This window comes from Iodidimonas muriae (genome assembly GCF_014647255.1).
Taxonomy (GTDB): domain Bacteria; phylum Pseudomonadota; class Alphaproteobacteria; order Sphingomonadales; family Rhodothalassiaceae; genus Iodidimonas; species Iodidimonas muriae.
In genome coordinates this window covers 1-56343 of record NZ_BMOV01000011.1, presented here as the reverse complement: position 1 = coordinate 56343, position 56343 = coordinate 1, and the positions used below count along the sequence as shown (strand labels likewise).

General features: G+C 54.4%; 58 protein-coding genes, 3 tRNA genes and 1 riboswitch (1 of these 62 only partly in view). Of the genes, 39 read left to right on the top strand and 22 right to left on the bottom strand.

Going from position 1 to position 56343, the window contains the following annotated elements; translation table 11 throughout:
* Positions 1-609 carry the 5' portion of an AI-2E family transporter gene (locus tag IEX96_RS12755; RefSeq protein ID WP_188874039.1) on the bottom strand. 501 nt of this gene lie to the left of the window's left edge, so only the first 609 of its 1110 coding nucleotides appear in the window; the start codon lies at positions 607-609; the stop codon falls past the left edge of the window.
* Between the two features lie 35 nt (positions 610-644).
* The gene (metZ, locus tag IEX96_RS12750; protein WP_150006043.1) at positions 645-1865 is read right to left on the bottom strand and encodes an O-succinylhomoserine sulfhydrylase; all 1221 of its coding nucleotides are present in this window, start codon (positions 1863-1865) and stop codon (positions 645-647) included.
* Between the two features lie 55 nt (positions 1866-1920).
* Positions 1921-2001: riboswitch (SAM riboswitch) on the bottom strand.
* Between the two features lie 101 nt (positions 2002-2102).
* Between metZ and IEX96_RS12745 the strand changes: the two genes are divergently transcribed.
* Positions 2103-2429: a DUF1476 domain-containing protein gene (locus tag IEX96_RS12745; protein WP_150006044.1), complete on the top strand. Its 327-nt coding sequence runs from the start codon at positions 2103-2105 to the stop codon at positions 2427-2429.
* Positions 2430-2519: 90 nt separating this feature from the next.
* On the opposite strand, the gene IEX96_RS12740 is transcribed toward IEX96_RS12745, so the two are convergent.
* The 6 genes from IEX96_RS12740 to IEX96_RS12715 form a co-directional block, all read right to left on the bottom strand.
* A complete protein-coding gene (locus IEX96_RS12740; protein WP_188874038.1) occupies positions 2520-4031 on the bottom strand; it encodes an ATP-binding protein in 1512 nt (503 codons plus the stop codon).
* A gap of 468 nt (positions 4032-4499) precedes the next feature.
* Complete coding sequence (purB, locus tag IEX96_RS12735) at positions 4500-5801, bottom strand: adenylosuccinate lyase (RefSeq protein WP_150006046.1); 1302 nt, start codon at positions 5799-5801, stop codon at positions 4500-4502.
* A 105-nt stretch (positions 5802-5906) separates the two neighbouring features.
* Complete coding sequence (gene radC, locus IEX96_RS12730; protein ID WP_150000518.1) at positions 5907-6590, bottom strand: RadC family protein; 684 nt, start codon at positions 6588-6590, stop codon at positions 5907-5909.
* Positions 6591-6601: 11 nt separating this feature from the next.
* Entirely contained in the window at positions 6602-7426 is an 825-nt protein-coding gene (gene map / locus IEX96_RS12725; RefSeq protein WP_150006047.1) for a type I methionyl aminopeptidase, read from the bottom strand.
* Positions 7427-7478: 52 nt separating this feature from the next.
* On the bottom strand, positions 7479-8201 hold the full coding sequence (sfsA, locus tag IEX96_RS12720; RefSeq protein ID WP_150006048.1) for a DNA/RNA nuclease SfsA: 723 nt from the start codon (positions 8199-8201) through the stop codon (positions 7479-7481).
* Between the two features lie 25 nt (positions 8202-8226).
* Positions 8227-9633: a M28 family peptidase gene (locus IEX96_RS12715; protein WP_150006049.1), complete on the bottom strand. Its 1407-nt coding sequence runs from the start codon at positions 9631-9633 to the stop codon at positions 8227-8229.
* Between the two features lie 160 nt (positions 9634-9793).
* On the opposite strand from IEX96_RS12715, the gene IEX96_RS12710 reads away from it, so the two are divergent.
* The 7 genes from IEX96_RS12710 to IEX96_RS12680 all read left to right on the top strand — a co-directional run bounded on the left by IEX96_RS12710 (position 9794) and on the right by IEX96_RS12680 (position 18405).
* The gene (locus IEX96_RS12710; protein ID WP_188874037.1) at positions 9794-10561 is read left to right on the top strand and encodes a competence/damage-inducible protein A; all 768 of its coding nucleotides are present in this window, start codon (positions 9794-9796) and stop codon (positions 10559-10561) included.
* 68 nt (positions 10562-10629) lie between these two features.
* Positions 10630-10716, top strand: a tRNA-Leu gene (locus tag IEX96_RS12705).
* A gap of 232 nt (positions 10717-10948) precedes the next feature.
* Positions 10949-12085: a GNAT family N-acetyltransferase gene (locus tag IEX96_RS12700; RefSeq protein WP_188874036.1), complete on the top strand. Its 1137-nt coding sequence runs from the start codon at positions 10949-10951 to the stop codon at positions 12083-12085.
* Positions 12086-12314: 229 nt separating this feature from the next.
* Entirely contained in the window at positions 12315-14429 is a 2115-nt protein-coding gene (gene flgK, locus IEX96_RS12695) for a flagellar hook-associated protein FlgK (RefSeq protein ID WP_188874035.1), read from the top strand.
* An 11-nt stretch (positions 14430-14440) separates the two neighbouring features.
* Positions 14441-15364: a flagellin N-terminal helical domain-containing protein gene (locus IEX96_RS12690; RefSeq protein ID WP_150006053.1), complete on the top strand. Its 924-nt coding sequence runs from the start codon at positions 14441-14443 to the stop codon at positions 15362-15364.
* Positions 15365-15509: 145 nt separating this feature from the next.
* Positions 15510-16625 carry a DUF2336 domain-containing protein gene (locus IEX96_RS12685; RefSeq protein ID WP_188874034.1) on the top strand — a complete coding sequence of 372 codons (1116 nt, stop codon included), beginning with the start codon at positions 15510-15512 and terminating at the stop codon, positions 16623-16625.
* The gene (locus IEX96_RS12680) at positions 16615-18405 is read left to right on the top strand and encodes a sensor histidine kinase (RefSeq protein ID WP_188874033.1); all 1791 of its coding nucleotides are present in this window, start codon (positions 16615-16617) and stop codon (positions 18403-18405) included. Before IEX96_RS12685 ends, IEX96_RS12680 begins: the two co-directional genes overlap by 11 nt.
* Positions 18406-18450: 45 nt before the next feature.
* On the opposite strand, the gene IEX96_RS12675 is transcribed toward IEX96_RS12680, so the two are convergent.
* Together IEX96_RS12675 and moaA are read right to left on the bottom strand one after the other, a co-directional pair.
* Positions 18451-19221 carry an NAD kinase gene (locus IEX96_RS12675; RefSeq protein WP_150006057.1) on the bottom strand — a complete coding sequence of 257 codons (771 nt, stop codon included), beginning with the start codon at positions 19219-19221 and terminating at the stop codon, positions 18451-18453.
* 84 nt (positions 19222-19305) lie between these two features.
* Positions 19306-20355, bottom strand: a complete 1050-nt coding sequence (moaA, locus tag IEX96_RS12670; RefSeq protein WP_373293770.1) for a GTP 3',8-cyclase MoaA — start codon at positions 20353-20355, stop codon at positions 19306-19308.
* Between the two features lie 146 nt (positions 20356-20501).
* Here moaA and IEX96_RS12665 point away from each other — a divergent pair, with 146 nt between their 5' ends.
* Together IEX96_RS12665 and IEX96_RS12660 are read left to right on the top strand one after the other, a co-directional pair.
* Complete coding sequence (locus IEX96_RS12665) at positions 20502-21284, top strand: class II aldolase/adducin family protein (RefSeq protein WP_150006059.1); 783 nt, start codon at positions 20502-20504, stop codon at positions 21282-21284.
* Positions 21285-21341: 57 nt separating this feature from the next.
* Positions 21342-23669 (top strand): xanthine dehydrogenase family protein molybdopterin-binding subunit, encoded by a 2328-nt coding sequence (locus IEX96_RS12660; RefSeq protein ID WP_150006060.1) that lies wholly within the window; start codon positions 21342-21344, stop codon positions 23667-23669.
* Between the two features lie 2 nt (positions 23670-23671).
* Here IEX96_RS12660 and IEX96_RS12655 read toward each other — a convergent pair whose 3' ends face one another.
* The 3 genes from IEX96_RS12655 to IEX96_RS12645 form a co-directional block, all read right to left on the bottom strand.
* Positions 23672-23890, bottom strand: coding sequence for a DUF6898 family protein (locus tag IEX96_RS12655; protein WP_150006061.1), 219 nt, complete (start codon positions 23888-23890; stop codon positions 23672-23674).
* A 47-nt stretch (positions 23891-23937) separates the two neighbouring features.
* Positions 23938-25152 carry a 5-aminolevulinate synthase gene (hemA, locus tag IEX96_RS12650; RefSeq protein ID WP_150000486.1) on the bottom strand — a complete coding sequence of 405 codons (1215 nt, stop codon included), beginning with the start codon at positions 25150-25152 and terminating at the stop codon, positions 23938-23940.
* Positions 25153-25380: 228 nt separating this feature from the next.
* Positions 25381-25893, bottom strand: coding sequence for a MarR family winged helix-turn-helix transcriptional regulator (locus IEX96_RS12645; RefSeq protein ID WP_150000485.1), 513 nt, complete (start codon positions 25891-25893; stop codon positions 25381-25383).
* A 174-nt stretch (positions 25894-26067) separates the two neighbouring features.
* Between IEX96_RS12645 and IEX96_RS14350 the strand changes: the two genes are divergently transcribed.
* Positions 26068-26475, top strand: coding sequence for a GFA family protein (locus tag IEX96_RS14350; RefSeq protein WP_150006062.1), 408 nt, complete (start codon positions 26068-26070; stop codon positions 26473-26475).
* Between the two features lie 124 nt (positions 26476-26599).
* Here the strand turns inward: IEX96_RS14350 and mmsB are convergent, their stop codons facing one another.
* Together mmsB and IEX96_RS12630 are read right to left on the bottom strand one after the other, a co-directional pair.
* Positions 26600-27487 (bottom strand): 3-hydroxyisobutyrate dehydrogenase, encoded by an 888-nt coding sequence (gene mmsB, locus IEX96_RS12635; RefSeq protein WP_150006063.1) that lies wholly within the window; start codon positions 27485-27487, stop codon positions 26600-26602.
* A gap of 48 nt (positions 27488-27535) precedes the next feature.
* A complete protein-coding gene (locus tag IEX96_RS12630; protein ID WP_229773733.1) occupies positions 27536-28597 on the bottom strand; it encodes an enoyl-CoA hydratase/isomerase family protein in 1062 nt (353 codons plus the stop codon).
* On the opposite strand from IEX96_RS12630, the gene IEX96_RS14130 reads away from it, so the two are divergent.
* The gene (locus IEX96_RS14130) at positions 28536-28781 is read left to right on the top strand and encodes a hypothetical protein (RefSeq protein WP_229773736.1); all 246 of its coding nucleotides are present in this window, start codon (positions 28536-28538) and stop codon (positions 28779-28781) included. The two genes, IEX96_RS12630 and IEX96_RS14130, sit on opposite strands and share 62 nt — an antisense overlap.
* Positions 28782-28838: 57 nt before the next feature.
* Here IEX96_RS14130 and IEX96_RS12625 read toward each other — a convergent pair whose 3' ends face one another.
* Positions 28839-29939: an acyl-CoA dehydrogenase family protein gene (locus tag IEX96_RS12625; RefSeq protein ID WP_373293769.1), complete on the bottom strand. Its 1101-nt coding sequence runs from the start codon at positions 29937-29939 to the stop codon at positions 28839-28841.
* 212 nt (positions 29940-30151) lie between these two features.
* Positions 30152-30589, bottom strand: coding sequence for a Ros/MucR family transcriptional regulator (locus tag IEX96_RS12620; RefSeq protein WP_150006066.1), 438 nt, complete (start codon positions 30587-30589; stop codon positions 30152-30154).
* Positions 30590-30907: 318 nt separating this feature from the next.
* On the opposite strand from IEX96_RS12620, the gene rpiB reads away from it, so the two are divergent.
* The 11 genes from rpiB (at position 30908) to IEX96_RS12565 (ending at position 40984) form a co-directional block, all read left to right on the top strand.
* Positions 30908-31366: a ribose 5-phosphate isomerase B gene (gene rpiB, locus IEX96_RS12615; RefSeq protein WP_150006067.1), complete on the top strand. Its 459-nt coding sequence runs from the start codon at positions 30908-30910 to the stop codon at positions 31364-31366.
* Positions 31367-31393: 27 nt separating this feature from the next.
* Positions 31394-32704: a serine hydroxymethyltransferase gene (glyA, locus tag IEX96_RS12610; RefSeq protein ID WP_150006068.1), complete on the top strand. Its 1311-nt coding sequence runs from the start codon at positions 31394-31396 to the stop codon at positions 32702-32704.
* A 67-nt stretch (positions 32705-32771) separates the two neighbouring features.
* Entirely contained in the window at positions 32772-33251 is a 480-nt protein-coding gene (gene nrdR / locus IEX96_RS12605) for a transcriptional regulator NrdR (protein WP_150006094.1), read from the top strand.
* Between the two features lie 9 nt (positions 33252-33260).
* Positions 33261-34337 (top strand): bifunctional diaminohydroxyphosphoribosylaminopyrimidine deaminase/5-amino-6-(5-phosphoribosylamino)uracil reductase RibD, encoded by a 1077-nt coding sequence (ribD, locus tag IEX96_RS12600; protein WP_229773731.1) that lies wholly within the window; start codon positions 33261-33263, stop codon positions 34335-34337.
* 17 nt (positions 34338-34354) lie between these two features.
* The gene (locus IEX96_RS12595) at positions 34355-34963 is read left to right on the top strand and encodes a riboflavin synthase (protein WP_150006069.1); all 609 of its coding nucleotides are present in this window, start codon (positions 34355-34357) and stop codon (positions 34961-34963) included.
* A 36-nt stretch (positions 34964-34999) separates the two neighbouring features.
* Positions 35000-36121, top strand: a complete 1122-nt coding sequence (gene ribB, locus IEX96_RS12590; protein ID WP_188874032.1) for a 3,4-dihydroxy-2-butanone-4-phosphate synthase — start codon at positions 35000-35002, stop codon at positions 36119-36121.
* 9 nt (positions 36122-36130) lie between these two features.
* Positions 36131-36589 (top strand): 6,7-dimethyl-8-ribityllumazine synthase, encoded by a 459-nt coding sequence (ribH, locus tag IEX96_RS12585; RefSeq protein ID WP_150006071.1) that lies wholly within the window; start codon positions 36131-36133, stop codon positions 36587-36589.
* Entirely contained in the window at positions 36586-37083 is a 498-nt protein-coding gene (nusB, locus tag IEX96_RS12580; RefSeq protein WP_150006072.1) for a transcription antitermination factor NusB, read from the top strand. Before ribH ends, nusB begins: the two co-directional genes overlap by 4 nt.
* 54 nt (positions 37084-37137) lie before the next feature.
* Complete coding sequence (gene thiL, locus IEX96_RS12575) at positions 37138-38094, top strand: thiamine-phosphate kinase (RefSeq protein ID WP_150006073.1); 957 nt, start codon at positions 37138-37140, stop codon at positions 38092-38094.
* A 52-nt stretch (positions 38095-38146) separates the two neighbouring features.
* On the top strand, positions 38147-38677 hold the full coding sequence (locus tag IEX96_RS12570) for a flagellar basal body-associated FliL family protein (protein WP_150006074.1): 531 nt from the start codon (positions 38147-38149) through the stop codon (positions 38675-38677).
* A 216-nt stretch (positions 38678-38893) separates the two neighbouring features.
* Positions 38894-40984 carry a sodium-translocating pyrophosphatase gene (locus tag IEX96_RS12565; RefSeq protein WP_150006075.1) on the top strand — a complete coding sequence of 697 codons (2091 nt, stop codon included), beginning with the start codon at positions 38894-38896 and terminating at the stop codon, positions 40982-40984.
* 148 nt (positions 40985-41132) lie between these two features.
* On the opposite strand, the gene IEX96_RS12560 is transcribed toward IEX96_RS12565, so the two are convergent.
* Positions 41133-41597 carry an outer membrane protein assembly factor BamE gene (locus IEX96_RS12560; RefSeq protein ID WP_188874031.1) on the bottom strand — a complete coding sequence of 155 codons (465 nt, stop codon included), beginning with the start codon at positions 41595-41597 and terminating at the stop codon, positions 41133-41135.
* Positions 41598-41729: 132 nt separating this feature from the next.
* Between IEX96_RS12560 and IEX96_RS12555 the strand changes: the two genes are divergently transcribed.
* The 14 genes from IEX96_RS12555 (at position 41730) to IEX96_RS12490 (ending at position 50746) form a co-directional block, all read left to right on the top strand.
* Positions 41730-42299: a ubiquinol-cytochrome C chaperone family protein gene (locus IEX96_RS12555; RefSeq protein WP_150006077.1), complete on the top strand. Its 570-nt coding sequence runs from the start codon at positions 41730-41732 to the stop codon at positions 42297-42299.
* Positions 42296-42832, top strand: a complete 537-nt coding sequence (locus tag IEX96_RS12550) for a YceD family protein (RefSeq protein ID WP_188874030.1) — start codon at positions 42296-42298, stop codon at positions 42830-42832. Before IEX96_RS12555 ends, IEX96_RS12550 begins: the two co-directional genes overlap by 4 nt.
* Before the next feature lie 118 nt (positions 42833-42950).
* Positions 42951-44027: a phosphate acyltransferase PlsX gene (plsX, locus tag IEX96_RS12545; RefSeq protein WP_150006079.1), complete on the top strand. Its 1077-nt coding sequence runs from the start codon at positions 42951-42953 to the stop codon at positions 44025-44027.
* Entirely contained in the window at positions 44024-45001 is a 978-nt protein-coding gene (locus tag IEX96_RS12540) for a beta-ketoacyl-ACP synthase III (RefSeq protein ID WP_150006080.1), read from the top strand. Before plsX ends, IEX96_RS12540 begins: the two co-directional genes overlap by 4 nt.
* 118 nt (positions 45002-45119) lie before the next feature.
* Positions 45120-45434: an integration host factor subunit alpha gene (locus IEX96_RS12535; RefSeq protein ID WP_150000470.1), complete on the top strand. Its 315-nt coding sequence runs from the start codon at positions 45120-45122 to the stop codon at positions 45432-45434.
* Positions 45435-45450: 16 nt separating this feature from the next.
* Positions 45451-46137, top strand: coding sequence for a MerR family transcriptional regulator (locus tag IEX96_RS12530; protein ID WP_229773729.1), 687 nt, complete (start codon positions 45451-45453; stop codon positions 46135-46137).
* A gap of 57 nt (positions 46138-46194) precedes the next feature.
* Complete coding sequence (locus tag IEX96_RS12525; RefSeq protein ID WP_150006081.1) at positions 46195-46620, top strand: DUF1801 domain-containing protein; 426 nt, start codon at positions 46195-46197, stop codon at positions 46618-46620.
* Between the two features lie 124 nt (positions 46621-46744).
* A tRNA-Pro gene (locus tag IEX96_RS12520) sits at positions 46745-46821 on the top strand.
* Positions 46822-46983: 162 nt separating this feature from the next.
* Positions 46984-47058: transfer RNA gene (locus tag IEX96_RS12515), tRNA-Lys, on the top strand.
* Positions 47059-47429: 371 nt separating this feature from the next.
* Entirely contained in the window at positions 47430-48080 is a 651-nt protein-coding gene (locus IEX96_RS12510; RefSeq protein WP_188874029.1) for a TetR/AcrR family transcriptional regulator, read from the top strand.
* Positions 48077-48643 carry a UbiX family flavin prenyltransferase gene (locus tag IEX96_RS12505; RefSeq protein ID WP_150006083.1) on the top strand — a complete coding sequence of 189 codons (567 nt, stop codon included), beginning with the start codon at positions 48077-48079 and terminating at the stop codon, positions 48641-48643. The genes IEX96_RS12510 and IEX96_RS12505 overlap by 4 nt, the downstream gene beginning before the upstream one ends.
* The gene (locus IEX96_RS12500) at positions 48640-49188 is read left to right on the top strand and encodes a TIGR02444 family protein (protein ID WP_150006084.1); all 549 of its coding nucleotides are present in this window, start codon (positions 48640-48642) and stop codon (positions 49186-49188) included. Before IEX96_RS12505 ends, IEX96_RS12500 begins: the two co-directional genes overlap by 4 nt.
* A gap of 12 nt (positions 49189-49200) precedes the next feature.
* Positions 49201-49521 (top strand): 2Fe-2S iron-sulfur cluster-binding protein, encoded by a 321-nt coding sequence (locus IEX96_RS12495; protein ID WP_150006085.1) that lies wholly within the window; start codon positions 49201-49203, stop codon positions 49519-49521.
* Positions 49522-49564: 43 nt separating this feature from the next.
* Entirely contained in the window at positions 49565-50746 is a 1182-nt protein-coding gene (locus IEX96_RS12490) for a saccharopine dehydrogenase family protein (RefSeq protein WP_150006086.1), read from the top strand.
* A gap of 93 nt (positions 50747-50839) precedes the next feature.
* Here IEX96_RS12490 and ctrA read toward each other — a convergent pair whose 3' ends face one another.
* The gene (gene ctrA, locus IEX96_RS12485) at positions 50840-51553 is read right to left on the bottom strand and encodes a response regulator transcription factor CtrA (RefSeq protein ID WP_150006087.1); all 714 of its coding nucleotides are present in this window, start codon (positions 51551-51553) and stop codon (positions 50840-50842) included.
* Between the two features lie 259 nt (positions 51554-51812).
* Here ctrA and fliI point away from each other — a divergent pair, with 259 nt between their 5' ends.
* Positions 51813-53138, top strand: a complete 1326-nt coding sequence (gene fliI, locus IEX96_RS12480; RefSeq protein WP_150006088.1) for a flagellar protein export ATPase FliI — start codon at positions 51813-51815, stop codon at positions 53136-53138.
* A gap of 10 nt (positions 53139-53148) precedes the next feature.
* Positions 53149-53562, top strand: a complete 414-nt coding sequence (locus tag IEX96_RS12475; protein ID WP_150006089.1) for a flagellar FliJ family protein — start codon at positions 53149-53151, stop codon at positions 53560-53562.
* A 29-nt stretch (positions 53563-53591) separates the two neighbouring features.
* On the opposite strand, the gene IEX96_RS12470 is transcribed toward IEX96_RS12475, so the two are convergent.
* The 3 genes from IEX96_RS12470 to IEX96_RS14125 all read right to left on the bottom strand — a co-directional run.
* Positions 53592-53930 carry a DUF4112 domain-containing protein gene (locus tag IEX96_RS12470; protein WP_150006090.1) on the bottom strand — a complete coding sequence of 113 codons (339 nt, stop codon included), beginning with the start codon at positions 53928-53930 and terminating at the stop codon, positions 53592-53594.
* Positions 53931-53954: 24 nt separating this feature from the next.
* Positions 53955-55895, bottom strand: a complete 1941-nt coding sequence (locus IEX96_RS12465) for a pentapeptide repeat-containing protein (protein WP_188874028.1) — start codon at positions 55893-55895, stop codon at positions 53955-53957.
* A 206-nt stretch (positions 55896-56101) separates the two neighbouring features.
* Positions 56102-56343 (bottom strand): hypothetical protein (locus IEX96_RS14125; RefSeq protein ID WP_229773728.1); only part of this gene is annotated, 242 nt, incomplete at its 5' end.

Genomic DNA, 56343 nt, shown 5'->3' with positions numbered 1-56343 from the left:
TAAGGGCACCAGCGCTTTGCTGTACCCAAGCATCACGCTGCCATCGCGCAAAATGAAAAACAGCATGAACAGCATAATGGAAAAAGATGTGATGGTCCCAAGAGCGCCGATAAACACTTTACCGCTGAAAGAAATAAGCCCTTCCAGCCCTTTCTGGATGCCTTCGGCGGCCCAGCGGTCCATCTCTTGAAAGCTGATATTGAAAGACGCTTGTAACCAATCAATCAACGGCGCGATGGGGGATGTGGAGTGCAGCCAGAAGATCAGGGATTCTGGGTTTTCGGTGTTGCTTTTTTGAAGAGCGGCCATCAATTCTGCCGTTTGGGAGGCAAAACTGGCGAGCAGAATGGATAAAGGCCCGATCAGGAAGATTGTGGTCAATAAAGTGATGGCAAGGGCGGCCAAATTGCGTCTGGCCCCTATTATTGCGGCTAAGCGCACATAAAGGGGATGCAACAAAAATGCCAATATAACCGCCCAGGCCAGAGGAGATAAAAAGGGCGCGGTGATGAGATAGGATAAATAGCTCAGAACCAGAATTGTCAGCAGGGCCACGGTGCGAGAATAGAATAAACGCCCCGGTCGCGATATGGGATTGGCTTGTTTCATCGACGTGGCTCCTGCCCCGGCCAAATTTGGTCGGTTTATCTGGACACCGCTCCCTTGCTGGCGTCAAGGGCTTGTAACAGATCGCGGGCCAGATCCTGTGCATCTTCCAGACCGGCGGACAGGCGGATCATGCCGTCTGTAATGCCCATTTGAAGGCGGGTCGTTTCGTCTAAAGCCTTATGGGTGGTGGTCCATGGATGGGCGGCAATAGAGCGGGAATCCCCCAGATTGTTGGAAATATCAATGATTTTCAAGGCATTCAAAAAGCGGAAGGCTTGATCCGCACCGCCGGGCAGGGTGAAGGTGACAACCGTACCGCCCCGGCGCATTTGCTTTTTCGCAAGATCCGCATAGGCAAAGCCGGGCAGGCTTGGATGCACCGTTTCAATGCCTGCTTGCGCAAGGGTTTGGGCCAGAAAATCCGCCCGGTCGCACATGGCATCGACCCGCAGCTCGATAGTCTCCAAGGATTTCAGCAATAGCCATGCGTTGAACGGTGATAAAGTGGGGCCGGTATGGCGCAAAAACGGCCCGAGTTCGTTCAGTATAATGGCCTTTGATCCCAAAACCACGCCGCCCAAAGTGCGGCCTTGTCCATCAATGTGCTTGGTGGCGGAATAGCACACCACATCGGCCCCCAATTCCAACGGCTTTTGCAAGACCGGAGAGGCAAACACATTATCGACCACCAGGCGTGCACCGGCTTCATGGGCGATCCCGGCCACGGCTTCGATGTCGATCAGTTCCAAGGTGGGATTGGACGGCGATTCCAGAAAAAACAGCTTGGTATTGGGTTTGACGGCACGTTTCCATGCCTCGATATCCGGCCCGTCCACTATGGTGGTTTCCACACCATAGCGGGGCAGCAATTCGTCGATCATCCAGCGGCATGATCCAAACAGTGCTTTGGCGGCAACAACATGGTCACCGGCGCGGACCTGCCCCAAAAGCGCGGCATTCATGGCGGCCATGCCGCTGGCTGTGGCCGCCGCGGCTTCCGCGCCTTCCAAAAGCGCCATGCGTTCTTCAAACATGGCAACGGTGGGATTGCCCTGCCGGGAATAGGTGAAGCCTTCTTCCTCGCCATCGAAACGCGCCTTGGCGCTTTGCGCCGTTTCATAGGCAAAGCCCGATGTCATGAAGATCGCTTCAGAGGTTTCGCCAAAATTACTGCGCAAGGTGCCGCCCCTTATAAGGCGGGTGGATGGTTGCCAGTTTTCTGTGATGGCCCGATCAAGGCCGGTTTTATTTTTCATGATGGTTGCGCCTTTTCCATTGGTAAACCCATGTCCCCGACCGGCGCACGAATTGTCGAGGCGAACCCCAACCATTTTAGCATGCTTATTTAACGTGGCCGCAAGCCGGTCGGACCAAATCACCACGTCCCCCAAAAAAGCGGCATTGAAGGCGTTCGTCAAGTCTTGTGATGGTTGCGATTGTTTCCAAGACTGCTTAAATGCAAATGACTGCTAATTATTGGCCGAGGGCAAGCGATGACCGATTTCAACGACCGCGAACAGAATTTCGAACGGAAATACGCACATGATGAAGAATTGCGGTTTAAAGCCGCCATGCGTCGGAACAAGCTCCTTGGCTTATGGGCCGCTGAAAAGCTGGGATTAAGCGGTGATGAAGCCACCGATTATGCAAAATCGGTGATTGAAGCCGATTTTGAAGAAGTGGGCGATGCGGATGTGATCCGGAAGGTTTCCGCCGATTTTCAGGCCAAGGGCATAGAAATCAGCACCCATCAGGTGGAGCACCGCTTGCAGGAATGTATGGAAGAAGCCCGCAACCAAATCATGAAAGAACTTGGATAAGCCGCACAAGGCATAAGCGATGACGGAAGGCCCTTTGAACCTTGGCTCAAGGGGCTTTCTTTTTCCCATGGATTTTTCCCAAGACTGTGATTACGCGCCCGTTTGGTGGGGGATTGTGGCCTTTTCTGATGGTTTGAGCAGGCGCTTTACAAGCGCGTAAAGCACTTGCGTGTCGATGGGCTTGGTCAGATAGGCATCGGCCCCGGCCTTGAGACAGGCCGCTTCATCGGACTGATTGGCATTGGCGGTCAATGCGATGATGGGAATGTTATGGCCGCCCTCCGTGGCGCGGATTCGCCGCATGGCTTCCAATCCATCCATCACCGGCATGCGCATATCCATGAAAACCAGATCATAGTGATCATCTTTCGATAAGGCCTCTACCGCCTGGACGCCATTTTCCACACAATTGATAGAGCCTCCATAGCAGGCAAGGATGGCTTCCATCACCCTTAGATTGATGGGGTTATCATCGGCAACCAAGAAGGAATAAGACGTTTCATCGGTTGTTTGTTCAAGGGCCGGTGATGCCTTTTCAGGGGCCGGTTCAGAGCGCTCAGGGGATGGGGCCGGGCGCTTTGAACCATCTACAGGCAGCAGATGCAGGTGTTCTTCGCCAATTTGTTCCAGCGCTATGGTGAAATAAAAGACAGACCCTGATCCGATGCTGCTTTCAACCCCGATTTCTCCCCCAAGCAGGGATACCAGCTCTTTGGTGATGGCAAGGCCGAGCCCCGTGCCATCATGTCGGCGGGCGGCATGGGTTTCCACTTGGGCAAAGCGCCCGAAAATACGATTCTGGTCTTCCGGTGCAATCCCGATGCCGGTATCGCAAATGCGAAACAATAAGCCACCCCCTGTTGGCAGGCTTGTTCGCGAAACTTCCAGACGGATCTCCCCGTCCGGGGTGAATTTCAAAGCATTGGCGAGCAAATTGAACAGGATTTGCAGCAAGCGGGTTTCATCGCATCGGATATATCGGGGCACATCCGGTGCGCTTTTGATCGAGAAACCAAGCCCCAGTTCTTGTGCTCTGTCCCACCATAAATCGAGTCCGGGGCTGAAGAGTGCTTGTAAATCCACCGACTCCGATCGGACACTCAGTTTCCCCGCATCGGAGCGGGATAGGTCAAGAACATCGCGCACAACGCTTAGCAAAATACTGCCCGAATTGTGGATGGTTTGGACCTGACGCTTTTGGGCTTCGGTGAGCGGGCTGTGGGTCAGGCTGTCGGCCATTGCCAGAACACCGTTCAAGGGGGTGCGCACTTCATGGCTCATGACGGCAATGAAATCAGCTTTGGTGCGGGCCAATTCCTCCGCTTCCATACGGCGGCTTTCTGCTTCATCCCGAGCGGCTTTCAGGTCTGCGATCAGTTCCGCTTGCCGGATCTGCCCTTGGAAAAAAGTTGCGCTGGATTGTCGGGTTATGAACGCCAGAATAAAGATATTGCCGGCAACCATTATTGCGACGGCAAACTGGATCTTCCCGTAAAGAACATCAATGCCCAGCCAGCTTAACCATATAATACAAAAGGCCGGAATGGCGCTGGAGATATAGGAGGCGGCGAAAAAACGTGACGGATGGTGCGCAATGGTCATGCCAGAGGCCGTTAAAGCCAGGATGCTCGTAAGGCGTGTGGCTTCGGTTCCTTCAAAATAAAATAAAACGGGGCCGACCGTCCAGAAAAGAACAAGAAAAACCCAGCTAATGTCTACGATAAGGCGATGTTTTTCGATATTTTCTATGTGGTTCAAATTGCGGCGGGGAGGCAAAGTGAAAAGAAAAGCGGCCAGTTCTAAAGCCAGGGTGAGCAGCCCCCATAGAATAGGCCACGAGGTTCCACCCTCTAGTTTAAAAAGGACAACCAACGTTCCAAGAACGACTAGTCGAAAAGGAACATTCCAGGACTCTGCTCGAAAATGCTTCGCCAGCGCCAGTCTGGTTGTTTGATCTTTAGGTGGCAATGTCTGTTCAGGGTGCAAAATAAAGCCCATGATGTCGTTTTATTAATCACCATGAGCTTATCCCGAGGCTGTTAAGCAAAGCTGAACATTTTTCCCCGTTCTCTACTGGCCGAAAATTCTTTTGAAAATAACGTCCACGGATTTGGTGTGATAGCCCAGATCGAACAGAGCCTCCAATTCACCGGGGCCGAATTTCTCTGCGATTTCCGCATCATGTTTTAAAAGATCCAGCAGATGTGCATGGCCATCGCTGTCCCACACTTTCATGGCATTGCGCTGCACCAGCCGATACGCATCTTCACGGCTGACGCCTTTTTGGGTCAGGGCCAGCAAAACGCGTTGGGAATTTACCAGACCGCCCAACCGGTCCATATTGGCGCGCATACGATCGGGGTAAATCAGCAACTTGTCCATGACCCCCGCCAACCGGGCCAAAGCGAAATCCAGTGTCACGGTGGCATCGGGGCCGATCATGCGTTCGACGGAGGAATGGGAAATATCCCGTTCATGCCACAGCGCCACATTTTCCATGGCAGGCATGGCGTAAGACCGCACCATACGGGCAAGACCGGTAAGATTTTCCGTAAGCACCGGATTGCGTTTATGGGGCATGGCCGAGCTGCCCTTTTGGCCGGGTGAAAAATACTCTTCCACTTCCAGAACTTCGGTGCGCTGCAAATGGCGGATCTCGGTTGCCAACCGTTCAACGGAACTGGCAATGACCCCAAGGGTTGCGAAATACATGGCATGGCGGTCGCGGGGGATAATCTGCGTGGAGACGGGCTCAATGGCCAAACCCAATTTATCCGCCACATAGCTTTCTACCCGTGGATCGATATTGGCGAAGGTGCCCACAGCGCCGGAAATGGCGCAGGTGGCCACTTCTTCGCGGGCATTTTGAAGGCGTGTTTTGGCGCGGCTGAATTCCGCATAGGCTTGGGCCAGTTTCAGCCCGAAGGTGGTGGGTTCGGCATGGATGCCGTGGCTGCGCCCGATGGTGACCGTGTCGCGGTGTTCATGGGCGCGGCGTTCCAAAATCGCCAGCAGCTTGTCCAGATCCGCAAGCATTAGGTCGGCGGCGCGTACAAGCTGGATGTTAAAACAGGTATCCAGAATATCCGACGAGGTCATGCCCTGATGTACAAAGCGCGCTTCAGGTCCCACATGCTCGGCCAGATTGGTAAGAAAGGCGATCACATCGTGCTTTACTTCCGCTTCGATGGCGTCGATGCGGTCGACCTCGAAGGCCCCACGGTCCCAAACGGCTTTGGCGGCCTCTTTGGGGATGATGCCCAATTCCGCCTGTGCATCACAGGCATGGGCTTCGATCTCGAACCAAATCTGGAATTTGCTTTCCGGGGACCATAGGGCGGTCATTTCTGGGCGGGAATAACGGGGGATCATGGGGGTATCTCCAACAGGGCAGCCGATGGGGAAAGAGCGCGCTTTCCCTAACACCGGGCAGGCAATAGGGCAAGAACCACCGCGTCCTTGCCTGTGATCGCAGGCTTATAACAATCCCAGGCTTTTGAAGCTGGAATGGCCCTTCTTGCCGATCACCAGATGATCATGGACGGAAATTCCCAGCTTCTTGGCGGCCTCTACGATATCTTTGGTCATATCGATATCGCCCCGACTTGGCGTGGGGTCCCCGGATGGGTGATTGTGCACCAGAATAACGGCGGAGGCATGCAGCTCCAATGCTCGCTTGATGACTTCACGGGGATAGACGGGGGTGTGGTCGATGGTGCCTTGCTGCTGCACCTCATCGGCGATCAGCGTGTTTTTACGATCCAAAAACAGGATGCGGAATTGTTCTGTTTTTGCATGGGCCATGGCGGCATGGCAGTAATCGAGAAGAGCGCGCCAATTGCTAAGAACGGGCTGGCCCAGTATTTTGGCTTGAGACAGACGCAGGGCACTGGCTTCAACCATCTTGATCATGGCAGCGGCGCTTTCGCCGATGCCATCAATTTCATATAGCCGTTCTTTGGGGGCCGTAAGCACCGCTTCATAAGAGCCAAAGACCTTTAAAAGATGCTTGGCCAAAGGCTTCACATCACGCCTTTGAATTGCTCCCATCAGCAGCATTTCGATCATTTCATAATCGGGCATGCCCTTGCCGCCCGAGGCCAGAAACCGTGACCGCAGCCGCTTCCGGTGCCCTTGGAGATCCAGTGCATCGCCCCCCATTTTATCCTCTTTCAAAGATCATAGGGCGGCTGATTCAGACCCTTGGGCGAACGGGTGAAAATTTCATAGCCATCTTTTGTGACGGCCAGGCTGTGCTCGAACTGCATGGACAAAGAGCGGTCGCGGGTAACGGCGGTCCAGCCATCGTCCAGAACTTTTGTATCGGGCTTGCCAGCATTCACCATGGGTTCGATGGTGAAGAACATGCCTTCTTCCAGCACAGCGCCGGTTCCGGGGTGCCCATAGTGCAAGATATTGGGGGCATCATGGAACACCTGCCCAATGCCATGGCCACAAAATTCCCGCACCACAGAGCAGCGTTCTTTTTCCACATAGCTTTGGATGGCATGGCCGATATCGCCCAAAGTAACGCCGGGTTTGACCATATGGATGCCGCGCATCATGGCTTCATGGGTGATGTCGGCCAGTCGGCGCGCTTTGACCGAAGGTTTTCCAACGAAAAACATGCGGCTGGTATCGCCATGCCAGCCATCCAGAATGACCGTGATGTCGATATTGATGCTATCGCCATCTTTCAGCGATTTCGGGCCGGGAATACCATGGCACACCACATGATTGACCGATGTGCAGATGGATTTGGGAAAACCGCGATAATTGAGCGGCGCCGGAATGGCTCCATGGTCGATAATGAAGTCATGGCACAACTGGTCCAGTGCCTCGGTGGTCACACCGGGCTTGACATAAGGGGCGATGAAATCGAGCACCTCTGCCGCCAGCTTGCCGGCTTTGCGCATGCCTTCGAAATCGGCGGGGTCATGCAGCTTGATACCTTGTGAGCGGCGTTCTGCTGTTGCAGCGCTCTTTAATTTGTTCATCTTCTCGATGTCCTCATACTCGTGGATCGGGTTTGCTTGTTACACCTTACATTCAAGGATAGGAAGCCGGAGGCCGAATTGGAAGGGGCTGCGCTATCTGAATATGGTCCAGTGTAATGCTGCAGGTATAGGCATAGGCTTCTACACCTTGTTCAACAGCATGGGAAAAGGCGCGTGCATAGGCGGGGTCGATTTCATGGGCCAGCGCCATTTGGTCGCAATCATCGCGCTGTACCAGATAAAGCATCACCGCCCGGTGGCCTTGGCGCACCATATCGGCCAATTCCATCAGATGTTTGGTGCCGCGTGCGGTGACAGCATCGGGAAACCGTGCTTCGCCATCTTGGCGCAAGGTGACGTTTTTCACCTCGATATAACAGTTCTGGCCGGGCCGGTCGGGGTGATCCTGCGCCAAAAGATCAATGCGTGAGGCAGCCCCATAAGCCACCTCACGCCGTAAAGTTTGATAGCCGGTCAGTTCAGAAATGCGGCCTTCCATGATGGCCGTTTCCACAATGCGATTGGGATGCGCGGTGTTGATGCCCACAAGCGTGCCGTCCACCTCGACCAATTCCCAGCGCCAATCCAGCTTGGCTTTTGGATTGGTGTTGGGCGACAGCCAGATGCGCGCACCAGCCGGCGCACAGCCCAGCATGGCTCCGGAATTGGCGCAATGGGCGGTGATTTTTGTGCCGTCTTTTAAAACGGCATCGGCCAAAAACCGCTTATAGCGCCGTTCCAGGCGGGCAGGAACCAACGGCTGTGCAAACTTCATGGATATGTCCGCATAGCAAAGCCGTTCATTCGCCAAAACTGCCCGCAGGGCCGGGGAATACCACCGGACTTTCAAAGCCGTCCTTGGACACGCTGGCCACGCCAAAATAATAATTGTCGATCACAATATTTTCCAAAGTGACCTTATCCACATCGCCAACCCAACGGCTATAGGTCCATTGCGGATCGGTGGTCAGGCGCCAATATACCCGGTATCCGGCAAGATTTTCCGCCGCAGCTCCTTCGGGGCGTGTCCAGCTTAACGTGGTGGACGGACGCACCGCACCCTTGATGGTCACATTGGCGGGGAAGGGCGGGCTTGATGCCAAAGCCCCCAATGTCACCACATTCAGGGCGGTCAGCTTGGCATTATAAGCGAAATCCACACCGGACAGCACATCGCCATAAGCTATGCCGTTTTCGGTGCGCAAATCCTGATGCTGGCGGGTATAATCCTCATTGGTTTCCATGATCCGCACACCGGGCATGCCCGCATCATTGAAGGGGCGGTGATGGCCGCCACGGCCAAAGCGGTCCAGCCGATAGACCATCATCACATCCAGATTGGGGATATAACGATCCGCCAAACGGTCGATATAGCGGGCAAGATTGCGCGACGGGCTGTCCACTTCTCCGCCTGTAAACCGGCGCAAGCGCGCTTCTTCCGGCGTTTCTACGGCACGGGTGCCCTCGGAAAACACCCGGGCAGTGGCATTGTCGATCACGCCATTGATCCCGGAAATATTGCCGATCATATCATTGTTGAGAACGGCTTTGATGCGCCAGCCTTGATCCAGCGCATATTTGGCCAGAATCTTGCCGCCAAATAGTCCCTGCTCCTCGCCAGACAAGGCCGCATAGACAATGGTGCCGGGGAATTTATAGCGCGAGAGAACCCGTGCCGCTTCTAAAACGCCCGCAACGCCTGACGCATTGTCATTGGCCCCGGGGCTGTCGGATGTGGCATCCAGAGGATCGGACACGCGGCTGTCGATATCGCCAGACATTAAAACCATGCGGGTGGGGTCAAGGCTGCCGCGCTGAATGGCGATCACATTCACCACCTCTACAGGATCGGGGATGCGCGTTTCGCCCGAAACGGTGTCGGATACGGTGATGACCTCAAGACAGCCGCCACAGCTTTCGGAAATACGGTTGAATTCTGCTTCGATCCAGCGCCTTGCTGCGCCAATGCCGCGCGTATCCGATTTTGTGTCCGACAAGGTATGGCGCGTGCCAAAGCTCACCAGTTTTTCTACATCATGGCGCAGGCGTTCAGCGCTTGTGGCGGCAGCCATTTCATGGAGCACCGGTGTTTCACCGGGCGGTGCCAGTGTGTGTGTCGCAGTCTCCTCTGTCTGTGCCGAAGCGGAAAGAGCCGTTGCCCCTGCCAACAGAAGCGTGCAAAAGATAGCTGAGCCTGTTTTTTTCATGTGTTGCTGTTCTTTCCCCATATTTGGCTTCACGCTAAACAATGGCGCAGATGCAATCAATGCGCCATCTATTGAATCAAAGACCGGTTGGCGACTATCCTGACCCTATGGTTGTTTCCTTCCATATCTGTTCAAAGCGAAAACCGCTGGAGCGCCTTTGATGCCGGATAAGCTGAAATCCCCTGTAAAAGCCGCCTTGGTGGTGATTGGTGACGAGATTTTGTCGGGGCGCACGAAAGACGCCAATGCCGCAACGCTGGCTTTATGGCTGAACGAGCAAGGGGTGCGTTTGGACGAAGTGCGGGTGGTGCCGGATGTGACGGAGCGAATCATCGCGGCTGTCAATGAGTGTCGGTCACGGTTTCGGTATGTCTTTACCACTGGCGGCATCGGGCCAACCCATGACGACATCACCGCCGATGCCATTGCCAAGGCATTTGATGTGCCGCTTATAGACCATCCGGAGGCAGTACGGCTTTTAAAAGCCCATTATCCCAAAGGGGAATTTACCGAAGCCCGCAGGCGCATGGCCCGTATCCCCGAGGGTGGCACATTGATCGACAATCCCATCAGTGTCGCGCCGGGCTTTCAGCTGGACAATGTCTATGTGTTGGCCGGTGTGCCGCTGATTATGAAGGCCATGCTGGAAAGCCTGCGCCATAGCCTGGATGGAGGCGCCCCCATGCGGTCCGCAAGCCTTACGGTTCCAATGCCGGAAAGTGCTTTGGCGGGCGATCTGGGGCGCATTGCAGATGCCGCCAAAGATGTGCAGATCGGCAGCTATCCCTATTATCGCGAAGGACGTGTGGGGCTGCATGTGGTGGTGCGATCGACCGATGAAAAGCGGATCGAGCAGGTGATAGAGGACATCAAATCGGTGGTTTCGAGGTTCGGGGTCACGCCCGTGGATGATCCCCGCGAAGGATAATTTTTCTCAAAGAATTGGTGCTTCAAGTCTTTTCTCAAGGGGCAGGCTGTGGCATAGGAGTGCCGCGTGCCCGCTTGGCGGAATTGGTAGACGCAAGGGACTTAAAATCCCTCGGCCTTTAGGCTGTGCCGGTTCGAGTCCGGCAGCGGGCACCACTTTTCCTGTATTTCCACTCCGCTTTCCCCGAAAGTATCACATTGATCGCTTGGGTGCGGATATGCCGGACAATACACGTTTCCCCAAAAACAATTCAAAACAACGATCACTTTTCTCACTTTTTTGTAAAATAAAACTGGACCGAATGCGAGTTGACTGCGCACTGTTCGGGATCGGCGCTGTGTGACTTTGTTAACGCAGTGTTTTTGCCTGACGGGAGTGTTTTCATTCGTGACGATCGAGATTCGTAAGCATCTGCCCGGTGAGGCGATGGAGCCGTTTTTATCTTTTCCCAACCAGCTATATCGGGATGACGCGGGCTGGACGCCCCCTTTGAAAACGGAAATCCGCAAAAGCCTTTCCCCTAAACATAATCCGTTTTTCAAGCACGCTGACGTTATGTTTTTCACGGCATGGTCCGGCGACAGGATGGTGGGGCGATGCTCGGCACAGGTGTGTCATGAGCATCTGAAAAAACACGACGACAAAACCGGCTTTTTCGGCTGTTTCGATGTGGTGGATAGCCAGGAAGTGGCTACAGCCTTGCTGGACGCAGCAAAAGAGTGGGTCGCCAGCAAAGGCATGACCCGGTTGCGGGGACCATTTTCTTTGGGGGTGAACGAAGAAATTGGCGTGATGATAGAGGGCTTTGATGCCCCGTCCATGATGTTGACGCCTTATCACCGTCCTTATCTTTCGGGCCTGCTTCACTCTGCCGGTTTTGAAAAGGTGAAGGAAATCATCAGTTGGCGTTATGAATGCGGCAATCTGCCCGCGCGGGCGCAAAAAGCCTATGATCTGACCGTGACATTACCCGAGGTGCGCATTCGCCGGATCGATAAAAGCCGCCTTGATGAAGAAATGGCTGTGGTCCGTAGCGTGTTCAATGATGCGTGGCGCGACAATTGGGGCTATGTGCCCTGGACCGATGCAGAATTCGCCAAAGCAGTTGAAGAATTCCGCTTCATCCTTGATCCCCGATTGGCTCTGATTGCAGAGATTGATGGCGAGCCTGTCGGCATTGCCATTTGTATTCCCAATCTGAATGAAGTGATCCGTGATTTTGATGGGCGGCTTGGGCCAGTCAATCTGTTGAAATTGCTTTGGCGCATCAAGGTGCGGTCGCCCAATAGTGCGAAATTGCCATTGATGGGCATGCGTAAGGCGGTGCAGAAAAAACGCCGTTATGCCGGGCTTGCCACCGCCATGTGTGTTGGCATTTCCCATGGTCTCGACGAGATGGGGATCGATTGGGTGGAGCTTGGCTGGACATTGGAAGACAATCATCCTGTCAATGCCGTTATCACCCGTATGGGCGCCATTCCGTTCAAACGGCATCGGATCGTGGAAGCCACCATCACCGGCTGATCGCCCTTTCCCCGTTCCAACACTCTCTTTGTGCTATTGTTTGGCACGAAGCTTGCTTGTGTCTATGCGAGAATATGCAGTCGCAAAGGCCATGAGCTATGAGATCAGAGCCATATATCAAGGATGACAAGGCGCTTCGCTTCCTGTCCAAGGCGCGCGTTCACTGCCATGTCTGGCCACATCTGTCCGGCAAAATCTGCCCATTGGCGGAGCTGCGGAGGGCTGGATCATGTCTTTAGGAGGTATTCTTTCCACATCCTTGAGCGGCCTGTTCACCAGCCAAGAGGCGCTGCGTGTCACCGGAACCAATATCGCCAATGTGAACACCCCGGGCTATGCCCGTGAGCGGGTGAATGTGGCGGCAGATGTGCAAAATGATCGCACCATCGGTGTGAAAGTGGAAACCATCGAACGGGTGGTCAATCGCTTTTTGGAAGGGGCGATTCTGGAAGCACGCTCGGACAGTGCGCGGGCCGAAGCGATCAACAGCTTGCATGACCGGTTGCAAGCCTCTTTAGGGCCGCCCGATTCCGAAAGCAATCTGGCCGGGCGCATGAACACGGTGTTTGCCGCCCTTGCGGATCTGACTTTGGCTCCGGCGGATGGCGTGGCCCGACAGCAGTTTTTGTCGGACTTTGAAAGTTATGCCAACGAACTGTCGCGGGTGGCGGATACGGTGCAGGATTTGCGTAATAGCGCCAGCATCGAAATTGAATCGCGTATTGGCGGGATCAATGATGCCATCCGCCAGATTCATGATTTGAATGAAAAGATTAACCAGCAAACCACCACGGGCGGACAAACCGGCGGCCTGGAAAACGAACGGCAGGCCGCGTTGGAAGTTCTGGCCAGCAATATTGATATCCGGGTGACAGAGAACAGCGATGGCACGGTGAATGTATCCACCTTGTCCGGCACGCAGCTTGTCACGCGGGCGGGTTTTTTCAATCTCGCTTATAGCAGCCCCGGCGGGGTGAGCGCGGCAACCGAGTTTCCCCCCATAACCTTGCAATTGGTGGATTTGCAGTCGGACCAGTTGAAAGGCCCGCAACGCCCGATTGATGGCGATATTCGCGGCGGGGCTTTGCGCGGTTTGCTGGATATGCGCGATAAAGACCTTGTGGATCTTTCGGTATCCTTGGGGGAATTGGCGGCGCGGGTTGGCGATGAAATGAATGCGGTGCATAATCTGAACAGTGCCGTTCCAGCGCCGAACAGTCTCACGGGCTCGACCACGCCTTTTGCGGGAACGGACCCTCATAATTTCACTGGAACCACAAGCTTTTCCATTCTGGACGCCAATAACAGGGTTGTGGCGACCACCACATATGATTTCGATGCCAATCCCGCAGACAGCTTAGCCGATATGGTGACGGCGGTGAATGCGGGTCTGGGCGGGGCAGGCACTCTGAGCTTTGTCGATGGAAAGATGAGCATCAGCGCCACCAATACCGCCAATGGTGTGGCCATTTCCGAAGATCCGGCCAATAGCAGCGATCGGGCCGGACGATCATTTTCGCATTTCTTTGGCATGAATGATCTGGCGACAGGGCGGTCGTCGGGCCTGTTTGAAACCGGTGTGAAAGCAACCGATGCCCACGGTTTCGGGGCCGGAGAAACCGTGGAGTTCGTGGTTCGTGATGCCTTGGGGAAAGAGCTTCGTACGGTCACGCTGGATACCACGGGAAATCCCACTTATGGCGATCTCGTCAGTGCGCTGGATACGGATCTGAGCGGCTTGTTTTCCGTTTCGCTGGATGCCAATGGCAAATTGATCACCACCTCTACCGGTCCACAAAAGGGCATGGTGCTGACGGTGAAGAATGACACCACCAATGCCAATGGCAGCGGCATAGGCTTTGGCCAATTGTTCGGCGTTGGCGCCCGTTATCGGGCTGAAGCCGCCGTTGATTTCGGGTTGGATCAGGATTTGGGCAGCAATTCTCAAACGCTGGCAACGGCGCGGGTTGATCTGTCTGGCGGGGTTGGTTCGGTTGCCCTGTCCGTTGGCGATCAAAGCGGTGCGCTGGCCTTGCAAGAGCGGGGCAGTGCAGTGATTTCCATGTCGGCGGCCGGTGGCTTATCGGCGCAACAGCGTACCCTTGCGGGCCTTAATGGCGCGGTTTTGGGCAGCTTTGGAGATTTGGCAAATCGTGCCAGCGCCGCTGCCGATGATACGCGCTCTTTGGAAGTGGAGCTGGACCAACGCAAACAGGGTGTGTCCGGCGTCAATATCGATGAGGAACTGGCAAATCTGGTGATTTACCAGAATTCCTATAATGCGGCGGCGCGGATTTTGTCGTCGGTTCAAGAGCTTTACGACACGCTCCTCAACGCGGTTTAGGACGAAACATCATGACGCGCATTTCAAGTTTTGGCCAATCTTCCTTGTTGTTGCAAAATACCATGCGCAATCAAGAGCGCTTGTTTACGGTCCAGCAGCAGATTTCTACGGGCAAGAAGGCCAATGATTTTCAAAGTCTTGGCCCCGATATCCAGCAGGCATTGAGCGCCAGACAGGCGCGTTCGGGCGTGGAATCCTTTCGCAGCACCGTGCAAAATGTTCAGCGCAGTGTGGATGTCTATGATGCGCAGCTTACCTCTATTGTGGATGCCGCACGGGAGCTGAAAAGCACGCTGGTTTCTACGGTGGGCCAAGGAAATGCCCAAGGGTTTACCCCGTTTATCGAGCAGACATTCGGTTTGGTCAGCTCGGCTTTGAACACCAAATTGAACGGCTCTTATATCTTTGGTGGCGCAAAAACGGATCAATCGCCATTGACCGTAACTAATCTCTCGGATCTTGTTCCCCTAGTCAGTCCGCAAGATGCCTTTGCCAATGATGGCGCAAAGAAACAGGCTCTGGTTGCGGAAGGTGTGACGCTGGAATTTGGCCAGGTGGCAGATGATGTGGCGCTGGAATTGATGGCCAGCTTCAAACGGATTGCCGAATTCAATGCCGGTCCGGACGGGCCGCTTGATGGGCAACTGACAGCGGCGCAGGAAGATTTCCTGATTCGGGAAATGGCGCAAATCGATCAGGCTGTGGATCAAGCGCAATCGGCGCAAACACGCAATGGCCTTGTGGCAGGACGGTTGGCAACGGTGGACGAACAACATGCCGATGCCGAAGTGTTCTTCGAGCAATTTGTTTCGGATGTGGAAGATGTGAACCTGGCCGAAGCCATCACACGCTTGAATCAAGATCAGGTAGCGCTGGAAGCGTCTTTTCAGGCCATCGGCACTTTATCACGGCTAAGTTTGTTGAACTTCTTGTGATAAGCATCTGTAAGCTCTTTGATAATTAAACCTTTATTAATTCCCCAAGTGCAGGCTAATCTGGTTAAGTCTGGATAAATAATAATCTGGGGGGCATCCAGCGGGGGCATAATGGCTTTAGGTGGGTGTTATAAACAAGCTGCAGATGGGTGACCGTATTCACGAACTGGTTTTGCTTGCCCGCGAAAAGACGGCGCAGGCTCGTCGCCAGTTATTTGAAAATATGACGGACCTGTTCCTCTCAGAGGAAGGCAGGCTGAGCGAGCATGAGCGCGCCTTGATGTCGGACATCATGGTCAAGCTGGTGCGGACCGTGGAAAAGAGTCTGCGTCAGGAATTGGCCGATTTTTTTGCCAAAACCGATGTGGACCTGCCCGATGTGGTGCGCCTTCTTGCCAATGATGAAATCGAAGTCGCCCGGCCTTTATTGGAAAAAAGCAAGCTGTTGCATGATACCGATCTGATCGAGGTCATTCGGATGCGTACCGATGAGCATCGATTGGTGATCGCCTTGCGTGACGAGGTGAGCGAAGATGTGGCCAATGCCTTGGTGGAATATGGCAATGGGGATGTGATCGAGGCTTTGTTACGCAATGCGGATGCCAGCCTGTCGCAGCGTGCCATGGAATATCTGGTGGCGGAATCCCGTCGGGTGGATCGCTTTCAAGAGCCATTGCTCAATCGGGAAGATTTGCCTTCGGAACTGGCTTACCGCATGTATTGGTGGGTGGCGGCGGCGCTGCGCAAAAAAATTGTCAGCGATTTCGATGTGGACCCATTGGTGGTCGATAATGCCATGCGGCAAGCATCACGCGGCTTGATCGCCCAGCAAAAAACATCGGAAGGCGCGTATATCAAGGCGCAAAGGCTGGTGCACCGCCTGTCTGAAACTGGCGATCTGACGGTAGAATTTCTTTTGGGCTGCCTGCGCCAGAAGCGGATTGCGGTTTTTGTGGCGGGCCTTGCGGAATTGGGCTGTGTGGATTTCCGGACCGCATGGCGTATTTTCAATGATACGGGCGGCGAAAGCCTAGCCATTCTGGCCAAGGCCATTGGCATGGAACGCGCCCAGTTTACCTCGGTATATTTGCTGATCAGTCAGGCACGGGAAGGGGCGAAGGCGCGCGGCCCCGGGGCGTTGAAGGGTATTCTCGATCTGTTCGATCGGGTGTCGAGCGTGAATGCGCGTGGGGCGCTGCAATATTGGCAAAGGGACAACGCCTATCAGATGGCGTTGGAGGAATTGCGTCATGTCGGATGAAAAGCAATCAGTCCAGTCTTTGGGGCATTCTTTCGGGCGAGCGGATCTATCCGCATGGGCGCGGCATATGCGCGGCAATAACGGACAGGCCCAAGCGCATGCGCAGGTTCAACAAATGGCTCCGGCCCAAATCGCGGTGGCTGTGCCAGCACCCAAAGATGAAGATCGCAGCGCGCACACACAGCCCCGCCCCGACACGCCTTTTGTTGCCGCCAATGACAGTTTGAAAGCCCTGCAAGGGCGGATGATCATCGATGAAACCTTGCCTTTTTATCTGGTGAGCGTTGAAGGGGTGTTCAGCGATAGCAATGCGGCTTATGGCGATCTGGTTTCCCGTTGTGACGATCGGCTACCCGGCCCGGGTGCTGCGCAAACGGGCGGATTTATTCCTGCGGCGCATCAAGCCGTAGTCGAGCGGGTTATTCAGACGGGGCAGCCGGTTCTGACGGAAGAATGGCTGTCTTTTGATGGGCGGCCATGTTGCTGGCGTGGGCGGCATTTCCCCGTGCGGGATGAGGATGGAAATAGCATTGCCGTTGCGGGAAGCTATACCGATTTCACCGCAGAAATCAGCGTGCGTCGTGATGCCGTCCTGGCGCGGCGCCGGTTCAATGATTTTGCCCGCGCCACATCGGATTGGTTTTGGGAAACCGACCGCGATGGGTGCCTGACCCTTTTATCCGAACGATTTGCGGCCAGTGCCGGCTTTCCGGCTGCGCTGTTTTATGCGCGTCCTCTTGCCGAGCTTGGCCATGCGGAATGTGATCCCAAGCTGACAGAGCGGCTTTGCGATGCCATGGCAGAACGGAAAGCCTTTCGCGGGGTGGATATTGAAATCGAGGCGGCAGACGGGACCATTCGCCGGTGCAGCTTGTCCGGTGTGCCGATTTTTGATCCGGAAAGCGGTGCCTTTATGGGGTTCCGCGGTGCCGGGATGGACATTACCGAAGCCCATGCAGACACCATGCGCGCCAGCCTGATGCAGCGCAATCTGGAGGAAACTCTGGAAGAATTGATCCGCAAAAATCTTGAACTGGATATTGCGTCGGTGCAGGCGGAAAGTGCTTTGCGGGCCAAGAACGAATTTCTTGCGGCCATGAGCCATGAATTGCGGACGCCCTTGAATGCGATCATCGGTTTTGCCGAAAGCATGGATATGGCCATGTTTGGCGAGATTAACGATCATTATCGCAGCTATAGCCGTGATATCAGCGGGGCCGGGCGACATTTGCTGAGCTTGATCAATGATGTTCTGGATGTGGCTGTTCTGGAAAGCGATGGGGTAACCATTCATCCTGAACGCCTGTCTTTGAAAGATCAACTGCATCAAGCGGTCAGCCTTGTGAAAATGCGGGCCAAGGACCGTAATGTGGATATTTCCGGCTTGCGGTTGACGGATGATGTGGTGGTTATGGCCGATGATCGCCGCACAACACAGATTTTGCTGAACTTGATGACCAATGCCATCAAATTCACCCCCGAAGGCGGCAAGGTCGGGGCCGAACTCGAAATCATGGAGGATATGGCCGCATTGACCATTTGGGATACCGGGATCGGTATTCCTGCGGATATGCAGAAAAAGGTGTTCGAAAAATTCCAACAGGTGACCGACACCATTTATAGCCGCAAAAGCGAGGGGGCAGGGCTGGGCCTGCATATCAGCCAGGAACTGGCCCGCTTGATGGGTGGCGATCTGTCCTTGGTATCCGCAGATGGCAAAGGGTCAAAATTCACCGTGATGCTGCCCTTGGCCAAGGACGAAGAGACCGAGCGCGGATAAGCGGGAAGCGCCAGTGGATGGCGTGTTCTTTGCGATGGCGGGTTTTTAATGAACGAATTGTTCCAGCAAGATACGCTCGGCCAGATTATGTTCCGGATCGAACAATAAGGTCATGCTTATAGAGCGGTCTTCTTCTATTTCCACTGCACGAATATCGCGCACTTCATGGAAATCCGCCGTTGCGGATACGGGCCGTTTGCGGTTTTCCAAAATCGTGAACATGATCCGCGAATCGCTGGGCAATAGAGCCCCCCTCCAGCGGCGCGGACGAAAGGCGCTGATGGGGGTGAGCGCCAATAAATCGCTGCCAATAGGCAGAATGGGGCCATGGGCCGAAAGATTATAGGCGGTGCTGCCTGCTGCTGTGGCTACCAGAATACCATCGCAGACCAGTTCATCCATCCGCATTTTGCCGTCAATGGTGATACGCAATTTGGCGGCTTGCCGTGTTTCGCGGAGCAAGGCCACTTCATTGAAAGCCAGATATTCCTTCACATCCCCTTCTGGCCCAAAGGCGCGCATACGCAAGGGATGCAGGGTAAAGCTATCAGCCTGTGCCAGCCGGTCCGGTAGATTGGTGGTGGAAAACTGGTTCATCAAGAACCCCACCGTGCCCCGGTTCATGCCGAAAATCGGAAGTGGGCGATGGATGGATTTGTGTAGGGTTTGTTGCATGAAGCCATCACCGCCCAAGGCCACGATCACATCGGCATCATCGGGGGCAATATTGCCATAGAGTGCCTTCAGTTCATCCAAAGAAGCCTGGGCCTCGGGGCTGTCGCTGGCGATGAAGGCAATGCGTGCTGAGGTGCTCATAAGCTCTGTTCGGTCATTAAGGTGGCCCACATCTTAATCAGAGCGCCCAAGGCAAGTGCAAGCATTGTCGACAGATATGGGGAATTATCCACCGGTTACGCTCATATGGCGGGCGACAGCGGGGGCGCGTGTGGCCCCATCGATGATGAAATCATGGCGTTTGGGCTTGCGTTTGATGGCTTGGTCTATAGCATCGTGCAGATCGGCATTGTTGCTGCTTTGCCGCAGCACTGTGCGCAGATCCGCCTTGTCTTCCTGCCCCAGACACATAAACAAGGTGCCGGTGCATGTCAGGCGCACGCGGTTGCAGCCTTCACAGAAATTCTGGGTCAGGGGCGTGATGAAGCCCAACCGGCCACCGGTTTCGCGGATACGCACATAGCGCGCCGGACCACCGGTGCGATGGGGAATGTCTTCCAATGTCCAGCGGGTTTCAAGATCGGCCTTTACAAGGCTCAAGGGTAAAAAGCGGTCGGTTCGGTCCTCGTCGATCTCGCCCAGTGGCATGGTTTCGATCAAGGTGAGATCAAAGCCGCGTTCCCCGCAAAACCGGATCATCTCGTCAAAGGCCTGATCGTTGATGCCGCGCAGGGCCACCGCATTGATTTTAACGGCAAGGCCCGCCTCATGGGCCGCGTTCAAGCCTTCCAGAACTTGCGCCAGCCGCCCGCGTCGGGTGATTTTCGTGAACATGGCATCATCAAGGGTATCCAAAGATACATTGATCCGCCGCACTCCCGCCTCATAAAGCCCGGCGGCATAGGTTTTTAGCTGGCTGCCATTGGTGGTGAGCGTCAGTTCATCCAGAGCTCCGGAGGCCAGATGGCGGCCCAGCCTTTGGAACAGATGCAGAATGTCTTTGCGCACCAGAGGTTCACCGCCGGTGATGCGGAGTTTCCGCACGCCGCGCTCAATGAAGGCCGAGCACACACGATCCAGCTCTTCAAGGCTGAGGACCTCGGATTTCGGCAGAAATTGCATCTGTTCCGCCATGCAATAGACGCAGCGAAAATCGCACCGGTCGGTGACCGAAACCCGCAAATAGCTGATATGTCGACCGAATGGATCGACCAGTGGGGTCTTTTCCACGGGGGTATGTGCGAAATCGTCTGGCATATAGATCCTTGATTGCAGGCGCGTTGCTCGCCGCCCTTAAGGTCGCCTTCCGCGGCGTGGGTTTCAAGTCTTGTTTTTCTGTTGGGGCCTTAAGCGAGGGGTTTATTTTCCCGCCAAAGAGCGCGATGCTGGGCGCAGTATTCCAGATTGTCAAAGGTGGGGCCATGACTGTTCAATCACATCCGGCAAACGACCAAGGCACAACGCTGCGTGAAAAAGTGGGCGAGGTGGAATGGCAGGCCCGTGTGGATTTGGCCGCCGCTTATCGTCTTGTGGCGCATTTTGGTTGGGATGAATTGATCTTCACGCATCTGACCTTGCGTATTCCGGGGCCGGAACATCATTTCCTGATCAATCCTTTGGGGCTGTTTTTTGAAGAAATCACCGCCTCTTCTTTGGTGAAGGTGGATCTGGATGGCCAGAAGGTGATCGAAAGCCCTTATGCAGTGAACCCTGCAGGGTTTACCATCCATTCCGCCATCCATCAGGGGTGCGAGGAAGCCAAGGCCGTGTTGCATGTGCATACGGTGGCGGGAACGGCTGTGGCCAGCCAGCGCGACGGACTTTTGCCACTAACGCAAGACGCACTGACCCAATGGGGCGATATTGCCTATCATGATTATGAAGGATTGGCGCTGGAAGAGGGCGAAAAAGCGCGGCTGGTGGCCGATATGGGAACCGCCCATTCGATGATCTTGCGCAATCATGGGCTTTTGACCATCGGTGAAACGATTGGCGAGGCCTTTTTGCGGCTGTTCTTTTTGCAGCGGGCTTGTGAAATGCAGATTGCTGCCCAATCCGGTGGGGCGCCCTTGATCATGCTTGATGATGCGATGGGTCAGCGCGTATTCGCACAGGCGAATTCAGGCTTTGAAAAGCCCGCAGCGCTCAATTGGGCGGCCCTGCTCAGGAAAGCGGATCGGCTGGACCCAACCTATAAATCTTGAGGCCAGGAATTCTTGAGCGTACTGCTTTTGCTGTATTGATATGTGTTTGGAGGATTTATGCGGAAATTCGGAATCGGGCAGTCTATGCGCCGGGTGGAAGACCAACGTTTTCTGACCGGAAAGGGCTGTTATACGGATGATCTGCGCTTTGAAGGCCAGCTCCATGCGGCGTTTTTACGTGCGCCTTTGGCCCATGGGAAAATCCTTTCCATCAACACGGAAGAGGCCAGTGCCCTTGATGGCGTGCGACTGGTTCTTACGCATGAAGATATCACGGCGGCCAATATTCCGAAGGTGCCGTGCCTTGCGCCTTTGCCCGGTATCAAACAAAAAGACCGTCCTATCCTTGCGGAGGATTTTGTACGCTATGTGGGGGAGCCGGTGGCCATGGTGGTGGCGGACAGCTTTGCCGCCGCGCGAGAAGCGGTCGATTTGATCGAGGTGGATTATGATCCGCTGGATGCGGTGGCCGATTGTGCAATAGCCATTGAAACCGATGCGCCGCAACTGTTCGAGGATGTGCCGGAAAATCGTAGCTTTGAATGGCAAACCGGCGATGAAGCTGCGGTGGACGCCGCCTTCAAAACGGCAGCCCATATTTCGTGCATCACAATACGTAACAACCGGGTGGCCCCTACATCCATGGAACCACGCGCCATCAATGCACGCTATGATGCCGATACCGGCTTTGAAGTGCATTTGGGAACGCAAGGCGTGGCCGGTCTGTTGGATGGCTTTTGCAAATTGCTGGGCATGGATGCGCAAAAAATCCGCGTGCTTACTCCTGATGTGGGCGGCGGATTTGGCATGAAAGCCTTTATGTTTTCGGAATATGTCGCCGTTTTGCTGGCGGCACGGACATTATCACAGCCGGTGAAATGGACATGCGATCGCTCGGAAGCGTTCTTGTCCGATACCCATGGCCGGGATCTTTTGTCCACCGCCCATATGGCGTTTGATGCACATGGCCATATCCTTGGCTACCGTATCGAGACATTGGCCAATATGGGCGCTTATCTGTCTAATTTCGCGCCGGCCATTGCCACCATGGCCCCCTTGCAAGTGGTGCCGGGGCCATATCGTATTCCCGTTCTCCATCAGAAGGTTACCGGCGTTTATACCAATACCGCACCCATTGATGCCTATCGTGGGGCCGGGCGGCCTGAAGCGGCCTATTTGCTGGAGCGGTTGATCCATCAAGGGGCACAGGATTTGGGGCTGACCCAAGACGAGATCCGCCGGCGCAATTTTATCAGCGCCCGGGAAATGCCCTATAAAAACGCCACCGGTGCCGTTTATGACAGTGGGGATTTCGCACGGAATATGGCGGATGCCATGGCGCGGGCCGAATGGGACGATTTTCCAAAAAGGCGCAAGGCTTCCCAAGAGCGCGGGCTTCTGCGTGGCATTGGCATGGCGTATTATGTGGAATGTACATTGGGCGACCCGAAGGAAGAAATCGATGTGCGGTTTACGGATACGGGCCGTGTGACCATCAGCGTTGGCACGCAATCCAACGGGCAGGGGCATGAAACGGCTTATGCGCAGGTCTTTGGCGATAAGCTGGGCATTGATCCCCATCTGATCGACATCAAACAAGGCGATACGGCGGATAAGAATACGGGGGGCGGTACCGGTGGTTCACGGTCCTTGCAGATGATCGGCAATGCTTGCGTTGCCGCATCAGACGCGGTGATCGAACGCGGACGGGAACTGATGGCGCATATGTTCGATGCCGCACTTGACGATATTCGCTTTGATGCAGGATTTTTCGAACTGAGCGGTACCAACAGGCGCTTGTCGGTGCTGGATCTGGCGGCAGATGTGGCAAAAGCCGATAAGGAAAATTGGCCCCAGACCCTGCAACGCGGCCTTGATTTGTCTGCCAGCTATACCAAGCCTGCATCGACATTCCCCAATGGCTGCCACATATGCGAGGTGGAACTGGACCCGCAAACCGGCGTGGTGCGGGTGGATCGCTATAGCGTGGTGGATGATTTCGGCGTGGTGATCAATCCCATGCTGGTGGAAGGCCAGGTGCAGGGCGGCGTGGTGCAGGGCATTGGCCAGGCTTTGGGCGAAGATGTGGTCTATGATGAAACGGCGCAGCTTTTAAGCGGCAGTTTTATGGATTATGCCATGCCAAAGGCGGGCGATATGCCCGATATCGATTTTTCCTATAATGAAATTCCGTGCAAGACCAATCCGTTGGGATTGAAGGGCTGCGGCGAGGCGGGAACCATTGGCGCTTGCCCATCCACCATGATTGCCATCATGGATGCTTTGCAGCCCTTGGGGGTGACGCAACTGGATATGCCCGCAACCCCTTATGCTGTGTGGCAGGCGATCGAGAAGGCCAAAACCGACGCGCAGCAGGTCGCGTAAGATCAAACGATGATGCCGGGGCGGTTATCCTGATCAGCCGCTTCGGACTTGTTCAGAATATAGACCAGCTTGCGGGCTGCAAGGTCCGCCAGTTCCTGACGCGAGGCTTTGGGATCGCCAATGATGGTGGCTTCAGTTCCGGTTTCCGGATCAACGGCGGTCACTTTCAAATGCCCGCCTGTCTGGATGAATTCAACAATATAACCCTGATTTTTCGTCATAGGCTGTTTGGTCCATCAAGGGCGGGTTTCCCCGCTATGCCCGGGTTTTAGGCCGCGCGCTTTAGATCAAGACGGGCCCAGATCTGACTCAAGGCCTTCACCAGATCATCCATCATGGCATCCGTGTGTGTGGGACCGGGGGTAAGGCGCAAGCGCTCGGTACCGCGTGGGACGGTGGGATAATTGATGGGCTGGACATAGATGGAAAATTCATCCAGCAAGGTATCGGTGACCTGTTTGGTCATCACCGGGTCGCCCACCATCACGGGCACGATATGGCTTTGCGACATCATCACCGGCAAATTCGCATCCAGAAGGCGCTGCTTCAAGGTGGCGGCCCGTTCCTGATGCAGATTTCGTTCATCCTGACTGGATTTCAAATGGCGCACGCTGGCCAAGGCCCCTGCGGCCAGAACCGGTGCAAGGGCTGTGGTGAAAATAAAACCCGCCGCATAAGAGCGCACCACATCCACCAAGGCTTGCGAGGCAGCGATATAGCCACCCATCACGCCAAAGGCCTTGCCCAATGTGCCTTCGATCACATCCAGCCGTTCCATCAAGCCTTCGCGGTCGGCAATGCCGCCACCACGGGGGCCGTATAGTCCTACTGCATGCACTTCATCCAGATAGGTCATGGCCCCGTATTTATCGGCCAGATCGCAAATTTCAGCGATGGGGGCAATGTCGCCATCCATCGAATACACAGATTCAAAGGCGATCAGCTTGGGGCGTGCCGGATCGGCGGCGGCCAAAAGATCTTCCAGATGGGCCACGTCATTATGGCGGAAAATATGTTTTTCCGCGCCGGAATTGCGCACGCCATGGATCATGGAGGCATGGTTCAACTGATCGGAAAAAACGATGCAGCCGGGCAGCAGCCTTGCCAATGTGGACAGAGTCGCTTCATTGGAAATATAGCCGGAGGTGAACAAAAGCGCGGCTTCTTTGTGGTGCAGATCCGCCAGTTCCTGTTCCAGAAGGACATGATAATGATTGGTTCCGGCGATATTACGGGTGCCGCCTGCGCCTGCACCGGAATGGTCTAGGGCTTCATGCATGGCGGAAATCACAACCTCATGCTGGCCCATGCCCAGATAATCATTGGAGCACCAAACCGTGACAGGGCGCGTATTATCGCTGACACCAAAGCGGTCGGCGCGAGGGAATTCCCCTTTGCGGCGTGCCAGATTTGCGAAGACGCGATATCGGCCTTCCGCCTTTACCGCTGAAATTGCGTCCGAGAAAATGCGTTGATAATCCATTTTGTCGTCTCGTTTGCTGCTCGCTTTATGTCGCAAAGGACGTCGGAACCTTGCTTGTATTCTTTATACAGACAAGGAACCGGCGAGGCCAGTAGAGCACGGCCTTAGCCTTTCAATAGCAGCTTTAAAGCCCGAGGCAAGATATGAAGCATTGCCTCGGATCATATGTCGCACATGAACAGGATGCGCGTTGGCCATGAAAACACAGGCTGAAATGCATTTCGGGCATTATACCGCAAAGCGTAAACGGTCACTCCAGAAGCGTTCCAGATTACGCAGATTGCGGCGCAGCGCGGTCATTTCATCGGAATTGATCAGACCGTCGGCCAAGAGCTCATCCAGTTGTTCCAGATACATGCTGTCGATCAGGTCGCGGATCTTATAGCCTTTGTCGGTAAGGGAAATACGCACGGCGCGGCGATCATGTTCGGCCCGCTGATGGTCGATATACCCCATTTCAACCAGTTTTTTGAGATTATAAGATACATTCGAGCCTTGATAATATCCGCGGCTTTTCAATTCGCCCGCGGTCATTTCATGCTCGCCGATATTGTAGACCAGCAGGGCCTGAACCGGGTTGATATCGGAATTTCCTTCCCGGTCCAGATGGTCTTTCAATACATCCAGCAAGCGCCTGTGCAAGCGCTCTACCAGTGCAAGGCAATCAAGAAACAAGGCTTTTGTCTGGGCCTGTGGGGTTTCATCTCCCATCAGACCGGATTTCGCCGGGTGCAACGTCATCCCGCAATTCTCCTGGATATCCTATCTCGTGGACATAGGATAAACGTCAAAATCGAAAGAAAGCCTTAACCCTGTTCATAAGTTTAAGGATTATTTTTAGGCTCAAGATCCATTAATCTGGCAGGCTGCAACCGCTATTGCGATTCCACGTCGAACGAATATGAGTATATCATTATGTCCCCAACCATTGCCGGTTCCTGTTTGTGCGGGACCGTTAAATTTCAGATATCAGGTGAGTTCGAGAGCTTCTTTCTTTGCCATTGCACGCGCTGTCGAAAGGACACGGGGTCTGCACATGCGGCCAATTTGTTTTCATCGAAAGCAACGGTAAATTGGGTTTCTGGTGTTGATAGCATCCAGACCTACCGGGTTCCAAAGACCCGGCATGAAAAAAGCTTTTGTATTAAATGCGGGTCCGCTCTTCCGAATGTTCAATTAGAGGGGGCTTTGGTGGTTGTCCCTGCCGGAAGTATTGATAGCGCGATCGACATCTCGCCAAGTGCACATATCTGCTTTGCAAGCAGAGCGGAATGGTGCACCCGTTTGGAAAATCTCCCGAAAGTTGATGGTCTTCCAGATTAGCTTCAATATCACTAAACGGTTGCGACGCATCCACAGGCGCTATGGCCGATGCCCCTGCACCTTCAGGCCCGCCATTTGCATCACAGCAACCGTCATTTTCTGGCTCAATCAATGAGTCTTGAGCCTATATGTCCCCGTTGATGCGCTTGAACACGCCTGAAAAGTCCAGCCCGCCATAGCCATCTTCGGACAGGGCTGCATAAAGCGCCAAAGACTGGTCTCCCAGATCGGTTTTTGCCTGAACCGATTGCGCGGCATCTTTCGCCAGCCGCAAATCCTTGAGCATCATATCGGTGGCAAAACCCGGCGCATAATCACGATTGGCAGGGGAGGCCGGCACCGGCCCCGGCACCGGACAATAGCTTGTCATCGACCAGCACTGGCCCGAGGATGTGGAGGCAATATCAAAAAACTTCTGATCGGAAAGCCCCAATTTGCGCGCCAGACTAAAGGCTTCCGAAACACCGATCATGGAGATGGCCAGTAGCATATTGTTGCAGATTTTGGCCGCTTGCCCGGTGCCCGCATCGCCGGCATGAACGATTTTTGCGCCCATCACCTCCAGAAAGGGTTTGGCTTTTTCAAAAGCGGCTTCAGGGCCGCCGACCATGAAGGTAAGCGTACCCGCTTGCGCCCCGCCAACGCCGCCCGATACCGGCGCATCCACCATATCAAGGCCGGCACCGGCGGCCTCGTCGGCTATGGCCCGAGCGGTTGCCACATCAATGGTAGAACTGTCGATCAAAAGCGTGCCTGCCTTGACCTTTTTGATCAGACCTTCCTCACCGCCATAAATTTGGGCCACATGCTTTCCGGCGGGAAGCATGGAAACGATCACTTCGCATGTAGCGATATCGTCAAGCCCGTTCGCCCGGCGCCCTCCGGCTTCGGAAAGTGTGGCCAATTGCTTATCGCTTAGATCATGACCCATCACATCATGGCCCGCTTTCACAAGATTGAGGGCCATGGGCAGTCCCATATTTCCAAGTCCGATAAATCCGATGCTTGCCATGATGTGGTCCTTTTTTGGTTATGATGCTTTGCGGCTAAAAAGCAATTTTCAGCCCAGATCCAGTTCACGATCCCCCAGATCAGCGAAATGCGCGGCAATGGCTGTTTTGTCCAGATCGGCCAGACGCGCCGGTGACCATGTGGGATTGCGGTCTTTATCGATCAAAATGGCCCGCACCCCTTCATAAAAGTCGGTATCCAGCTCCAGAATGCGGTTCACAACGCGATATTCCATCTGTAGGCAGCCGTCCAGATCAAGAGACGCGCCCTTGCGGCCTGCAGCAAAGCTCAGTTCAAGCGATATGGGCGATTTGGCGAGCAAATCATTATAAGTATCCTGCGCCCATTGGGAGGTGTCCTTTGCTAAGGAATCAATGATTGCCCCCACGCTGTCTTTTGAAAAATGCTGGCTGATTTGCTGTGCGCGGCCTGCAAGGGTGGGGGTGTCGGGGTCTTGTGCCGCATCGTCCAGAATCACACCCACTTCGGCCAAACCAAGCGGCCCTTGGGATTCGGCAAATTTCGCCTTCAAATCGATAAGAGAGCCGCGCGGGATATAATGGGTGGCAAGGCCAAGATACAGCATGTCCGCCGCTTTGAGGCGTGCCCCTGTCAGGGCCAAATACATGCCCATATGATCGGGCAGGCGCGGCAGGATATGCGAACCGCCCACATCCGGGATCAGCCCAAGGGCGGTTTCCGGCATGGCAAACAGGGTCTGTTCGGTGGCCACCCGATACGGGCCATGGGCAGAAATGCCAACGCCGCCGCCCATGGTTACCCCGTCCAGAAAGGCAATATAGGGCTTGGGGAAATGGCCGATGGTGCTGTTCATACGATATTCGTCACGGAAAAATTGCCAGCAATCATCGCTGCCTTCTTTTGCCGATTGGGCCACCTTCACCACATCACCGCCCGCGCAAAAGGCTTTTTCGCCTTCGCCTTCGATGATCACCGCATCAATGCCGGGATCTTCAGCCCAAAGGTCGAGCTGGTTTTTTATCGCCACACACATCTCTCTGGTGAGAGCATTCAAGGCGCGAGGGCGGTTGAGCAAGATGAATCCGATTTTGCCGCGCTGGGAGAAAAGTACATCGGTAAAGTCTGACACGGTCTGGCCCTTATCTATGAGTGGCGGTTCTATGATTGGCGGTGAGGTTTCTGTTCTGGCGATCAGCATAATCACCAAAAACGGCGGGGCAAGACCTGTTGAGGCTCAGGCTTTGTTCCAGGGCATTTTTGAAAGGATTGATAAGTTTCGCACCCCGAAGAGGCATCAAGATGAGGGGCAGTGATGGATTTGCCCCTGCTTTTTATTTCGCCCAAGCAATCGTCTCACCCGAGCAGCCGTCTCACCCAAGCAAGCGTCTGGCGGCAATCACCCGCATGATCTCGTTGGTGCCTTCCAGAATTTGATGGACGCGAAGGTCCCTCAGCACCCGTTCAATGGGATAATCCATCAAATAGCCGTACCCGCCATGGAGTTGCAGGGCGCGGTTGGCCACATCGAAACCGGTATCGGTGGCAAAGCGCTTGGCCATGGCGGCATATTGGGTGCCGTCCGGCGCTTTTTCCGACACTTTTTGCGCGGCTGCATAAAGCAACAGGCGGGCCGCCTCCAATTCGGTCGCCATATCGGCGATCTTGAATTGGGTGGCCTGAAAATCGGCGATGGGGCGGCCAAATTGCTGGCGCTCCTTCACATAATCAATGGCTGTATCCAGTGCAAATTGCGCTCCGCCAAGAGAACAGGCACCGATATTCAGGCGGCCCCCATCCAGCCCTTGCATGGCGATTTTAAAGCCATCGCCTTCCGCGCCAATCAGATTGGCCACCGGCACACGGCACGCATCGAAATTGACCGATGCTGTGGGCTGTGAATGCCAGCCCAGCTTTCGTTCCTGTGCGCCGAAGCTCAGGCCTTCGGTGCCTTTTTCCACGACAATGCAGGAAATGCCCTTGGGCCCATCACCGCCGGTGCGCACCATGCACACATAAATATCGGCCCCCATATCGCCCGCTCCGGAAATGAACGCTTTGGCGCCATTGAGCACATAATGATCCCCGTCGCGCACGGCGCGGGTTTTTAGAGAGGCGGCATCAGACCCGGCAGACGGTTCGGTAAGACAATAGCTGGCAAAGCGCTTCATTTCGGAGAGATCGCCCACCCAGCGTGCCCGTTGTTCATCATTGCCGAATTGGGCAATCATCCAATTGGCCATATTGTGGATGGAAATATAAGCAGCGGTGGAGGGACAGCCATAGGCAAGCTGTTCCATGATCAACGCCGATTCCAGCCGGCTCAGGCCAACCCCGCCATGGTCTTCACTGACATAAATAGCCGCAAAGCCCAATTCCGCTGCAGCGCGCATGGCGTCGACGGGGAAGGTTTTTTCTTCATCCCAAAGGGCGGCAAAGGGCAGCAACCGTTCTTGGGCAAACTGGCGGGCCATGTCGCGGATCAGCGATTGTTCTTCGGTTAGATGAAAGTCCACGGCACACCCTTTCTTATTAGCAGCATCGAATGGGCGGACCATAAACAGGTGCGGCGCAAGGTCAATCCTTCGCGCACGCTTGCAAGGATTTGTGACAGCGTGTTCACGTGGTCACAAAAAACGGACAGGGACAATCAGGTGAAAAACAGGGAGGAAATGGCCGGAGCGGATCAGCGCTTTTTACGGCCACCGCGCCCGCTTTTGCCAAGGCCGATCTGTTTGGCAAATTCCGACCGCCGCTTGGCATAGTTGGGGGCGACCATTGGGTAATCGGCAGGCAGATCCCATTTCGCCCGATATTCATCCGGGGTCATATTATATTTGGACCGCAAATAGCGTTTCAGCATTTTCAGCTTCTTGCCATCTTCCAGGCAAATGATGAAATCGTCGGTAATGGATTTCTTGGGAGAAACAGCAGGCTTTTGCGGCTCCGTCTGGGCGGCTGCTGCGTCATGGGCAAGCGTGTGAAGGCTGCGATGAACGGACGCAATGATCTCCGGTATTTGCGAAGGCGGTACCGGATTGTTGCTGATATAAGCGGTTACAATGTCGGCGACTCTGTTTAGATTTTCTGAGTCTTGTTGATTTTTCTTATTGCTATCAATCATCTCGCGTCATCCTGAAACTGCAAAGCATGTGTCACTTCATACAATATAGAAAAATTCGTTCAAGAAATATTAGATTTTGTAACATTTCATATTATTAATTTACGTTAATCATCTTTCTGGCGTGTCTTTACACGGCATTTTCTTCAAAGGCGCACTTTTTATTCTTTAGGCGGGTCATTGGAGCAATATTTCATCATAGCGGATTTGATATGCCAGTGGTTGCTTGGCGGGACTGAAAAGCTTGTGGTATGACCGCAGCTAGGCGTATGCGATAATGCGCTTCATTGATTTCTCCTTGTTGACCGGGAAAGCATCGCTATGGCTGAACACAGCATTGCCGTTGCCGCAGACCATGCGGGATTGGCTTTGAAAACACAGTTGATCGCCCATCTGGAAACGCGCGGTTGGACGGTGACGGATCTGGGAACCCATGATGGGGAGTCTGTGGATTATCCCGATTATGGATATGCTTTGGCCAAGGTGATTACCGAAGGGCGCGTGCCTTTCGGTTTGGTTGTGTGCGGATCGGGAATTGGTATTTCCATGGCCGCCAACCGTTATCCATCTGTGCGATGCGCTTTGTGTAGCGAGCCGCTATCGGCGCAATTGGCGCGCCAGCATAATGATGCCAATGTATTGGCCCTGGGCGGTCGCTTGATCGGAGAGGCGATGGCCACCACAATTCTGGATGCGTTTCTCGACACGCCGTTTGAAGGCGGGCGCCATCAGCGCCGGGTTGATAAACTTGGCAGCGTTCCGCAAAAGACATCGTGCTGACCGACAGCGAAAAAAGGAAAAGGCTTTATGTCCACCACCCTGAAGAGTGTTTCCCGATCCGATATGGATGGATTTTTCGATGCGCCTTTGGCCCAGTCCGATCCTGATCTTGCTGCAGCGATCAAGAACGAGCTTGGCCGCCAGCAGTCACAGATCGAGCTGATTGCCTCGGAAAACATTGTCAGCCGTGCGGTTTTGGAAGCGCAAGGCTCGGTGCTGACCAATAAATATGCCGAAGGCTATCCCGGCCGTCGCTATTATCAGGGCTGCGAGCATGTGGATGTCGCGGAAAAGCTGGCCATTGACCGGGCCAAAAAGCTGTTCAATTGCGCCTTTGCCAATGTTCAGCCCCATTCCGGTGCCCAAGCCAATGGTGCGGTGATGTTGGCGCTTTTGCAACCGGGCGATACCATTTTGGGCATGTCTTTGGATGCGGGTGGCCATTTGACCCATGGGGCAAAGCCTGCGCTTTCGGGAAAATGGTTTAATGCGGTGCAATATGGTGTGCGCCGTGAAGATGGCTTGATCGATTATGATGAAGTGCAGTCTTTGGCGCGTCAGCATAAACCGCGCATGATTATCGCCGGTGGGTCGGCCTATTCGCGCCATATTGATTTTGCCCGCTTCCGCGAGATTGCCGATTCTGTAGATGCCTATCTTTTTGTGGATATGGCGCATTTCGCCGGATTGGTTGCGGGCGGCGTGCATCCAAGCCCCTTGCCCCATGCCCATGTGGTGACCACCACCACCCATAAAACCCTGCGCGGCCCCCGTGGCGGGATGATTTTGTCCAATGATGAAGATCTGGGCAAAAAGATCAATTCGGCGGTGTTTCCCGGCCTTCAGGGCGGCCCCTTGATGCATGTGATTGCGGCGAAAGCGGTGGCCTTTGGTGAAGCCTTGCGCCCCGGTTTCAAGGCATATGCGGCATCGGTGGTGGAAAACGCCCAGGCCTTGGGGGAACGTTTGCGGGAAAAAGGGTTTGATCTGGTGTCGGGCGGCACCGATACGCATCTGGTTCTGGTGGACCTGCGGCCCAAGGGCATTACCGGCAAAGCAGCCGATGAAGCTTTGGAACGCTCGGGTATTACCTGCAATAAAAACGGCGTTCCCTTCGATCCGCAAAAGCCATTCATCACATCCGGTATTCGCCTTGGCACACCGGCCTGTACCACGCGGGGATTCGGGGTCTCCGAGTTCCAGCTTGTGGGCGATTGGATCACGGAAATTCTTGAAGGTCTGGCCCGGAATGGTGCGGATAATGGAGCCATCGAAGCGGATGTGCGAGGCCGAGTGAAAGCCTTGTGTGAGACGTTCCCCATCTATTCCGGGTTTTGATCCACGCTTTTTGATTTCGGCCCGGCCTTTACGCTATTGACCCGGGATTTGCGACAAGGGGACCATGATGCGCTGCCCATTTTGCGGAAATGAAGATACGCAAGTCAAAGATAGCCGCCCCACAGAGGACCGGTCGGCCATTCGCCGTCGCCGGTTTTGTCCGGGCTGTGTGGCGCGTTTCACCACGTTTGAACGGGTGCAATTGCGCGAATTGATCGTGCTCAAGCGCAATGGGCGGCGCGTTCCCTTTGAGCGGGATAAGCTGCAACGGTCCATTGATATTGCCCTGCGCAAGCGCCCGGTGGAGCCGGATCGGGTAGAGCGTATGGTCAATGGCTTGGTGCGCAGGCTGGAATCCTTAGGCGAAAGCGAGGTGGAAACCGATGCCATCGGCGAGTTGGTGATGGACGCGCTTTCCAATCTCGATCAGGTGGCCTATGTGCGCTATGCCTCGGTCTATCGGAATTTCCGCGAAGCACAGGATTTCGAGAATTTCCTTTCCACCTTGCAAGGGGAAGAGGAAAAACCCGCCCCTGTTGACGATTAGGCCAATGCCGTGATTGCGCCGCCCGACCCGAAATTTATGGACATGGCCTTGCGCCTTGGGGCGCGGGGCTTGGGCCGGGTTGCCCCCAATCCGGCGGTGGGCTGTGTGATCGTGCGGGATGGCCATGTGGTGGGGCGTGGCTGGACGGCGCCGGGTGGCAGGCCCCATGCGGAAACCGTGGCGCTGGCACAGGCCGGAGCGGCGGCAAAGGGCGCAACCGCCTATGTCACCTTGGAGCCTTGCGCCCATCATGGCCGCACACCCCCTTGTGCCGATGCCTTGATTGCGGCCGGAATTTCTCATGTCGTGGTGGCGGTGGGGGACCCTGATCCGCGTACCAATGGCCAGGGCATTGCCCGGCTGCAACAGGCGGGCCTTCATGTGGATATGGGGCTGCTTGGGGATCGCGCCGTCGATAGCCATCAAGGGTTTTTCCTGAAGGTGCGCAAAGGCCGCCCGATGATTGCGTGCAAGATTGCTCAATCTTTGGACGGGTGTATCGCCAGCAGCACCGGCCACAGCAAATGGATCACCGGCGTTGCGGCCCGCCACCATGGGCATATGCTGCGCGCCAGCCATGACGCCATTCTGGTCGGCGCTGGCACCTATCGCGCTGACCGGCCATCTTTGGATTGTCGGGTGCCGGGGCTGGAAGATCGTTCCCCCCAAAAAATTCTGATGACTACACGCCCGCCTGCCGATTTGCCCCGATATTGGTGGAGCACCATCAAAAATACGAAAAAAAATGCGGATAGTGCCCATCAAGAAGCCCAGGGACAGATCATTGCCGTAGATGGGGATGAAACCGGCCACCCTTGTGTCAAAGATTTGTCCCATAAGCTGGGGCAAAGGGGGATCACCCGGCTTTTGGTTGAAGGAGGGGCCGCGATCACGGCCGCGTTTTTGCGGGCAGGGCTGGTGGATCGGCTTTATCTTTATACGGCGCCCAAGCTGATCGGTGCAGATGGGCGGGCTTCCGTTGCGGGGCTGTCTGTTCAGGATGTGATGGCGGATGCCCCGCATTTTCGCAAGATTTCAGAACGGACCCTTGGCGAAGACGCTTTGTCGGTTTATGTACGCGCCTGACCATGTAAGGAGCTCGGATGTTCACAGGAATTGTCACCGATGTGGGGCGTATCCGCTCGGTTGAGCAAAAAGGCGATGTGCGCATCGTGATCGAAACAGCTTATGACACCCAAAGCATCGATCTTGGGGCGTCCATTGCCTGTGCGGGTGTGTGCCTGACAGTGGTGGATAAGGGGCAGGATCAATCAACGGGCTGGTTTGCCGTGGATGTGAGCCGGGAGACCTTGTCTTGCACAGCTTTGGGCGATTGGCGGCCCGGTGTGGCTGTGAATCTTGAACGCTCTTTGCGGGTTGGCGATGAAATGGGCGGCCATATCGTTAGTGGCCATGTGGACGGAGTGGGGGAAATCCTTGAAATCACTCCCAAGGCAGGCTCGAAAGAGATTTTGTTTTCCATGCCCGATGATATCGCTCCCTATATCGCCCGCAAGGGGTCGGTCACGGTGAATGGCGTGTCATTGACGGTGAATGCGGTGTCCGATCCGCCCGGTGCGGCTTTTTCGGTGAATATGATCCCGCACACTTTGATGGAAACGTCTTTTCGTGATGCTGGTGAAGGCGACCGGGTGAATCTGGAAATTGATATTCTTGCGCGTTATCTCGCCCGACTTTCAGGCCGTGATTGACGTTTGAGCGCGAGTGACTATTGGAAAGGGACGTGAATGTCCGAGAGTTTTTTGTCCAGCATCGAAGAGGTAATCGAAGATGCCCGTAATGGACGCATGTTCATTCTGGTGGATGATGAAGACCGGGAAAATGAGGGTGATCTGATTATCCCGGCACAAATGGCAACGCCTGAAGCGATCAATTTCATGGCCAAGCATGGCCGGGGCCTTATTTGCCTGTCCCTGACCCGGCAGCGGGCGGAAGATCTTGGTTTGTCCTTGATGAGCCAGGAAAATGCCAGCCGCCATCAAACCGCCTTCACCGTTTCTATTGAAGCCCGCGAAGGGGTGACAACGGGGATTTCCGCCGCGGATCGCGCCCGGACCATTCAGGTGGCCATTGATAGCGCCCGTGGCCGCGATGATCTGGCAACGCCGGGCCATGTGTTTCCATTGGTGGCCCGCGATGGCGGGGTTCTGGTGCGCGCCGGTCATACGGAAGCCTCGGTGGATATTTCACGGCTGGCGGGGCTTAATCCCTCGTCGGTGATCTGCGAGATCATGAATGAAGATGGCACCATGGCGCGGTTGCCCGATCTGATGGGCTTTGCGCAGCTTCATGGGCTGAAAGTGGCCACCATCCGCGATCTGATTGCTTATCGCCTGAAGAATGACAGCCTTGTGGATGCGGTAAGCGAAACCGAAATCACCAGCCTTTATGGCGGCGAATGGCAGATGAAAACCTATGTCAATCGCGCCGAATATGCGGAACATATCGTTTTGGTGAAAGGGGATCTGAGCGGACCCGACCCTGTCTTGGTGCGGATGCATGCCATCAGCCTGTTTGATGATATTCTGGCCGAAGACAATGGCCGGGCCGGACAGCTGCATCAGGCCATGCGCTGTATCGGCAAGGAAGGGCGCGGCATTGTGGTGATTATCCGCGATGTGCGGCCTGATCGCCTGACGCAGGAAATGCAGGCCCGCAGCACGCCTAAGAAAAAGCAAGCGGTGGCGACGGCAGCCGCCTTGCGGGATTATGGCATCGGGGCGCAGATTCTTTTGGATCTTGGTGTGCGTGATCTTGTGCTTTTATCCAATACGCAACATAACATCGTTGGACTTGAGGGCTATGGCCTCAATATCGTAGAACAACGCACCATCCCCTTAGACGGCTGATTGAACATAATGGCAGACCCCTTGAACCTATTGATCGTAGAAGCGCGCTTTTACGAAGACCTCGCCGATGAGCTTTATGCTGGCGCCGCAGAATTTTTAAGCGCCAAGGGCGTGCATGTGGACCGTATTCAGGTTCCCGGCGCGTTTGAAATTCCTGCCGCTATCGCCTTTGCCGATCAAGCGAGGAAAAACGGCACCGGCCCGCGCTATGATGCCTATGTGGCTTTGGGTGTCGTTATTCGTGGCGAAACCAGCCACTATGATTATGTGTGCGGGGAAAGTGCGCGGGGCTTGCAAGATCTGGCTATCCGCGACCATTTGGCCATAGGCTATGGCATATTGACCGTGGAAAATGGCGATCAGGCATGGGCCCGGGCCGATCGCAAGCGCGGCAATAAAGGCCGTGCCGCCAGTGAAGCGGCGTTGGCAATGGCGGGTTTGAAACGGCGTTTTGGAGTGAAGGCATGACCGAAAAGCAAGCCGCACAAGGCCCGGCACGGCCCCGCAAGGGAAAGAAGCCATCCGGTGGGGCGCGTTCAGCGGCGCGGCTTGGTGCGGTTCAGGCACTTTATCAGCTTGAGCACAATCCCGATGCCGATCCACGCCATGTGGTCACAGAATTTCGCGCCTTTCGTTTGGGGCGGGAAATCGAAGGCGATCAATATGCGGATGCGGACCAGAATCTGTTCGCCGATATTGTGCTGGGAACCATCGAACAGGTGCACAGCATCGATGACAAGCTGAAAGGCGCATTGGCTGCCAATTGGCCGCTGGATCGGCTGGAATCGGTGTTGCGGGCGATCCTGCGTGCCGCCACCTATGAACTGACCGCGCGTCCCGATGTGCCCACGGCTGTGGTCATCAATGAATATATGGATGTGGCCCATGCCTTTTTTGACGGGGCAGAGCCGGCTTTCGCCAATGGAGTGCTGGACCGGCTGGCCCGCGATATCCGGTCCTGAGCTTTTTCGCCAAGAGCGCGAAAACAAGGCGGGTTTGGATCGGGGATTTGACGGATGGATGAATTTTCTCTGATCGACAGCATTTTTTCCCGCTTGACCACAAGCGGCTCTCCCGCCCTAGGTTTGGGAGATGATGCGGCTCTTTTTTCACCGCCCGATGGCTATGATCTGGTGGTCACCAAAGACATGATGGTGTCGGGGCGGCATTTTTTCTCCAACGACCCAATGGATCTGGTGGCGCGCAAATTATTGCGGGTGAACCTGTCCGATCTGGCGGCCATGGGGGCAAAGCCTTTGGGCTATTTGTTGGGCCTGGCCTTTCCGGATACATTGGATAGCGGCCTTGCCACAGAGCTTTCCAAGGGGCTTTTGGAAGATCAGAAAAAATTCGGCATCGCCCTTTATGGAGGCGATACGGTATCCGGGGCGGGCAAACTTGTTTTGTCATTGACCGCCATTGGATATGTGGAAAAAGGACAGGCCCTGCGCAGGAACGGTGCCAAGCCGGGGGATCTGGTTTTTGTAAGCGGCACCATTGGTGATGCGGCTCTTGGCCTTAAATGCCTTATGGGGGACTGTCCCTCTGATGCGGCGCTGGTCCGTCGCTATCATGTGCCTTTGCCGCGCTTGGCCTTGGGCGCGAATCTTGTGGGCCTTGCCAGTGCGGCCCTCGATATTTCCGATGGATTGATTGCCGATCTGGGCCATATATGTGCGCAAAGCCGGGTGGGGATGCGCATTGAGGCGCGCCGCCTGCCTTTGTCTGATGCCGCGCGACATATGCTTGCGGATAACCCCGATCTATTGCGAACGGTGCTGACCGGCGGCGATGATTATGAGCTGGCCTTTACCGCGCCGCCAGAAAATGCCGATGCGATAAAGGCTGCCGCAAAATCGGCCAATGTGCCGATTATGGACATTGGTAGTGTGGAAAAGGGCGATGCGGTGATTGTGGTGGAAGAAGACAGCACAAGCCGGGCGTGGGGAGCGGGCGGCTTTCGGCATCCTTGATACCATAAACAGATGATCGCATGATCATTAAGAAGAAGCGGAGAAAACGGTAATGGCAGAAAAAGACGCGGTGGAATTGGAAGCGGGTGGTCGTCCGCGGGGGCTGCTTTTTCTGGTGGCGGGCATTGTTGCCGGGGTGCTGATCGGCGGAGCTGCGGTTTTCTTCTTTCTTTCCGGCGGGGATGAGAGCGCAAGCGTGCAAGATGAAGCCGCCATCGAAGAACAGGCACAGGCCGCCAAGGAAAAGGCGGAAAAGAAGATCGATCTTCTGGTGGTTCCGGTGCGGCGTTTTGCTTTGCCCTTGATCGATAATGATAACCGGATTCTTGGCTATATGTGGGTGGATCTGGCGTTTGAAGTGGATGGCCCGGACAACCAGTCCTATGTGGCCGCACGTTTGCCGGAATTACGCGATGGCTTTTTGCGCGATCTCAATAGCCGGCAGACCACGCAGACCGATCGTCCCGGCGCTCTGGATTTCGATCTGGTCCATGATCGCCTTTTAGAAATGACCCATCAGGTGATGGGGAAGGGCCATGTGCTGAATGTGCGCATTACCAATGCCCAGCGGGTTCCTGAATAATCTTTGATCCCTGCTTTTCCTTGTTTTGGTTTTGATTTTACGCGTTCAGATGTCTTTTGGCATCTTGCGCATGGAAAAACCTGCCCCTAAGCTCAATTGATCCAAAAGCCGCATAAAAAACAATCAGCGGCATGCGGCCCTTTTTGGGCCTGCATAAAAAAGATGGGCCGTGCCTTTGGCGCGTTTCACTGGATCATATATAGGGGAGAAGCGTTCATGCCAGTTTTATATGTGGCCATAGCGGGGGGTATTCTTGCCATCGTTTATGGTATCTGGGCGACCCGATCGGTGCTGTCCGCCGAGGCCGGGAATGACCGGATGAAAGAAATTGCCGGATATATTCAGGTTGCTGCGGGGGCTTATCTTAATCGCCAATATCGGGCCATTGCTCTGGTGGGCGTGGCCGTGGCGGTCTTGTTGTTCATTTTTCTCAAACTTTGGCCTGCCATCGGTTTTGTTCTGGGGGCTGTCCTTTCGGGTGCTGCCGGTTATATCGGCATGCTGATTTCCGTACGCGCCAATGTGCGCACCACCCAGGGCGCTATGGAAAGCCTGCAAAAAGGGCTGTCCATTGCCTTTCGCGCTGGTGCAGTCACCGGCATGCTGGTTGCCGGTCTCGCCCTTTTGGCGGTGGCTGGATATTATACCTTCCTCACCCATGTCATGGGATTTGATGCCACCAGCCGTATCGTGATCGATAGCCTTGTGGCTTTGGGCTTTGGCGCATCGTTGATTTCTATTTTCGCCCGTCTTGGCGGCGGCATCTTCACCAAAGGTGCGGATGTGGGGGCCGATCTTGTGGGCAAGGTGGAAGCCGGTATCCCTGAAGACGACCCGCGCAATCCGGCCGTGATCGCCGATAATGTGGGGGATAATGTGGGTGATTGCGCTGGCATGGCCGCGGATTTGTTTGAAACCTATGTGGTGACAGTGGGCGCGACCATGGTTTTGTCGGCGCTGTTCTTGAAAGGCGGCGCGGTCGAATTGATGTCCTTGCCGCTGATTATCGGCGGCGTGTGTATCGTCACGTCGATCATCGGCACGTTCTTTGTGAAACTGGGGGCAAAGCAATCTATCATGGGGGCCCTTTACAAGGGGTTCGGCGTGACGACCTTCTTGTCATTGATTGCCATTTATTTCGCCATGGATTGGGCGCTTGGGGCCGAAGGCCTGCAGCAAGTGTTCTCCACCGATGACCGCAGCTTCACCGGTATGGATCTGTATCTGTGCGGTGTGGTGGGTTTGGCTGTTACCGGGCTTTTGATCTTTATCACCGAATATTACACCTCGACGGATTATCGGCCGGTACGTTCCATCGCCAAGGCATCGGAAACAGGGCATGCCACCAATGTCATTCAGGGTCTTGCCGTTTCATTGGAAGCGACCGCTTTGCCGGTTCTGGTGATTTCTGCCGGAATTATTATCGCCTACAGCCTTGCGGGTGTGTTGGGGCTTGGCTTTGCCGCAACGGCGATGCTGGCCTTGGCGGGCATGGTGGTGGCGCTGGATGCCTATGGTCCGGTGACAGATAATGCCGGCGGTATTGCGGAAATGGCCGATCTGGACGATAGCGTGCGAGAACGCACCGATGCGCTGGATGCGGTGGGGAATACCACAAAGGCGGTGACCAAGGGCTATGCTATTGGGTCGGCTGCACTGGCCGCATTGGTTTTGTTTTCGGCCTATACGGCGGATATCGAAACCTATTTCTCTGGCTTGACCGTCGATTTCAGCCTTTCCAATCCTTATGTGGTTGTGGGGCTGTTTTTAGGGGCTTTGCTGCCCTATCTGTTCGGGGCCATGGGCATGACGGCTGTGGGCCGTGCCGGTGGGGCTGTGGTGGAAGAGGTGCGCCGCCAGTTCCGTGAAAAACCGGGAATTATGCTGGGCACCGAAAAGCCCGATTATGCACGGTCGGTGGATCTTTTGACCAAAGCGGCGATCAAGGAAATGATTTTGCCGTCTTTGTTGCCGGTTCTGGCACCGATTGTCGTATATGTGGTGATCAACCAGATCGCAGGGCAGGCGCAGGCCTTTTCCGCTGTGGGAGCGCTGCTTTTGGGGGTGATCGTGTCTGGATTGTTCGTGGCGATTTCCATGACTGCCGGTGGTGGGGCATGGGATAATGCCAAGAAATATATCGAAGACGGCAACCATGGCGGCAAAGGCTCGGAAGCCCATAAAGCCGCTGTCACCGGCGACACGGTGGGCGATCCTTATAAGGATACAGCCGGCCCTGCGGTGAACCCGATGATCAAGATCACCAATATCGTGGCTTTGTTGTTGCTGGCTTTCTTGTCTCACTAAGCCTGGAGCAACAGCGAAACTCTAAAGGCCAAGAAAAAAGCGCCCTGCATTTTGTGCGGGGCGCTTGTTTTTTTGTTTGCGTTTATTGTTCGGCCTGCGGCTTGCCTATAGGCGCTTGAAGCGGTTTCAGGCTGCAGATGGGGAAGGATCAGGTGCCTGGCGGGCCGCCTCCGCCCGGTCCAGCCGGTCCAACGCGCCCGATGCCGCGTAATAATTGCTCGAAAAATCCGAGGGTTTTGCCACGGATCGGCGTGATGGCATTGCGCGGGTCGATTTCTTGAGAATCGGCCAGATCATAGCGCCTTACATCGGCAACGGTGCCGCCATCGTCGAATTGCACCTCGATCACCAATTGGGACAAGGGCCGCTCTTCAATGAAGCCTCGTGTCACTGTGTCGCGGGAAATATAGTACCAAATCTCTTCCCCGAAGGCACTGGTGATCGAGGGCGACCCCATCATTTCCTGTACGGAATTGCGGTTGTCGACACCGGGGGAAATCGCCTCTGCCAGTTCTTCATCCACCACATAGCCGCGCGTTTGCACAGCGGTGGTGCATGCAGAAAGCAGGCTTCCTACGATGATCGTTGCCGCCATATTTCTGAAAATGGACATCTTCCGAACGCCTGTCATGTACGCAATCACCGCAAAAGAAAAAAGCCTTTGCTTGACCTTTTGAGGCCAAGCGGCGAATGATCGCAGATACAGCCACTTCCAACCCAGTCCGTCAAGTCTGCAAACAGGACCATGTCGACATTGATCAAATTTTTGAAAAACCTGTTTTCTCCTTCAGCGGGGCGTGAGGGGGCGATTACGCTTTACAGCCATGCGGTCGCACAGGCGCGGCGGGCGGAGTTTTACACCGATCTGGGGGTTCCCGATACCCTTGACGGTCGTTTCGATATGGTTGTTTTACATGTATATTTGTTGCTTGACCGGCTGAATGCCAGCGAGGACCTTTGCACAGATGTGCAAATGGTTTTACAAGAGGCCTTGTTTGCCGATCTGGATCGCACTTTGCGTGAAATCGGTGTGGGCGATCTGGCTGTGGGGCGCCATGTAAAAGAAATGGCTTCGGCTTATTTCGGGCGCTTGAAAGCCTATGATGCGGCTCTTGAGTCGCGTGATGATGCCCCGTTGATTGAGGCATTGGGCCGCAATGTGTGGCGCGGCACACCGCCTGAAGGGGATGCACCCGTGCGACTGGCGCATTATATTCGTAAGCAAGCGGCCCATCTGGAGGGCCTTTCTGATGAGGATTTGTGCGCGGGCACCATAGCCTTTCTCGACCCTATCAAGGAGACTGTAACCTCGTGAGCGACTTCACCAAAATTGTAACCCTGCGTGATGTGGAAAATGGCCCGGTTTCGATCCGGCTTGAGGCCGATGCACATGCCCGTTCTGATTTGGCCCAACGCTTTGATCTGATCGCCATCGATCATTTGTCAGGTCAGGTGGAGGCGCAGAAAATACCGGACGGCATCCGCCTCGAAGGGGTTGTAACGGCACAGGTAACGCAAAAATGCGCCATCAGCCTCGATCCGGTGGAAAGCCATATTGATGACAGGTTTGCCATCCGTTTTCTGGACGCGCCTTTGCCGATGGAAGCCGATGAAATGGTGGTGGATGTGGATGAAGAGGATGTGGACATTCTGACACAAGGGGCGGTGGATGTGGCCGAGATTCTGGCCCAGACCGTGTCTTTGGCACTTGATCCTTTTCCGCGTGCGCCGGGCGTTGATTTGCCCCCGATCATCAAAACGGAAGCGCAGGTGAAAGCGGATCAAGAGGCACAGAAAAAAGCGGACAACCCATTTGCGGATCTTAAAAAACTTTATGACAAGGCTTGAAGCCGAAAATTTTGGCAGTATTTTGCGACACTGCTATGAAGCAGGCGCGATCCGCGCTGTTTTCGGCATTTGCCAGGCTTTTGGCGCATATGAAATACGTGTACCGGGATAGGTATCATTGAATAAGCATCTGACAGTGGCGCTCGACGCCATGGGCGGCGACGAAGCGCCAGCGATTGTCGTGCACGGGGCTGAAATTGCCCGTGAGCGCTTTCCCGAAGCACGGTTTCTTTTCTTTGGCCGTGAATCCGAAATCAAACCCCTTCTCGATGCCTCTCCGGCATTGGCGCAGGTCAGTACGCTGATCCATACGGACGATGTGGTTTCAAGCGAAGACAAGCCTGCGCGGGCCTTGCGGCGAGGGCGGAAATCTTCCATGGCGCTGGCCATAGAGGCGGTCAAGGCGGGTGATGCGGATGTGGCGGTGTCTGCGGGCAATACCGGGGCCTTGATGGCGCTGGCAAAATTCATCCTGCGTACGCTTCCCAGCATTGACCGGCCTGCTTTGGCGTCCCTTTTGCCCACCTATAAGGGCGAATGTGTGATGCTGGATCTGGGCGCCAATGTGGAATGTGACGCCTCGAATCTCGTGGAATTCTCGGTAATGGGCGCAGCCTTTGCGCGCACGGTTTTGGGGCTTCAGCGGCCCAAGCTCAGTCTTCTCAATATCGGTGTGGAAGAACTGAAGGGGAATGAAGAGGTTAAAGAAGCTGCGGAAATTTTGCGCAATTCCGATCTGCCGCTTGAATTTGCGGGATTCATCGAAGGTGATATGATCGGGGCAGGCAGTGCCGATGTGGTGGTGACAGACGGCTTTACCGGCAATGTGGCCCTGAAAACAGCGGAAGGCACCGCCCGGCTTATTGGCAGCTTGGTCCGTGATGCCTTTCAATCCTCCACCCGCGCGAAACTGGGCTATCTGATGGCCCGGCGCGGATTGGATGGCTTGCGATCCCATCTTGATCCCAACAATCATAATGGTGCCGTGATGTTGGGGTTGAATGGATTGGTGGTGAAAAGCCATGGTGGTGCGTCAATATCGGGTTTTGCAACAGCCATTGGGGTTGCGATCGATATGGCGCGACACAATCTTATCCATCTGATCACTCAAGATCTTGGTGGCGTTTTTATGGGTCAGTCCGTTGAGGACGAGGCTCCTTTGTCCAATCCTGATAAGGAGGCTTCGTCCAGGTGACTGTTATTCGCTCTGTTCTTCGCGGCTGCGGTAGTTATCTGCCCAAACGCATCATGTCCAACGAGGATATGACCGAAATTGTGGATACCAGCGATGACTGGATCGTTGAGCGCACGGGTATCCGACAGCGCCATGTGGCCCATGCGGATGAAAAGACCTCCGATCTGGCGATCAATGCCGCCAAACGTGCTCTGGAAATGGCCGGGATCGATGGGGATGAACTGGATTTGATCGTGGTGGCTACGGCAACACCGGATGAAACCTTCCCCGCTACGGCGACCACAGTGCAAGCGGCTCTTGGCATGACAAAAGGCTTTGCCTTTGATCTTCAAGCCGTGTGTTCCGGCTTTGTTTATGCTTTGGCAACGGCTGATAATTTCATTAAGGCCGGGCAAGTGAAGCGGGCACTGGTGATTGGGGCGGAAACCTTTACCCGTATTCTTGATTATGAAGACCGGACCACTTGCGTGTTGTTTGGCGACGGGGCAGGGGCTGTGGTTCTGGAAGCTGCAGAGGGCGCCGGAGAGGCAAGCGATCAAGGGATTTTAAGCAGTCACTTACATTCCGATGGCCGTTTCCACGATATGCTTTATGTGGATGGCGGGCCATCTTCTACCGGCACCAGTGGCCATGTGCGCATGAAAGGCCGGGAAGTGTTTCGCCATGCGGTGGTAAATCTGGCCGCTGTGGTGGAGGAGGTGCTGCAGGCTGTGGGGCTGGAGTCGTCTGCTATTGATTGGCTGGTGCCCCATCAGGCCAATCGCCGGATTCTGGATGGAACGGCCAAGAAGCTTAATCTTTCCGCTGAAAAAGTCATTGTTACAGTGGATCGCCACGCCAATACATCGGCCGCATCCATTCCTTTGGCGCTGGATGAAGCGGTTCGCGATGGCCGTGTGAAGCGGGGTGATCTTTTGTTATTGGAGGCCATGGGCGGCGGCTTTACCTGGGGGGCGTGTTTGCTGCGCTGGTAAGGATGATCTGGTATTCTGGTAGATCTCCGTATATAGTTTGGTAAATAGCGCTAAGACCTTGATTGACATATAGTCTTTAGCGACCTAAAGTGAGCATCTGGATCTCAGGGGAACGGCTATGTCAAAGCACACCGTCACACGGGCTGAATTATCAGAAGCAGTTTATCAAGAAGTGGGATTGTCACGCAATGAATCCTCCGATCTTGTGGAACAGGTTCTGGATGCTGTGAGTGATGCCCTGATCGCTGGTGAGAATGTAAAAATATCATCTTTTGGCAGCTTTGTTCTGCGTGACAAAGGCGGGCGCATCGGGCGCAATCCCAAAACCGGCGAGGAAGTGCCGATTGACCCGCGCCGGGTTCTGGTATTTCGCCCCAGCCAGGTGATGAAAGATCGTATCAACGCTTCGCTCAAGGGGGCAGGCGGAGCCTGAGCCGGAGGAACGGCGCGTGGCTCTTGACATGCCAAAAACATCAAGCAAAACGGATGTGCCAGTGCCGCGCACTGGCAATGGGTCTGCGGCTGTGGCTGACGGGAAGGCTGGCCATGAAAAAGCGGATCATGAAAAGTCCGACCGGGCCTTTCGCACCATTGGCGAGGTATCGGAGCTTCTGGATCTTCCCCAGCATGTTTTACGCTTTTGGGAAACGCGCTTTACCCATATCCGCCCGCTGAAGCGGGGCGGTAACCGGCGCTATTATCGGCCTGCCGATATTGACCTTTTATGCGCCATAAAAACGCTGCTTTATGAAGAAGGCATCACCATCAAGGGGGTGCAAAAGCGCTTTCGTGAACAAGGGGTGCGGGCGACAGTTCTGTCGGTTCTAGAGCCTTCCCGGGCAGATGAGGGCGCGGAACTGGCGAATGCGGATAAAGACGCAGCACAGAACGATGCGAGGCAAGACTCGGACCATGGCTATCCTGAGAAGGCTGTAAGCGCCGCATGTGAAGATGCTTCGTCTGGCGAAGATGGACTGTCTGCTGACCAGCAGCCTGATATGTCGTTTTCCGGTGCCGCATCCGGCCTGTCCGCCCAGGCTGTTCAACCGGGTGAGTCTGCACCGGCTGGTCTGTCGAAAAAAACACTTGGCGACATATTGGCTGAACTTCGGGAATTGAGAGCCCTTTTGGATTAAGGCCAAGGGATTTTGCTTTTCAGCCCCGCTGCGTGTGAATAAGGGCGAGATGCTATTATGGCCAACAAAACACAGCCGACAGATCACTCCCCAAACCAATTTCTAGAGTCCCTTGAGAGTCCGGCACAAAAAGCGGATGCCCGGATACTGCTGGAGATGATGCAGCGCATTACCGGCGAGCCAGCAATCATGTGGGGCAAGGCGATTGTCGGCTTTGGGCGATACCATTATCGTTATGCCAGTGGGCGAGAGGGGGACTGGATGCTGACGGGCTTTTCCCCGCGCAAAGGCTCTTTATCTGTTTATATAATGCCCGGTTTTGAATGCTATCAACAAAAACTCAAACAGCTCGGGCCTGTGAAAACAGGAAAATCTTGCCTTTATATCAAACGCTTGTCCGATGTCGATCTTGACGTTTTGCAACATATCATTGCCGATTCTGTTATCAAGATGCGGGCAAGAACAGAGGCAGGATCGACCTGAAATTATAGTGCAAAGCTAAAGTCAGATGAACCGTCCCATATGTTTTGACAAAACGATCCAAGAAAGTCGTTTTCATGGTTGCACCGATGGGCCGTTCACGCTTATAAGAGCGGCCGTCGCCTTACGGAGCGTAGCGCAGTCTGGTAGCGCACTACACTGGGGGTGTAGGGGTCGTGGGTTCAAATCCCGCCGCTCCGACCATTAAAAGCGACAGACGGGGATGGTTTAGCAATTGTTAGGCCATTCCCGTTTTTATGTCTCCCGGCTTCCGGACTGTAAATAAGGTGCAGAGGGCTAGACAGATGAAAGGCGATGGGGTATGAACCGCGCCTTACTCGGATTTGACGGGTAGATATCGTTTGCGGGCCGTTAGCTCAGTGGTAGAGCAGCTGACTCTTAATCAGCGGGTCCGGGGTTCGAACCCCCGACGGCCCTCCAATAAAATCAAGCACTTGGTCAGAAATGGCCAGGTGTTTTTTTGTTCGGGAGCTCTTCTGGTGGAACTGCGGCGCAGGCCTTGTTGATCAGGGGGGGGGCAAAAAAAAGGCCGCCACGAATGGCAGCCCCTAGAAAGGTGGGTGATGCTTTTGGCGCCACCGTTCGTGGTTCGTAAACGCTACAATGTCTTATGGCCAATATTTGGCCGCTGCGACGTGCAGATGTGCATGTAACGTACCGTACAGTTCAATAAAATGCAAGGACTATGAAATCGTTTCCAAAGGGGTGTTTGTGGGTGGGCGGCGGACAGATGGTTGCAGCCTTGCCATAATTCTGTGATCTTCTTTCCTGCGAATAGAAGGGGCTTCATAATGAATTCAGAGACCGGCTCTTACGCTTCGGTGCGAAAGTCGACACAAAAGAGAGATGTGATTTTGGCGGCCGCACGGTCCGTTTTTTTGGATGTTGGTTATAAAGCTGCCAGTATCAATGAAATCGTCAAGCTGGCCGGAGGGTCAAAATCGACGCTGTATGGATATTTCCCAACGAAGGAAGCTTTGTTTGAAGCGGTGGCCATATCCACCATGAGCGAATTGGAAACCATTTCGCATCTGCCGGATAACCAAAGCCTGGATATGCGCGAAGGATTGATACTGTTTGCGCGGAATCTGTTGAAACTGGCCACATCGGATAAAAATATCGATCTGGCCCGTATCGTGATTGCGGAAGCAAAGCGCGCGCCGGAATTGGGCGAGATTTTTTATCGGCGCGGGCCTGTGCGGGCCTCCCGCTGGTTGACGGGTTTCATGGCGGATCAACGCGCCAAAGGCATCAAGATCAAAGGCGGTGACCGGGAGGCGGCGGACTGGTTTATGTCGAAGCTTCTGCATCGCTGGATCTTTGAACGCCTGTGTGTGAATGGTCCGGTGCCCGATGCCTTTGAAATCGAAAATGACGTGCGGATGGCGGTGGACGGGTTCATGGAATGTCATGTCTGCGGCTCTGCCGAGGAACGCCTGTGATGAAGCTGATTGTTGGTATCGGGGGCGCAAGTGGGGCCATTTACGGCATCCGGATTCTGGAAGCGCTTAGCCATATGCCAGAGGTTGAAACCCATCTGGTGATGAGCCGCACCGCCAAGATTACCATTGGCGCTGAAACCGATTGGGAGCCAAAAGCTGTCGAGGCACTTGCCGATGAAGTGCATAAAATCGGCAATGTGGCGGCGAGCATTGCCAGCGGGTCTTTTCCTATGGACGGCATGATATTCGCGGCATGTTCGATGAAGAATTTGTCGGCGGTGGTGCATTCCAATGCCGATGATTTGCTGAGCCGGGCGGCTGATGTGTGCCTGAAGGAGCGTCGTAAGCTGGTGCTGATGCCACGGGAAACACCGCTGCATCTGGGGCATTGCAAGCTGTTTTATGAAGCGGCCCAATTGGGGGCCATTATTGCCCCGCCAATGCCGGGATTTTATGGCCGACCCAAAACGGTGGATGATGTGATCAATCATAGCGTGGGCCGGGTATTGGATTTGTTTGGTCTGGATGCCAATCTCGCCAAGCGCTGGTCCGGCCTTCCATGATCGATAAAGACGCCGAAGCATTCTGGGATTTTTCCCTGTCCCTTTATGGAAAGGATGGGGTGGCCCCTGCCTGTCTTGCATTACAAGACAAGCAAGAGGCGGATGTGAATATTCTGCTTTATCTCTGTTATCTTGTGGTGAGCGGACAGCGCCTTTTGGATCGCAGCGATATGGCGGTTCTCATGGAAAAAACCGATGAGATACGGAGCACGGTCATTGCGCCGATGCGGGCCTTGCGCCGACGCTTGAAAACCATGGCCGCATCAAATCCGATGTTGGAGCCGGTATATCGCACCGCCAAGGATGCAGAATTGGCCGCAGAAAAATCCCAGCAGTTTGAATTGGTCCGCCATGGCCGCGCTTTGGGTATCCCTTTTCCAAAAGACGATGATCCGGCGCCGCATTTGCGAACCGCTATATATATTTTTTTAAACAAGAAGGAAACGGCGCTTGATCCCGAAAGCGCCCAGGCCATAAACACGGTCATTATGGCGGCAGTGCAGATGAGGCCTGCCCGAAAACAAAGCGGATATGGTGAAGAATAAGGAGCTGAAATAATGCCAACACTTTATGTCACGGATTGGTCCGGCAAAGAGCATGTGATCGAAGGGCGTGCCGGAACGTCTGTGATGGAATCTATCCGGTCGGCCGGGATTGATGATCTGGCTGCCATCTGTGGCGGTTGCTGTTCTTGTGCCACCTGTCATGTTTATGTGGATGCCGATTGGCTGGCCAAATTGCCGGAACAAGAAGAAGACGAATACGAACTGGTTTCCGATACGTCCGTTTATAAAGAAACGTCACGGTTATCCTGCCAGCTTCCTGTGAGTGATGCGCTGGACGGCTTGCGTCTTACCATTGCGCCGGAAGACGGTTGAGCACAGGGCCGTTTGTCGTTTCTCTTTATTGAAAGGTCCCAAAATGAGCGCTCCGCGTAGTTTCGATCTTGTTGTTTATGGCGCCACCGGTTTCACGGGGAAGCTGGTTGCGGAATATATCGCTACGACTTATGGGGCGGGGCCGCGTCCGCGTTGGGCCATGGCCGGGCGAAATCTGGAAAAACTGGCGAAGACCCGTGATGATCTGGGATTGCCCGAAGATTTCCCGCTTATTGTCGCTGATGGATCGCAGCCGGAAACGCTGGTTGATCTGGTCAAACAGACGCGCCTGATCCTGACCACTGTTGGACCTTATCAGCTTTATGGATCGGCTTTGGTGAAAGCCTGTGCCGATGCGGGGACGGATTATGTGGATCTGTGCGGTGAACCGGCATGGATGCGTCAGATGATCGATGCCCATGCTGAAACGGCGCAGAAAAGCGGGGCGCGGATCGTTTTCTCTTGCGGGTTCGATTCGGTTCCCTTCGATCTGGGCGTGCTGTTTTTACAAAAGGAAGCCCGCAAAACGCTGGGGGCTCCGGTAAAGACAGTGAAAGGTCGGGTGCGCAAGATGAAAGGCAGCTTTTCCGGCGGCACAGCAGCCAGCTTGAAAGCCACATTGGCTGCCGCGGCGCAGGATCCGGACATTTTAAATCTTTTGCGCAATCCTTTTGCGCTGACCCCCGGCTTTGAAGGGGTCCGCCAGCCTTCGGGAGCCAAGCCTTATTATGATGAAGACTGCGGATCTTGGGCTGCGCCTTTTATCATGGCCGCCATTAACACCCGCAATATACATCGCAGCCATGCGCTTTTGGGACATCCTTGGGGCGAAGACTTCACCTATGAGGAAATGCTGCTGACCGGGCCGGGCGAACAAGGAGAGGCCGTGGCCAAAGCGGTGGCCGAAGACAAATCCATGATGAAGGAAGATGGCTTGAAGCCGGGCGAGGGGCCAAGCCGTGAAGAACGCGAAAGCGGCTCTTATGATGTGCTATTCATCGGAAAGGCGGACGATGGTCGCTCGGTGCGTGTCTCGGTCAGCGGGGATCGGGATCCGGGATACGGCTCTACATCAAAGATGATTACCGAATGCGCCTTGTGCCTGTTGAACGACCTGCCTGATCTGAAAGGTGGCATCTGGACACCGGCAGCCGCGATGGGAGAGGCATTGATCCCGCGCCTGACCAAAAATGCGGGGTTGACCTTCAGGGTTGAAACAGCCTGATTGTCGCCCGCGCCATAATTGCTCCATAAGAAAACGGCGGGTATTGCCCGCCGTTTTTTCTGTGCTCTTGCACCTTTGACATCTGTGCCGTTATTAGCCCGCAAGGGCGGCTGGTTCTTCCGGTGCTGATTCTTCCGGATCGCGCAGCACATAGCCGCGGCCCCACACCGTTTCGATATAGTTGTCGCCATCGGTGGCAGAGGCGAGCTTTTTCCGCAGCTTGCAGATAAACACGTCGATGATCTTGAGCTCCGGCTCGTCGATCCCGCCATAAAGATGGTTGAGGAACATTTCCTTGGTCAAGGTGGTGCCCTTGCGCAAGGACAACAGTTCCAGCATGGCATATTCCTTGCCGGTCAAATGCACGCGGCTGCCTTGGACCTCGACCGTTTTGGTATCGAGATTGACCGATAAGCGGCCGGTTTTGATAACCGATTGGGAATGGCCCTTGGAGCGCCGGACAATGGCATGGATGCGGGCGATCAGTTCTTCTTTATGGAAAGGTTTGGTCAGATAATCATCGGCCCCAAAGCCCAAGGCTTTCACCTTGTCTTCCATTTCCGATTGGCCCGATAAGATCAGGATCGGTGTGTTCACTTTTGACAGGCGCAGCTTTTTCAGAACATCATAGCCGTGCATATCGGGCAGATTCAGATCAAGAATGATGATGTCATAATCGTATAATTTGCCCAGATCCAAGCCTTCCTCGCCCAGATCCGTGGTATAAACATTAAACCGCTCTGTGGTCAGCATCAATTCGATGCTTTTTGCCGTCGAGCTATCGTCTTCAATCAAAAGTACGCGCATGGTTTTCTCCCCTGGCGCAGCAGCGTGCGTTCTATCGCCGCCAACCCTGTCCAGATGCATGTTTCCATCCGAACTCTACCCCTCATTAACGAAGGTTAATAATCAAAGCTTAACAAATCGTAACCTTACTGAAAAGATACCAATTCACAATCTTCTTATGACTGCTTTTGGTTTATGCTTTACGATGGTTTAAGAAAAATCGTCCACAGTCGGGCTTGAAGAAACACGCGCCCTTGTCGCTTGATCTTATCGGATGGATATGACCGCGTCTCTTGACAGTTTGCATACAGAAATCAACCGAATCCAGCCGGACCGCCGTTATGGCAGGGTTGTGGCAGTGCAGGGCTTGCTGGTGGAAGTGGCTGGAGCCGAACACAGCCTGTCCGTTGGATCGCGGGTGGTGATCGATGCGCGGGATGGTCGTCGGGTCGATTGTGAAGTAATCGGCTTTGGGGAAGGGCGGTCTTTGGTGATGCCCTTCACAGGGCTTGATGGTGTGGGGATTGGCTGCAAAGCCTATGTGGGGGATACAGAACCGGCGGCTCATCCATCGTCTGCCTGGCTTGGGCGGGTGGTGAATGCCTTTGGTGAGCCGGTGGATGGCAAAGGGCCGTTGCTCCAAGGCAGCAGCCCGGCTTTGTTGCGTGCCCGCCCACCCGCAGCCCATGAACGGCAAAGGGTTGGCGGAAAACTGGATCTGGGCGTGCGGGCGCTCAACAGCTTTGTGTCTTGCTGCGCGGGCCAACGCATGGGGATTTTTGCCGGATCCGGTGTTGGCAAATCGGTTCTGATGTCGATGCTGGCGCGTTATACCAAAGCCGATGTGTCGGTGATTGGCCTGATCGGCGAACGCGGGCGCGAGGTTCAGGAATTTATCGAAGACGATTTGGGCGAAGAGGGGTTGAAGCGCTCGGTTGTGGTTGTGGCCACCTCCGATGAGTCCGCCCTGATGCGTCGTCAGGCGGCGTGGCTCACACTCACCTTGTCGGAATTTTTCCGCGACCGTGGGAAACAGGTGCTGTGCTTGATGGATTCCATCACGCGCTTTGCCATGGCCCAGCGGGAAATCGGCCTTGCGGGCGGCGAGCCCCCCACCACCAAAGGCTATACTCCGACCGTGTTCACCGAACTGCCAAAATTGCTGGAACGGGCAGGGCCGGGACCAAAAGGAACCGGAGCCATTACCGGGCTGTTTACGGTGCTGGTGGAAGGCGACGACCATAATGAACCGGTGGCCGATGCGGTGCGGGGTATATTGGATGGGCATATTGTGATGGAGCGGGCCATTGCCGAACGGGGCCGCTATCCCGCCATCAATGTGCTGAAATCGGTGTCGCGCACCATGCCGGGCTGCAATAGCGATGAAGAAAACAATCTGGTGAGAGAGGCGCGGGCCAGCTTGGCGGCTTATGTGGATATGGAAGAAATGATCCGCTTGGGCGCCTATCGCCAAGGGGCCGATCCATTGGTGGATAGGGCGATTCAGCTGATGCCGCGTCTGGAAGCCTTTTTGAACCAGCGCAAGGACGAACAAACCATGCTGGCCGATGGCTATCAGCAACTGGCTGAAATTCTCGCCTCATGAGGAGGAAGGGATGAAAGGGCTGGATGGCATGATCCGCCTGTCCAAATGGCGGCTGGATGAAGCCCGGAAAGAGCTTGCTGCGGCGCAAAGCGTTGTGGACCAGATCGATCAGGGGCTCGCCAATCTGCAAGCCGCCCTTGATAAGGAAAGCGGTTTTGCCGGGGAATCCCTTGCGGGCTTTTCCTTTGGCCCTTATGCGGCGGCCAGTTTCGCCCAGCGGGCAAAGCTGCAAGAACAGCGGGCCAAGGCCGATGCAGAACGGGCGGATAAAGAAGAAATCGTGCGCGCAGCGTTTCAAGAGCTCAAGAAGTTCGAGATTTTGGCCGAACGGCAATTGGAGCAGGCAAAATTTGAAGCCAAAAAGCGCGACGCCGCCGCCTTGGATGAGTTGGGCTTGCAACGCCATGCACGCAATCAGGATTAAGCGGGGCGCATAAGAAACATATAAGGCGCTTACAGGCGGTGCCGTGCAAAGTCCCGTTTTAAAAGCGCGATATTGCGGTTATTCGCCTTGAAGCCAATGTCGAAAATATCCCCGATGACGGGAATGGCCCCGATGATAAAGTCGATGCCGATATTGGCCAGCATTTGGGCGATCACCCGTTTACGCGCCCCCATAGCCAGCGCTTGTGCCACAAGATAAACGCTCACCAGCCCCATGGCCATATCGCCAATGCCGGGGATCAGGCCAATCACTGCATCAAGCCCCACCCGTATCCCAAGGCCGGGAATACGAAAGCGGCTATCCAGAAGACGAGCCAAGCCCTCAAGCCGCTTTAATCGCTGGTCCATAATCTGCACTCCCTGCCTATGGCTTTAAGAGATGCGGAATTTTCGCCGGATTGCAACGCCAGAAAGGAATATCAATAATAATGATAAAGCCGATTGTAGGGTAGAAAAACTCTTTAGCCAAAGGGGTAAGCCGGGGCCGTGGAAGGCAGCAGCCAAGGCTGGCACCGTATCGGGGAAGCGGGCATCCCAAACAGCGCCGGGCTTGAAAATATTTTGCCAGGAAAGCGCAAAAGAATCTGCAAGGACAGGGTGGGGCGATGCAGTTAAGTTAAAGCCCAGTGTCTCAGCCTCGATGGGAGCTATAAGAAACACGCCCAGAATCATCAGGAGAAAAAGCCCGCCAAGCCAAAGAAGTGGCCGGCCTATGGAATGGCCATAGTCGGATAAGGCCCCATAAATTTGGCTAGCCACCTTTTCCGCCCAGCTGATTCCGGTGCGGTGCCGCCGCGCAATCAATTCATAACGGAAATAACGATGTTCCCGTGATTGGTCCGCGATTTTTTCCATTTCCTGTTTCAGAACCCGGCAGCCGCCTTGCAATGCCCCAAAATAGGCTTCGCGTGCTTTATCCTCCCCCTTAACCTCCGCTTTGGCCGCATTTAATGCGTTCTTCCAAAGCTCTGCTGCGCGTTTTTCGCCCGGATCATGCAGAATAAGGCTTTTGGAAAAACGGGCCTCATTGAAAGCTGCAAAGCTGGAAATCTCCACATCCCTGAAACTGGCCAGTTCCCGAAAGCGGGTGGCGCGAAAGATATTTAGATTGTCGGTGGGGGATTCGGGGAAGGTACAGTTTTTAAAAAATGCGGCGCCTTTGAACTCTGCCCCTTCGAATGTTGTTTTTCCACTGAATTGCGCCTCCACAAACGAAGCGCGATCGTCAAATGTGGTTTCGTGAAAGCTTACACTTTTCTGGAACTTAGCGTTTCGGAAAGAGGCATTCTTACCAAAGCGACAGCCTCTAAAGCATACATTGCCTTTAAATTCGACATTACTGAAACCAACCCCGTCTCCACATTTCAATTCTGAGAAGTCTACATCAGAGTGAAAGATGAAATTACTTAACGTATTTCCTCCTTCAAATTCACTATTTATGAATGATATTTTAGATAAGAATTCGTTTCCAGAAGAAAACCTATTTGCTAATAATATAAAATTGGCAATTATTAAATCATCGTAAAATATGTTAGAGTAAATATTTGAGTCATTTTTTATAATTACATAGGATAATTTTGAATTACATAATATATGACATTTACTTATATTTAAAAATGTTAATGAATTTTCTATTATTAATTCACCAGAGAATAATGTGTTGTATATAGTGCAGTTTTTACCAAAAACAATTTCTCTAACTTTAAAATTTTCTAATTTAGAACAATTTATATTTACAAATATCTCTTTTGTAGTTTTGTTGTGTTTTTCGCAATATTTATCAAAAACAAAATTTATGTATTTGCATTTTATTCCGATTAATTGAAGTCTGGTGTCTGGGTCATCAATCAAGGAAGTATTGTCGTGTTGTTTTAGTTTTTGTCCTAGATCGAGGCGCGCAAATATCGCTTTTTTTAAAAATGGATGATTTAAGGCATCTGTTCTTTTCCTGTGAATAACGTGCCATAGCTTGCCATTCTCATCGCGTTCAAGGAGCCCTATCTTAAGAAGCTCATCATCACTCAACAGGCGGGTGGGGTTGTCGTCGGTGATTCCAAGGCTCCAGCGCCAATAGTCTTGCAGGGTGGCATATTTATATCTTCCTAACGGATGGGTTCCCCCACCACCCGGAAAGTTGGCAGGCGCGTGCCAGCGCTTCAGCCTTTGCGCCTCTAATGCCTGATCCCCCAAGTCCCAGCCCGCATCGGCCAAACCGTCCCATGAAAAGTCCATCGCCCGCCATTCCGCTTCCCATTGGGCAAGCGCCTCGGCCTTTCGTTCTTCCAGCCCTTTATCTGTCAGCACTTGGTTCATCTGCGGTCCCCCATATAAAAGTCTCGACAGGTCTATAGAATTTTCCAACATGCAGAGATGCAAGCCCATCCATGCAGCTATGACCAGAAAAATTGGGCGCGTGGGGCGGGTGAGAAAAAAAATGGCCGCCCCGATTTTGCCGCTTGCGTCACATCCTTACATTACAGGCAGCATGAGAGACAGAAAAAGCCCCTAAAAACAGGGTTTCAGCTAAGTTTTGTTGTTTTCCAAATGCGGTCAGAAATGGTGAAATAGAAAGCTTCGAAAAAACTTTGATAAAGGGTTTGACAGGTTGGTCGGTGGTCCATATAACCCGCCCTCACCGCAGCGGGGCGCTCTGCTCCGAACGCCTGCGGGGCCTTGAGAAATCGGGGTTTTGATCTTTGACAGTGTTGATGAGAGAAGGGAGATGTGGACGGTGGTTCAGCGATTATTGGACCATTGTTTA

What these genes read in the sequence shown, in the direction of transcription:
- IEX96_RS12745 (WP_150006044.1), top strand. Translation starts at nt 2,103, where the DNA reads ATGACCGATTTCAACGACCGCGAACAGAATTTCGAACGGAAATACGCA.
- rpiB (WP_150006067.1), top strand. Translation starts at nt 30,908, where the DNA reads ATGGCTGAACACAGCATTGCCGTTGCCGCAGACCATGCGGGATTGGCT.
- hemA (WP_150000486.1), bottom strand. Translation starts at nt 25,152, where the DNA reads ATGGATTATCAACGCATTTTCTCGGACGCAATTTCAGCGGTAAAGGCG.
- IEX96_RS12665 (WP_150006059.1), top strand. Translation starts at nt 20,502, where the DNA reads ATGACTGTTCAATCACATCCGGCAAACGACCAAGGCACAACGCTGCGT.
- metZ (WP_150006043.1), bottom strand. Translation starts at nt 1,865, where the DNA reads ATGAAAAATAAAACCGGCCTTGATCGGGCCATCACAGAAAACTGGCAA.
- fliI (WP_150006088.1), top strand. Translation starts at nt 51,813, where the DNA reads ATGACCGCGTCTCTTGACAGTTTGCATACAGAAATCAACCGAATCCAG.
- IEX96_RS12675 (WP_150006057.1), bottom strand. Translation starts at nt 19,221, where the DNA reads ATGAGCACCTCAGCACGCATTGCCTTCATCGCCAGCGACAGCCCCGAG.
- radC (WP_150000518.1), bottom strand. Translation starts at nt 6,590, where the DNA reads ATGGGGGGCGATGCACTGGATCTCCAAGGGCACCGGAAGCGGCTGCGG.
- IEX96_RS12535 (WP_150000470.1), top strand. Translation starts at nt 45,120, where the DNA reads ATGTCAAAGCACACCGTCACACGGGCTGAATTATCAGAAGCAGTTTAT.
- flgK (WP_188874035.1), top strand. Translation starts at nt 12,315, where the DNA reads ATGTCTTTAGGAGGTATTCTTTCCACATCCTTGAGCGGCCTGTTCACC.
- IEX96_RS12495 (WP_150006085.1), top strand. Translation starts at nt 49,201, where the DNA reads ATGCCAACACTTTATGTCACGGATTGGTCCGGCAAAGAGCATGTGATC.
- IEX96_RS12565 (WP_150006075.1), top strand. Translation starts at nt 38,894, where the DNA reads ATGCCAGTTTTATATGTGGCCATAGCGGGGGGTATTCTTGCCATCGTT.
- IEX96_RS12490 (WP_150006086.1), top strand. Translation starts at nt 49,565, where the DNA reads ATGAGCGCTCCGCGTAGTTTCGATCTTGTTGTTTATGGCGCCACCGGT.
- map (WP_150006047.1), bottom strand. Translation starts at nt 7,426, where the DNA reads ATGAACAAATTAAAGAGCGCTGCAACAGCAGAACGCCGCTCACAAGGT.
- IEX96_RS12680 (WP_188874033.1), top strand. Translation starts at nt 16,615, where the DNA reads ATGTCGGATGAAAAGCAATCAGTCCAGTCTTTGGGGCATTCTTTCGGG.
- IEX96_RS12475 (WP_150006089.1), top strand. Translation starts at nt 53,149, where the DNA reads ATGAAAGGGCTGGATGGCATGATCCGCCTGTCCAAATGGCGGCTGGAT.
- IEX96_RS12510 (WP_188874029.1), top strand. Translation starts at nt 47,430, where the DNA reads ATGAATTCAGAGACCGGCTCTTACGCTTCGGTGCGAAAGTCGACACAA.
- ctrA (WP_150006087.1), bottom strand. Translation starts at nt 51,553, where the DNA reads ATGCGCGTACTTTTGATTGAAGACGATAGCTCGACGGCAAAAAGCATC.
- IEX96_RS12715 (WP_150006049.1), bottom strand. Translation starts at nt 9,633, where the DNA reads ATGAAAAAAACAGGCTCAGCTATCTTTTGCACGCTTCTGTTGGCAGGG.
- thiL (WP_150006073.1), top strand. Translation starts at nt 37,138, where the DNA reads ATGGATGAATTTTCTCTGATCGACAGCATTTTTTCCCGCTTGACCACA.
- IEX96_RS12660 (WP_150006060.1), top strand. Translation starts at nt 21,342, where the DNA reads ATGCGGAAATTCGGAATCGGGCAGTCTATGCGCCGGGTGGAAGACCAA.
- IEX96_RS12625 (WP_373293769.1), bottom strand. Translation starts at nt 29,939, where the DNA reads ATGGCCCGCCAGTTTGCCCAAGAACGGTTGCTGCCCTTTGCCGCCCTT.
- IEX96_RS12740 (WP_188874038.1), bottom strand. Translation starts at nt 4,031, where the DNA reads ATGACCATTGCGCACCATCCGTCACGTTTTTTCGCCGCCTCCTATATC.
- IEX96_RS12555 (WP_150006077.1), top strand. Translation starts at nt 41,730, where the DNA reads ATGTCGACATTGATCAAATTTTTGAAAAACCTGTTTTCTCCTTCAGCG.
- IEX96_RS12570 (WP_150006074.1), top strand. Translation starts at nt 38,147, where the DNA reads ATGGCAGAAAAAGACGCGGTGGAATTGGAAGCGGGTGGTCGTCCGCGG.
- IEX96_RS12595 (WP_150006069.1), top strand. Translation starts at nt 34,355, where the DNA reads ATGTTCACAGGAATTGTCACCGATGTGGGGCGTATCCGCTCGGTTGAG.
- IEX96_RS12685 (WP_188874034.1), top strand. Translation starts at nt 15,510, where the DNA reads ATGGGTGACCGTATTCACGAACTGGTTTTGCTTGCCCGCGAAAAGACG.
- IEX96_RS12710 (WP_188874037.1), top strand. Translation starts at nt 9,794, where the DNA reads ATGCCGGATAAGCTGAAATCCCCTGTAAAAGCCGCCTTGGTGGTGATT.
- purB (WP_150006046.1), bottom strand. Translation starts at nt 5,801, where the DNA reads ATGATCCCCCGTTATTCCCGCCCAGAAATGACCGCCCTATGGTCCCCG.
- glyA (WP_150006068.1), top strand. Translation starts at nt 31,394, where the DNA reads ATGTCCACCACCCTGAAGAGTGTTTCCCGATCCGATATGGATGGATTT.
- ribB (WP_188874032.1), top strand. Translation starts at nt 35,000, where the DNA reads ATGTCCGAGAGTTTTTTGTCCAGCATCGAAGAGGTAATCGAAGATGCC.
- IEX96_RS12645 (WP_150000485.1), bottom strand. Translation starts at nt 25,893, where the DNA reads ATGACGTTGCACCCGGCGAAATCCGGTCTGATGGGAGATGAAACCCCA.
- mmsB (WP_150006063.1), bottom strand. Translation starts at nt 27,487, where the DNA reads ATGGCAAGCATCGGATTTATCGGACTTGGAAATATGGGACTGCCCATG.
- IEX96_RS12560 (WP_188874031.1), bottom strand. Translation starts at nt 41,597, where the DNA reads ATGTCCATTTTCAGAAATATGGCGGCAACGATCATCGTAGGAAGCCTG.
- nrdR (WP_150006094.1), top strand. Translation starts at nt 32,772, where the DNA reads ATGCGCTGCCCATTTTGCGGAAATGAAGATACGCAAGTCAAAGATAGC.
- nusB (WP_150006072.1), top strand. Translation starts at nt 36,586, where the DNA reads ATGACCGAAAAGCAAGCCGCACAAGGCCCGGCACGGCCCCGCAAGGGA.
- sfsA (WP_150006048.1), bottom strand. Translation starts at nt 8,201, where the DNA reads ATGAAGTTTGCACAGCCGTTGGTTCCTGCCCGCCTGGAACGGCGCTAT.
- IEX96_RS12465 (WP_188874028.1), bottom strand. Translation starts at nt 55,895, where the DNA reads ATGAACCAAGTGCTGACAGATAAAGGGCTGGAAGAACGAAAGGCCGAG.
- IEX96_RS12500 (WP_150006084.1), top strand. Translation starts at nt 48,640, where the DNA reads ATGATCGATAAAGACGCCGAAGCATTCTGGGATTTTTCCCTGTCCCTT.
- IEX96_RS12525 (WP_150006081.1), top strand. Translation starts at nt 46,195, where the DNA reads ATGGCCAACAAAACACAGCCGACAGATCACTCCCCAAACCAATTTCTA.
- IEX96_RS12655 (WP_150006061.1), bottom strand. Translation starts at nt 23,890, where the DNA reads ATGACGAAAAATCAGGGTTATATTGTTGAATTCATCCAGACAGGCGGG.
- IEX96_RS12690 (WP_150006053.1), top strand. Translation starts at nt 14,441, where the DNA reads ATGACGCGCATTTCAAGTTTTGGCCAATCTTCCTTGTTGTTGCAAAAT.
- ribH (WP_150006071.1), top strand. Translation starts at nt 36,131, where the DNA reads ATGGCAGACCCCTTGAACCTATTGATCGTAGAAGCGCGCTTTTACGAA.
- IEX96_RS12620 (WP_150006066.1), bottom strand. Translation starts at nt 30,589, where the DNA reads ATGATTGATAGCAATAAGAAAAATCAACAAGACTCAGAAAATCTAAAC.
- IEX96_RS14350 (WP_150006062.1), top strand. Translation starts at nt 26,068, where the DNA reads ATGTCCCCAACCATTGCCGGTTCCTGTTTGTGCGGGACCGTTAAATTT.
- IEX96_RS12470 (WP_150006090.1), bottom strand. Translation starts at nt 53,930, where the DNA reads ATGGACCAGCGATTAAAGCGGCTTGAGGGCTTGGCTCGTCTTCTGGAT.